Origin of the sequence: Streptomyces sp. NRRL WC-3618, from assembly GCF_001280005.1 — a bacterium.
Taxonomy (GTDB): Bacteria; Actinomycetota; Actinomycetes; order Streptomycetales; family Streptomycetaceae; genus Streptomyces.
Genome location: NZ_LGDW01000443.1, coordinates 1 through 57,231 on the forward strand (window position 1 = coordinate 1; position 57,231 = coordinate 57,231).

Sequence of the window (57,231 nt, forward strand, 5' to 3'; positions counted from 1 at the left end):
CCCGATGCCGATGTTGACGACGTTCCTGATACGCCGCCCGGTGTGCCCGGTCCACTCACCCGAACGCACCTTGTCCGCGAACGCGGCCATCTTGTCCAGGACCGCGTGCACGGCCGGCACCACGTTCTCGCCGTCCACCTCGACCACCGCACCGCGCGGCGCCCGCAGCGCGGTGTGCAGCACAGCACGGTCCTCGGTGATGTTGATCTTCTCGCCCCGGAACATGGCGTCCCGCAGCCCGAACACATCCGTCGCGGCGGCCAACTCGCGCAGCAGCCGCAGCGTCTCGTCGGTGACGAGATGCTTGGAGTAGTCGATGTGCAGGTCACCGACCTGGAGCGTGTACCCGGCGCCGCGCCCGGGGTCGGTCGCGAACAGATCCCCTAGATGGGTGTCCGCCAGTTCCTCCCGGTGCTTGCCCAGAGCCGTCCACTCGGGCGTCTGGTTGAGCCTGCTACGGCTGTCTGCGTTCATCTCGGGCTTCCGCCTCTTTCCTGCCTGGGCCCCCGCTGCCGGCCCCAACCTAATTGATCAGTTTGTTGGTCGATGTCGTCGTACCGTCATCCGGTCCGACACCTGATACGTCCGACTTCAGCGCCGGTATCAGTGCGGTGACCGACAGGACGAAGAATGCGGCGGCGAGCAGCGCCGGCGTGTTGAGTCCCCACGCCGTCGCGATGGCTCCGCCCAGCAGCGCGCCCAGCGGGGCTCCGGCGATCGCCAGGGTGCGGAAGGCCGAGCTGACCCGGCCCAGCATCGCGGCGGGGCTGTGGCGCTGCATGAGGGTCGTCGTGTTGACGTTCCACACCATCCCCATGAGCCCGAACACCGCCAGGGCGATGACCAGCGCGCTCAGCCTGCGCACCGAGCCCATGACGACCAGCGCGCCGATCTGCACCGTACCGGCGAGCACGACGGCCCGTATCCGTCCGAGCCGGTCCACGAGACGTCCGTTCAGCACCCCGCCGGTGAGGCTGCCGACCGTGTAGGCGGTCATCGCCGCCGCGTACCCGGCGTTGCCCGAGTCCAGCCAGCCGGTCACCAACAGCACCATCGTGGCGATGAGGGCGCCCATGCCCACGTTGCACAGTGCTGTGGCCGCGCACAGGCTGCGCAGCGGCCCGTCGTGCCACAGGACGCGCAGGCCGGCCGCGATCTCGCCACGCAAGGTGCTGCCCGCCGGTCTCGGTGCCCGCGCGGGCGCATCGGGCCGAAGCGAGGCGACCAGGGCCGACCCGACCAGGAAGGTGACGGCATCGGCCGCGAAGGGCACGGCTGCGCCCAGCGCGATCAGTACCGGCAACAGCGGCCCGGCCAGCAGACCTCCCGCGACACGCTGACCGGTCATCAGGCGGGCGTTCGCGCCGCCGAGCGCCTCCTTGTCGACCAGGGCCGGCAGCAGGGCTGTCGAGGCGTTGTCGAAGAGGGTCTGGAGCGTGGTCAGCGCGAAGGCCAGGGCGATGAGCAGGCCGATCGAGGTGTGCCCCAGGCCGACGGCCACGGCGAAGCAGGCGACCAGCAGCCCCCGTACCGCGTCCACCGTCCACATGGCGCGCCGCTGGTCGACTCGGTCCGCGACAGCGCCGCCGAGCAGTCCGAAGACGAGCCAGGGCAGATAGCCGCAGGCCGTCACGGAGGCGATGAGCAGGGGATTGCCGGTGAGTGTCGTGGCGAGCAGCGGCAGCGCCGCCGTGCGCAGTGCGTCGCCGAAGCTGGAGAGTACGGCGGCGCTCCACAGCCGCCCGAAGCCTCCGCGCCACGTGGGCACACGCGTTCCCGCCATCGCGACCGTCGTCACGATTCCCCCTCTCGGTTCGCCGATTCACCAACCGTAGAGGGCACCACTGACAATCGGTCGGGGAGCCGGTGGTCGACGCCCCGTCAGACGACTCCGGCCAGGCACCTCTCGGTGCCTGGCCGCCGTCAGTTTCTAGACTTCGCCCCGCAGTTTGGCGAGCGCCTCGGCGAGGATCGCCTCGCCGTCCGCGTCACTGCGCCGCTCCCGTACATACGCCAGGTGCGTCTTGTACGGCTCGGTGCGCGGCGGGTCCGGCGGGTTGTCCCGGTCCTGTCCGGCGGGAAATCCGCAGCGCGGGCAGTCCCAGGTGTCGGGGACCTGCGCGTCGCTGGCGAAGCTGGGCACCGTCTCATGTCCGTTGGAGCACCAGAAGGAGATGCGCAGACGCGGCGCGGACTCGCCCCGCTCGGCCTCGCCCATCGGCCCCGCCCCGACCCGGCTTCCTCGGATCGCGTTGCCACTTGCCACGGTCGTAACTCCCTGCGTAATGGTGCCGCGAAGCGAGTCGACGTTTTCGCTTCGTTGCGAGCGCCTCAGTCTACGTAAGGCCCAACGCGCGTCCAGTGCTTGGAGTTACAGGCCCTGCACCAAGACGCAAGCCCCATGATAGGCCGCCCTTGGCAGGGCGTACCGAACATGGGGCCTTACGTGCGGAATGTGCGTGCGTAATGTGCTGTCGTACCGAAATTTGACGACCGGTGTCAGCCGCTGATCAGTTGTTCACCTTCATCAGGATGCCGAGTACGACAATGGACGCGAACCACAGCAGACCGATCACCACGGTGATGCGGTCGAGGTTGCGCTCGGCGACCGAGGAGCCGCCGACGGACGACTGCATGCCGCCACCGAACATGTCGGAGAGGCCGCCGCCCTTCCCCTTGTGCATCAGCACCAGCAGCATCAGCAGCAGGCTGAAGACGATCAGGGCGATCGAGAACCCCAAAACCACGGCTGGACCAACTTCCTCGGATTCTGATGGACGACGGGGCCGGAACTCTCATTCGGAACGCCCGGCGTACCAAATACTAGTTTCGGCCCCGCAAGAGTACGACGGATCGCCTCTAGCGCATACTCACTGGTCGCGGAACCGAACGATCTTGACGAACTCGTCGGCGTCGAGCGAGGCTCCGCCGACCAGTGCGCCGTCGATGTCGGGCTTCGCCATGATCTCGGCGACGTTCCCGGACTTCACCGAGCCGCCGTACTGGATGCGTACGGCGTCGGCCAGGTCCTGGGAGTAGAGCTCGGCGAGCTTCGCGCGGATCGCCCCGCAGACCTCCTGGGCGTCGTCGGAGCCGCAGACCTTGCCGGTGCCGATGGCCCAGACGGGCTCGTACGCGATGACGACGGTCTCGGCCTGCTCGGCCGGGAGGTCCTTGAGGCCACCCTCGACCTGCGCGAGCGTGTGGGAGACGTGGTTGCCCGCCTCGCGGACCTCCAGCTCCTCGCCGACGCACAGGATGGGGGTGAGGCCGTGCTTGTAGGCGGCCTTCACCTTGGCGTTGACGAGCTCGTCGGTCTCGTTGTGGTACTGGCGGCGCTCGGAGTGGCCGATCGCCACGTACGTGCACTTGAGCTTCGCCAGCATCGAGCCGGAGATCTCGCCGGTGTAGGCGCCCGTGTCGTGCGCGGAGATGTCCTGCGCGCCGTACTTGATCTTGAGCTTGTCGCCGTCGACCAGGGTCTGTACCGAGCGCAGGTCGGTGAAGGGCGGCAGGACCGCGACCTCACAGGCCTCGTAGTCCTTGTCGGCGAGGGCGAACGCGAGCTTCTGGACGTGGGCGATGGCCTCGAGGTGGTTGAGGTTCATCTTCCAGTTGCCCGCCATCAGCGGCGTGCGAGTGGTCATGTGCGGGGTCAGCCTTCCAGTGCGGCGAGGCCGGGGAGCGTCTTGCCCTCGAGGTATTCGAGGGAGGCGCCGCCGCCGGTCGAGATGTGGCCGAATGCGTTCTCGTCGAAGCCCAGGATGCGCACGGCGGCGGCGGAGTCTCCACCACCGACGACCGTGAAGGCCGGGGAGTCGAGGAGTGCCTGGGCGACCGCCTTGGTGCCCTCGGCGTAGTCGGGGTGCTCGAAGACGCCCATGGGACCGTTCCAGAAGATGGTCGCGGCGTCGGCGAGCTTCGAGGCGTACAGCGTGCTGGACTCCGGACCGATGTCCAGGCCCATCCGGTCGGCGGGCATCGCGTCGGCGGCGACGGTGGCCGGGTTCGCGGGCGCCTTGGTCTTCAGGTCCGGGAACGCGGAGCCGACCAGCACGTCGACGGGGAGGATCAGCTCGACGCCGTTCTTCTCCGCGCGCTCGATGTACTCGTTGACGGCCGGGAGCTGGTCCTCCTGGACGAGGGAGGCGCCGATCTCGTAGCCCTTGGCCTTGAGGAAGGTGAACACCATGCCGCCGCCGATGAGGATGCGGTCGGCCTTGGCGAGGAGCTGGTCGATGACGGCGAGCTTGTCGGAGACCTTGGCGCCGCCCAGCACGACGGCGTACGGCCGCTTGACGTCCTCGGTGAGCTTCTTCAGGACGCCGACCTCGGTGGCGATGAGGTAGCCGGCGTAGTGCGGCAGCCGGGCCGGCAGGTCGAAGACCGAGGCGTGCCCCCGGTGCACCGCGCCGAAGCCGTCGCCCACGTAGACGTCGGCGAGGGCGGCCAGCTGGTCGGCGAAGGCGCCGCGCTCGGTGTCGTCCTTCGACGTCTCACCGGCGTTGAAGCGCAGGTTCTCGAGCACCGCGACCTGGCCTGCCTCGAGGCCGTTCACGGCGTCGTGGGCGGCGGGGCCGACGGTGTCCTGGGCGAAGGCCACGGGGGCGCCCAGGAGTTCACCGAGGCGCTCGGCGGCGGGCAGCAGGGAGAAGGCGGGGTCCGGGGCGCCCTTGGGGCGGCCGAGGTGGGAGGCGACGACGACCTTGGCGCCGGCGTCCGCGAGGGCCTTGACGGTGGGCAGGACGGCCCGGATGCGGCCGTCGTCGGTGATGGCGCCGTCGGCCAGCGGCACGTTCAGGTCGGCGCGGACGAAGACCCGCTTGCCGTCGACTCCTTCGGCGAGGAGTTCATCGATCGTCTTCATGAAGGGGACTCCTAGGGAGGGCTCTGTGGTCCGGAACGGGCCGGGTCGATCAATACGCGCCACAGGGCTCGGACAACGCCGCTTCGCGTCGCCCGAGCCCTGTGCTCACATCGAAGTGCCTGCTCCGGTACTCAGAGCTGGTTGCCGACGAAGACCGTGAGGTCGACGAGGCGGTTGGAGTAGCCCCACTCGTTGTCGTACCAGCCGATGATCTTCACGCTGTTGCCCTGCACCATGGTCAGCGAGGAGTCGAACGTGCAGGAGGCCGGCCAGTTGACGATGTCCGAGGAGACGATCGCGTCCTCGGTGTAGTCCAGGTAGCCCTTCAGCTCGCCCTCGGCGGCCTTCTGGAACGCGGCGTTGACCTCTTCCTTGGTCACCACCCGCTCCGTCTCGACGACCAGGTCGGTGACGGATCCCGTCGGGACCGGCACCCGCATCGCCATGCCGTTGAGCTTGCCCGCCAGCTCCGGGATGACCAGGCCGAGGGCCTTGGCCGCACCGGTGCTCGCCGGGATGATGTTCTCGGCGGCGGCGCGGGCGCGACGCAGGTCCTTGTGCGGGAAGTCCTGCAGACGCTGGTCGCTGGTGTAGGCGTGGACCGTGGTCATCAGACCCGAGACGATGCCGAAGTTCTCCAGGAGAACCTTGGCCATCGGCGCCACACAGTTGGTGGTGCAGGAGGCGTTGGAGATGATGTGGTGGTTCGCCGCGTCGTACTTGTCCTCGTTGACGCCGAGGACGATCGTGATGTCCTCGTCGGAGGCCGGAGCCGAGATGAGGACCTTCTTGGCGCCACCGGCGATGTGCTTCGCGGCGTCGGCCTTCTTGGTGAAGATGCCGGTCGACTCGATGACGATGTCGACGCCCAGCTCACCCCACGGGATGTCGGCCGGGTCGCGCTGGGAGAGCACCTTGATGGTGTGACCGTCGACCGTGATCGTGTCGGCGGTGTGCGACACCTCGGCCTTGAGACGGCCCAGGATGGTGTCGTACTTGAGCAGGTGAGCGGTGGTCGCGGTGTCACCCAGGTCGTTGACAGCCACGATCTCGATGTCAGCACCCTGCTCCAGCAGCGCGCGGAAGTAGTTACGACCGATGCGGCCAAAGCCGTTGATGCCTACGCGGATCGTCACGAAACCGATCTCCTCGTTGGTACGCCGGCTCACGTGCCGGCGAGTTGTATGGGATGTCCCCGACCGCCTACGACCCTACCTCCCTGCGGCGCCGCTGGTGACATCGAGATGCCTCATACACGGCAGGGCGGTCCGTACCCGCCAGTAGGGGTACGGACCGCCCTGGTCTCGCGCTGCGATTACCTGATCGAAATCGGCGCGATGATCCGATGAAACGGGTGCTGATCAGTCCTTCAGCGCGGCCAGTGCCTTGCCGAGAAGTGCCTTCCGGTCGGCCGCCGCGGTGACGTGCTCCAGGCCGAAGCCCAGCAGCACCGTGTCATCGGTGGTGACCGCTCCGTACGTCCTGGCCAGCTCGCCCGACAGACCCCAGTCCTTGATGACCGCGGGGCTGCCCGCGGGCGGTCCGGGGACGCTCCAGGCGCCCAGGGACGTCTCGAAGTCCTCCACCGGGCCCGCCGTGCCGCCGATCACGACGGTGGCGTTGTCGGCGAGAACGCCGCGTCCGCCGGAGCCGGGGTCGGTGATGTAGCTGATCGAGATCTCCACCTTTTTGCCGGCGTAGGCCGAGAGGTCGAAGTTGACCTGCTGCCAGCCCGCGGAGGCCCCGGTGAAGCTGTTCCAGGAGCCGCTGGTCCCGGTGGGCGTGCAGGCACCCGAACCGAGGGTCAGATAGCGGGTGAGCGCCGGGTGGCCCTTGATGAAGAACCCGGCCTCGCACTCGGCGGGCACGGCGGTGCTGGTGGCGCCGCCCTTCTCGGGGAGCGTGGTCCAGTCGTCGGCCCCGGCGGTGTGGGCTTCGAGTACGGCGTGGTCGTAGCCCTCCTCCGTGTCCCACAGGAGCTGGGTACGGAACGTGGGCGCGGAGGCCGCGCTCACCCCGGTGAGGTCGATGGTGCGGGTGAGACGGTTCCAGGCGTAGTCGGTGTGCTTGACGGCCGCCATGGAGGCGCCCGCGTACGGTCCGTACGGGTTGGCGGCTCCGGGGTATCCGCCCGCGCCCGCGCTGGCGAACTGCGGATACGTCTGCGCGGCCAGGTTGTCCGAGGTGACGCCGAAGGATCCGGCCGCGTTCAGCGGGTTGCCGGGCGCGTCGCCGAGGGCGCCGTTGAACCCGGTGAGCTTCCCGGAGCCGTTGAAGGCGCTGACCGAGGGTGTGGTCGTACGGGAGTAGGCGCCCAGGTAGTACTGGCTGAAGTCGTTCGACAGGGTGCCCCCGCCGAGGTCGACGGAGCCTCCGGCGCTCTCGCCGGCCTCGACCAGCTTGCCGCCCTCGTTGAGGTAGGCGCGCAGCTGGAGCTGGGTGGCGTTGCCCGGCCGTACGGCGCCCGTGTAGTGGACGACCGTCTTGAAGTGGCGGAGCACGCCGAGCGCGTCGGGTGCGCCCAGGGCGGCGACGTCCCAGACGAGCGGCTTCCTGCCGTTGGCCTTCAGCGCGTCGACGTACGTCTGCGCCTGTGTGGCGGTCGCGCCCTCCTCGGCGACGACGAGGGTGTCCGCGCGTGGCCGTTCGGCGACCGTGTAGGTGAACCGGGTGCTCTTGGTGTGCTTCCCGGCCTTCGTCTCGCCGGTGAACCAGACCTCGACCTTGTCGCCCGGGTCGCCGTCGGCGACCTTGGCGCGGTACTCGTCGAAGTACAGGTTGTCGTCACCGCCGTAGGTCTCGCCGCCCTTCCACGCCTTGAGCGCCATGTCCTCCGTACGGCCGCCGTTGACGCGGTACTTGAGTTCCTTGTCGCGTACGGACCTGCGGACGACGACCGAGACCTCCTGGTCGGCGCCGCGCGAGTACGAGGTGGTGAAGGGTGCCGGGGTGAAGTCGGGGGCGGCGATGCCGACCGAGGACTTCGGCTGGTCGGGCCTGGCCGCGGACTCGGCGACCGACAGGGCGAACGGGATGTTCTTGGCGAACTCCTGCTGGATCAGCTTCTCGTCGTCCGGGAAGGTGAAGACCGAGGCGCAGTCGGCCGCCTTCCAGGCGTCGTCCGGGTAGAGGTTCGACGCGGTCTGGCAGGTCGACATCTCCGGGGTGAACATCCCCATGCCGTTGACGTTGGCCGCGTGGCCGTCCGCCTCGCCGTTGGTGGTGTACAGCTCGGAGGAGAGCTGGGGGTGGTAGCCGGGGATCGCCGACTTCTCCGGCGTACCGGCGAGCGACTTGTACAGGACGTCGTCGGGGCTCGGCGACGCCACCTGCCAGCCGACCCCGTAGAGGAGGAGTTCGGCGGCGGAGTGGTAGTTGATGCCGTAGGTGAAGCCGACGCGCTTCTCGAAGGCGTCCAGGGCCTTGGTCTCGGGCTCCGAGGCCGGGCCCGCGCCGCGGTAGGTCTCGCTGGTGGGGGACGGGGACGAACCCTCGTCGTCGTAGCCCCACTTGTAGGCGAAGTTGCGGTTGAGGTCGACGCCGTCGCCGATGGTGATGTTGCCGTCGCCGTTGACGTCCCGCATGTTCTTGCGCCACTGGCGGTCGCCGTCGGGGCGGTGCGTGAAGTCGTAGCCGTCGGGGTTCGCGGACAGGACGAACCACAGTTCGGTCGAGTCGACGATCTTCTTGATGCGCTTGTCCCTGGAGTAGTTGTCCAGGTAGTGGTGCATCAGCCGCCGGGTCATCTCCGGCGTGATCCATTCACGCGCGTGCTGGTTGGACAGGTACAGGACCGACGGCTTGGCGCCGTCCTTGGTCTTCTTCGCGCCCTTGGTCAGTTTGAGCGCGAGGATGTCCTGCCCCCGAAGGGTCTTGCCGATGGAGACGACCTTGGTCAGGCCCGGGTTCTGCTGCGCGGTCTTGAGGATCTCCTCGCGGAGGTTGCCGGCTCCGCTGTACGGCCGGAAGACGCCGTCACCGGCGGCGGCCACGCGCGCGCGTGCCGTCGCCGTAAGCGTGTGCTCCTTGAGATGGACGCCCTTGTCCTCCAGCTGGTCGGCCTGCTTGTCGGTGAGGTAGACCTCGACCGTGGCCGTGCCCTTGTCGGGCGCCTGCTCCCCGAGTTCGTGACCGTCCTGGCCGGCCGCGAGCAACAGCGGAATCTGCGCCTTCGTCACCTCGGCGCGGAAGACCTTGACCTCGTCGGGGCCGGGCGTACCGGCGTCCTCCGCGGCCACGGCGATGGGCGCGAGTCCCGCGCCGCCCAGCACGAGTGCGCCTACGGCGAGGATCGTTCTCGCTCTGCGTCTCATGTACCCCCCTAGCGATGATCCGCCGCAGTGGTGGATCAGATGCCAGGCTCATGACAGTTCATGATCCAGTCAAGGGGGCCCCATCAACTGACAAACGCCGATACCGGTACCCAAGTGGGTACCGGCACCGGCGTGTTGAGGTTTCGTCAGCCTGTGGTGAGGCTCAGTCAGCCCGCGTCGGCCATCTCCTCGGTGAGGTTGGACTCCGTGCCCGGGATGCCGAGATCCTGGGCCCGCTTGTCTGCCATGGCGAGCAGCCGGCGGATACGGCCGGCGACGGCGTCCTTGGTCAGCGGCGGGTCGGCGAGGGCGCCCAGCTCCTCCAGGGAGGCCTGCTTGTGGTCCATGCGCAGCCGGCCGGCCGCCGCGAGATGCTCGGGAACCTCGTCGGCGAGGATCTCCAGCGCCCGCTGGACACGGGCGCCGGCGGCGACGGCCGCGCGCGCGGAACGGCGCAGGTTGGCGTCGTCGAAGTTGGCGAGGCGGTTCGCGGTGGCGCGGACCTCGCGGCGCATCCGGCGCTCCTCCCAGGCCAGCACGGACTCGTGCGCGCCGAGCCGGGTGAGGAGGGCGCCGATCGCGTCCCCGTCCCGGACGACGACCCGGTCGACGCCCCGCACCTCACGGGCCTTGGCCGCGATCGACAGACGGCGGGCGGCGCCGACGAGGGCGAGCGCGGCCTCCGGGCCCGGGCAGGTCACCTCCAGGGACGAGGAGCGCCCCGGCTCGGTGAGCGAGCCGTGGGCCAGGAAGGCACCTCTCCAGGCCGCCTCCGCGTCGCAGGTGGCCCCGGAGACCACCTGCGGGGGGAGGCCTCGGATCGGGCGCCCACGGCCGTCCACGAGCCCCGTCTGGCGGGCCAGCTGGTCACCGCCCGCGACCACCCGGACCACGTAACGGGAACCGCGGCGCAGTCCGCCGGGCGCCATCACGATCAGTTCGGAACTGTGGCCGAAGATCTCCAGGATGTCCCGCTTGAGCCGGCGTGCCGCCATCGCGGTGTCCAGCTCCGCCTCGATCACGATGCGCCCGCTCACCAGATGGAGGCCGCCGGCGAACCGCAGAATGGCGGAGACCTCCGCCTTTCTGCAGCAGGTACGGGTGACGGGGAGCCGGGAGATCTCATCCTTCACCGCTGCCGTCATCGCCATGGGCCGATCCTTCCATGCATCCGAAAAATACGGTCGTACGCGGCGGCCAACAGCTCCGTATCGTGCCGAGGAGATCCGTCGGTCCGGGCCACCGGCGCCAGCTCGACCGCGGCACCGAACCGCTTGGCGGCATCGGTCAGCAAGTCGCGGTCGGGCACGGCGGCCTCGTCGGCAAGCACCACGTCCAGGGCGAGTTTAGGGGCGTGTCGTCCCAAAACCTCCAAATGACGCTGCGGAGAGAACCCCTCGGTTTCTCCGGGTTGCGGCGCGAGGTTCAGCGAGAGTACCCGGCGGGCCTTCGTCTCGGTGAGCGCGTCGAGCAGCTCGGGCACCAGCAGGTGCGGGATCACGGAGGAGAACCAGGAGCCTGGCCCGAGGACCACCCAGTCGGCGTCCAGGACGGCGGCGACGGCTTCCGGGACGGCGGGCGGGTCGTGCGGCACCAGGTGCACGGTCTGCACCTCGCCGGGCGTCAACGCGACGGTCGCCTGTCCCCGTACGGTGTCGACGTCGTCGGGCCGCTCCGGGTCGTGCCCCCTGACCAGCGCCTGCAACTCCAGAGGTACGGCGGACATCGGCAGGACGCGGCCGTGCGCGCCGAGGAGCCTGCCGACCAGGTCGAGGGCCTGTACGTGGTCGCCGAGCTGCTCCCACAGGGCGACGATCAGCAGGTTGCCGACGGCGTGCTCGTGCAGGTCACCCTTGGACTGGAAGCGGTGCTGGATGACGCGGGCCCAGGTCTGGCCCCAGTCGTCGTCGCCGCACAGGGCGGCCAGGGCCTTGCGCAGGTCGCCGGGCGGCAGCACGCCGAGCTCGTCGCGCAGGCGCCCGCTGGAGCCGCCGTCGTCGGCCACGGTGACGACCGCGGTCAGGTCGCCGGTGATCCGGCGCAGTGCGGCCAGCGACGCGGACAGCCCCATGCCGCCGCCCAGGGCGACGACCTTGGGCTGGGCGCCCCGGCGGCGCGGCCTGGCGCCGCGGGCCTCGACGGGCCGGCCCGTGCGCACCACGGGGGTCGCGCGTCGCAGCCTGCCCAGCCTCGGTGTACGTCCCGTCATTCCCGTCCCATGTCCCGGTGCACGAGCACGGTCTCCACGCCCTGCGATGCCAGGCGGGCGGCGAGCTTCTCGGAGGTGGCGACCGAACGGTGCTTGCCGCCGGTGCAGCCGACCGCGATCGTCACATAGCGCTTGCCCTCGCGGCGGTATCCGGCGGCGATGAGCTGGAGCAGCTCGGTGTACCGGTCGAGGAACTCCTTGGCGCCGGGCTGGTTGAAGACGTACGCCGACACCTCCTCGTTGAGGCCGGTGTACGGGCGCAGCTCCGGGACCCAGTGCGGGTTGGGCAGGAACCGCATGTCCACAACCAGGTCGGCGTCGACGGGCAGGCCGTACTTGAAGCCGAAGGACATGACCGTGGCCCGCAGCTCGGGCTCCTCCTCGCCGGCGAACTGGGCGTCCATCTTGGCGCGCAGTTCGTGCACGTTGAGGCTGGAGGTGTCGATCACCAGGTCGGCGTCGCCGCGCAGCTCACGCAGCAGCTCGCGCTCGGCGGCGATGCCGTCGACGATGCGGCCGTCGCCCTGGAGGGGGTGCGGCCGGCGCACCGACTCGAAACGGCGCACCAGGGCGTCGTCCGAGGACTCCAGGAAGACGATCCGCCGGGTGACGCCCTTGGCCGCCAGGTCGGCGAGCGACTCACGGAGGTTGTCGAAGAAACGCCGGCCGCGTACGTCGACGACGACCGCGATCCTCGCGACGTTGCCCTGCGAGCGGGCGCCGAGCTCCACCATGGTGGGGATCAGCGCGGGCGGCAGGTTGTCGACGACGAACCAGCCGAGGTCCTCCAGACACTTGGCGGCCGTCGAGCGGCCGGCTCCGGACATGCCGGAGATGATCACCAGCTCGGGGATGGCCGCTTCGGGGACCCCGGCTGTCTCGATGCCCGTACCCACTTGCTCTCCGTCTTCCTGGCCCGGCGGTTCCTGGTCCGCCGCGGCGCCCGGCGCGGGGCCCTCGGCGTGTCGCGAGCGATCGTCGCCCGTTTCCTTGGGACCCGTCTGGCCTTCCGCTGTGTGCTCGGGCTTCGGTGTCTCGTGCTCGGTCATTTCTCCTGCCCCCGTCGCTCGTCCGGGGTGCCCGCGGCTACGGGCTCCCCCGGGGAACCCGCCCTCGTCCCGGGTTCCCCGTCCTGCGTGACTGCCGTGGCTTCCGGCTCTTGCGTGTAGTCCATGATCTCTCCCGTCGCCGTGTTCACGGCGGGCGCGGCCGGGGCCGCCTGTGCGAGGGCCACGGCGATCGTCTCGGCCGTCTTGAGACCTATGCCGGGAACCTCGCGGATCTGGTCGATTGTGGCGGACCGCAGCTTCTTCACCGAGCCGAAATGCTTGATCAGCGCCTGTTTCCGGGATTCGCCGAGTCCGGGCACATCGTCCAGGGGGCTCGCCCGGAAGCGTTTGGCCCGTTTGACGCGCTGGTACGTGATCGCGAAGCGGTGCGCCTCGTCACGCACGCGCTGGAGCAGATACAGGCCCTCACTGGTGCGGGGCAGGATCACCGGGTCGTCCTCGCCGGGAACCCAGACTTCCTCCAGGCGCTTGGCGAGGCCGCAGACGGCGATGTCATCGATGCCCAGCTCGTCCAGCGCCCGCTGGGCGGCGGCGACCTGTGGCTGCCCGCCGTCGACGACGACGAGCTGCGGCGGATAGGCGAACCGCTTGGGCCGCCCGTCGTCGTGCTTCAGCTCCACGCCGGGCTCCTGATCGGGTTCCTGTGCGGGTTCCTGGGCGGGTTCCTGGCCGTCCGCCCATTCGCCGGTCTTCTCCTTCTCGGCGATGTAGCGCTTGAAGCGACGGCCGATCACCTCGTGCATGGACCGGACGTCGTCCTGTCCCTCGAAGCCCTTGATCTGGAAGCGGCGGTACTCGCTCTTGCGCTGCAGGCCGTCCTCGAAGACGACCATGGAGGCCACCACGTCGTCGCCCTGGAGGTGGGAGATGTCGTAGCACTCGATCCGCAGCGGGGCGCTGTCCAGGTCGAGGGCCTCGGCGATCTCCTCCAGGGCGCGCGAGCGGGTCGTCAGGTCGGAGGCGCGCTTGGTCTTGTGCAACACGAGCGAATGCTGCGCGTTGCGCTGCACGGTCTCCATGAGGGCCTTCTTGTCGCCGCGCTGCGGGATGCGCAGCGAGACCCCGGATCCGCGCCGCTCCGCCAGCCACTCCTGGACGGGTTCCAGGGGGTCGGGCAGCGCGGGGACGAGGACCTCCTTGGGCACGGAGTCGCCCTTCTCCTCCCCGTAGAGCTGCTGGAGGGCGTGCTCGACCAGGGCCGCGGTGGTGACGTCCTCGACCTTGTCGGTCACCCAGCCCCGCTGGCCGCGCACCCGTCCACCGCGTACGTGGAAGATCTGCACGGCCGCTTCCAGCTCGTCCTCGGCGACCGCGATCAGGTCGGCGTCGGTCGCGTCGGCGAGCACGACCGCGCTCTTCTCCATGGCCTTCCGCAGGGCCTCGATGTCGTCGCGCAGCCGGGCCGCCCGCTCGTACTCCATCTCCTCGGCCGCTTCCGTCATCCGCTGTTCCAGCCGGCGCAGATACGTCCCTGTCCGGCCGGCCATGAAGTCGCTGAACTCCTCGGCCAGTTCACGGTGTTCGTCGGCGGAGACCCGCCCGACGCAGGGCGCCGAGCACTTGCCGATGTAGCCCAGGAGACAGGGGCGGCCGGTGCGGGCGGCGTTCTTGAAGACACCGGCCGAGCACGTGCGCACCGGGAAGACGCGCAGCAGCAGGTCCACGGTGTCGCGGATGGCCCACGCGTGCCCGTACGGCCCGAAATAGCGGACGCCCTTGCGCTTGTGACCGCGCATCACCTGCACGCGCGGGTACTCCTCGTTCATGGTCACCGCGAGATACGGGTAGCTCTTGTCGTCGCGGTACTTGACGTTGAAACGAGGGTCGAACTCCTTGATCCAGGAGTACTCCAGCTGGAGCGCCTCGACCTCCGTGGACACCACCGTCCACTCCACGGAGGCGGCCGTGGTGACCATCGTGCGGGTACGCGGGTGGAGGCCGGCCAGGTCCTGGAAGTAGTTGGCCAGGCGCTGGCGCAGGCTTTTCGCCTTCCCGACGTAGATCACCCGGCGGTGCTCGTCGCGGAATTTGTACACCCCGGGAGAGTCCGGGATCTGTCCCGGCTTGGGGCGGTAGCTGGAGGGGTCGGCCATGTCTCACACCCTACTGGCGGGGTGTGACAGCGCGGTGATCCCGTGGACCGAAGCCCCCGGTCCCCGGGAGGGGCGGGCAGGAACGTGAGCCTCAGGTGTTGTCCCGTCTTGGTCAACACGCTTCAATGCGGGGGAACTCGGGGGCGGTGAACAGCCGCGTACACCCGTGCGGACACGGGGGCACGCGGACACGGGGGCGAGAACGCCGCGTACGCCCGCCGGGCAGCCCCGGTTCGACCCACGCGCACGGTCCGACCAGCCGCCGCGATCATCCACAGAAGGGCCCCCTGCATGCGACAAGGCACACCGCACGCGGACGACGTCGTCGCGGAGGAAACCGCCGCGGAACTGGACACGGCTCTGCGAAATGGCCCCTTCCATGTGGCCCTGCGCGCCGCGATCACCGCTCGCGGTCTGCCCCTGCAGCGCGTCCAGCACCATCTGTGGCGGTACGGGGTCAAGGTCGGCGTCACCAGCCTGAGTTACTGGCAGCAGGGCGCCCGCCGCCCGCAGCGCCCCGAGTCGCTGCGGGCCGTCAGGGCCCTGGAGGAGATCCTCCAGCTACCGGACGAGGCCTTGATCCGGCTGCTCTCCCAGGACGAGGAGCGCGCCGCCACGCAGCGTCCCGCCGCGCGTTCGTACCGCTCTCTGGTGGAGGCCTCCGGAGCTCTGGAGCGGCTGCTGACGGAGCTGGCGGCGCCGCCCGACGGCGGCCTGCACACTCTCGGCCTGCACGAACGGGTACGAATCGGCACCCACCGTGAACTCCTCACCCGGGAGTCCCACCACATCGTGCGCGCCCACCGGGACGACACCGACCGTTTCGTCGCCGTGCACCACGGTGACCCCGGCTGCGTGCCGGACCGCATGTCGGTCCACGCCCTGGAGAACTGCCGCACGGGGCGGGTACGCCGGCACCACGACACCGGAGTGCTCGTCGCCGAACTCCTCTTCGACACGCGGTTGCGCGCGGGCGACACGTTCCTCTTCCGGTACGCCGTCGAGGACGGGACCGCGGGCATGTCCCGTGAGTACGTGCGCGGATTCGGTGTCGCGGGCGGCCAGTACGCCCTCCAGGTCCGTTTCGACGACGGTTCCCTGCCGGTGCGCTGCCACCGGTTCGCCCAGCACTCGGCGGCGGCGCCTCGCAGTGGCCGTCAGGAACTGCCGGTGAGCGCCCGCCACCGCTCGGTCCACCTCGTCGAGCCGAGGCTGCGACCAGGGATTCTGGGCATCGGCTGGGACTGGGAATGACCGGCCCGGCACAGGCGTAAGCGTTTACGTAAGCGCTTACGCAAGCGTTTACGTCGCGCTGGGGATGCGATACGTTGCCGTCAGTGACGTCCGGTCGGGACGGGAAGGCGGGGACTTCATGGCGACGATGACCGATGTCGCACGGCACGCCGGCGTGTCCGTGGCGACCGTTTCCCATGTACTGAACGGCACCCGCGTCGTGCGCCCCGCGACCCGTCAGACCGTCCTCGACGCCATCGAGACGCTGGGCTACTCCCCGAACACTCTGGCCCGTTCTCTGGTCACCGCGCGAACACGGTCCTTCGGGCTCGCGGTGTCGGCGATCAGCAACCCGTACTTCACGGAGATCCTCCAGGGCGTCGAGGCCTGCGCCCTGGAACACGGCTACAGCCTTCTCCTCGCCGACCCGCACGACGACCCCGAGCACGAGCGCAAAGTCGTCCAGCTGCTGCACGAGCGACGCGTGGACGGCATGATCGTGGCCCCCTCGGCGGATCCCGGGGCGCTGGTCGCCTATCTGACCCGGCACGAGCTACCGACGGTGTTCCTGGACCGGTTGGTCGACACCCCAGCGGACAGCGCTCCGCGCTTCGACCAGGTGTGCGCCGAGAACGCCGAACCGATGGTCCGGCTGATGGCCCACCTCACCGCCCTCGGCCACAAACGCGTCGGGCTCGTCACGGGCCGCCCCGGCCTCAGCTCGACGGCGGAACGCATCGCCGGCTATCGCATCGGCCTCGCCGCCGCCGGGCTCCCCCACGACGAACGCCTGGTGGCCCATGGCGGCGCAGGGCCGGAGGGGGCCGAGCGGGCCACCGCCGCCCTCCTCGCCCTCGCGGCGCCACCGACCGCCCTCGTCACCGCCGACAACGCGATGACCATCGGCGCCCTGCGCGCCCTGCGCGGGCGGGGCCTCACCGTGCCGGACGACCTGGCGCTGTGCTGCTTCGACGACTTCGCCTGGGCCGATCTCCTCACCCCGGGGCTCACCGCGATCGCGCAGCCCGGCAGGGACATCGGCGCCCAGGCCGTACGTCTGCTCCTGGAACGCCTGGCCGACCCGGACCGCCCGGCCCGAACCGTGCGGCTCCCGTGCACGTTCGTCCATCGCCATTCGTGCGGTTGCGCCGACCAGAAGCACCGCGGCAACACCCCTCAGTCCGGGAAAGGACCCGTTTCGTGATCGTCGTCGCCGGTGAGGCCCTGATCGACCTGGTTCCGCACACGGCGGGCGCCCTCGCGGATCTGCGGCCGGCGCTCGGCGGCGGGCCCTACAACACGGCGGTGGCCCTCGGCCGCCTCGGTTCCCCCACCGCGTTCTGTTCCCGTGTCTCGTCCGACGCCTTCGGCGAGGCACTGCTCGACGGGCTGCGCTCGGCAGGCGTCGACGTGTCGGCGGTGCAGCGCGGCAGCGAGCCGACCACCCTGGCGGTCGCCTCGATCGGCGTGGACGGCTCCGCCGCCTACTCCTTCTATGTCGAGGGCACCGCGGACCGGCTGTTCACGGCGCCCGCTCAACTCCCCGCCACGGCCAGGGCGGTGTCCTTCGGTACCTGTTCACTGGTTCTGGAGCCGGGGGCGAGCGCGTACGAGGAACTGTTGCGGAGCGCTGCCGCGCAGGGCGTGTTCACCGCGCTCGACCCGAACATCAGACCCGTACTCATCCCCGACGCAGACGCCTACAGGGCTCGTTTCACGAGCTGGCTGCCCTCGGTGTCACTGCTCAAGCTCTCGGAGGAGGACGCGAAGTGGCTCGGCGGGAATCCGCACGAATGGCTGGCCGCCGGCCCTTCTGCCGTCGTGGTCACCCGGGGCGGCGACGGGCTGGGCGTCTTCACACGTGACGGCGCGGAATACTCCGTGCCCGGCGAGCAGGTCGACGTCGTGGACACGATCGGCGCCGGCGACACCGTGAACGCGGCACTGCTGCACGGCCTGTCGACCAGGGACGCCCTGTCCCCGACGGCGCTTGCCGAGCTCGGCCCCGACGGCTGGACCGGCCTGCTCCGTCTCGCGGCCCGTGCCGCGGCGATCACCTGTTCACGAGCGGGCGCGGAACCGCCGTACGCGGCCGAACTGGGCGCTCTGTAGGGGCGGTCCGGTTGGTGGTACCTCCTGCTTGTCCGACGTACGGCGGCCCGCGGGGAGTCCCCGCGGGCCGCCGTGTTCGTCACGCTGTCCGGATCCGTCGACGGCTCAGGCCTTGCGGGCCCGGGTCGTCGTCTTCTTCGCCGGAGCGGCCTTCTTCGTGGCTCCAGCCGTCTTCGTCGCCGTCGACTTGGCGGCCACCGCCTTCTTGGCGGCCGTCTTGCGCGGGGCCTTCACCGCGGTGGCGTCGCTGACCCGCTCGGCGCCCAGGACCTCGCGCAGGAACTTGCCGGTGTGGCTGGCGGGGATCCCGGCGACCTCCTCGGGCGTACCCTCGGCGACGACGAGACCGCCGCCGGCGCCGCCCTCGGGGCCCATGTCGACGACCCAGTCAGCGGTCTTGATCACATCGAGGTTGTGCTCGATGACGATGACCGTGTTGCCCTTGTCGACCAGGCCGGAGAGGACCTTGAGGAGCTTGCTGATGTCCTCGAAGTGCAGACCGGTGGTCGGCTCGTCCAGGACGTACACCGTGCGGCCGGTGGAGCGCTTCTGGAGTTCGCTGGCGAGCTTCACACGCTGGGCCTCGCCACCGGACAGGGTCGTCGCGGACTGGCCGAGCCTGACGTAGCCGAGGCCGACGTCATGCAGCGTGTTGAGGTGGCGGGCGATCGCGGGGACGGCCTCGAAGAAGTGCCGGGCCTCCTCGATCGGCATGTTCAGGATGTCGGCGATGGACTTGCCCTTGTAGTGGACCTCCAGGGTCTCCCGGTTGTAGCGGGCGCCGTGGCAGACCTCGCACGGGACGTACACGTCCGGGAGGAAGTTCATCTCGATCTTGATCGTGCCGTCGCCCGCGCAGTTCTCGCAGCGTCCGCCCTTGACGTTGAAGGAGAAGCGGCCGGGCAGATAGCCCCGGACCTTCGCCTCGACCGTCTCCGCGAACAGCCTGCGCACATGGTCGAAGACACCGGTGTACGTCGCCGGGTTCGACCGCGGGGTGCGGCCGATGGGCGACTGGTCGACGTGCACGACCTTGTCGACGAGGTCGTCGCCGTCCACGCGCGTGTGCCGGCCGGGCACGCTGCGGGCGCCGTTCAGTTCGCGGGCCAGGTGCGTGTACAGGATGTCGTTGACCAGCGTCGACTTGCCGGAGCCGGACACCCCGGTGACGGCCGTGAGGACGCCGAGGGGGAACGACACGTCGATGTCCTGCAGGTTGTTCTCGCGGGCGCCGTGCACGGTGAGGCGGCGGGTCGGGTCCTGCGGGCGCCGGATGTCGGGCAGCGGGATGGCCTTCTTGCCGGACAGATACTGCCCGGTCATCGACTCGTCGTTGGCGAGCAGTTCCTTCAGGGACCCGCTGTGTACGACCTTGCCGCCGTGCTCGCCCGCACCCGGGCCGATGTCGACGATCCAGTCGGCGACCTTGATGGTGTCCTCGTCGTGCTCGACGACGATGAGCGTGTTGCCCATGTCCCGCAGCCGGACCAGGGTCTCGATCAGCCGGTGGTTGTCGCGCTGGTGCAAACCGATGGAGGGTTCGTCGAGGACGTACAGGACGCCGACCAGCCCGGAGCCGATCTGGGTGGCGAGGCGGATGCGCTGGGCCTCACCGCCGGAGAGGGTGCCGGCCGCGCGGTTCAGCGAGAGGTAGTCCAGACCGACGTCGACCAGGAACTTCAGTCGTTCGTTGACCTCCTTGAGCACCCGCTCGGCGATCTTCTTGTCGCGGGCGTCCAGCTTCAGCTTCGCCAGGAACTCCGCGCAGTCGCTGATCGACATCGCGGCGACCTCGGCGATGGACCTCTCCATGACCGTGACCGCGAGGACGATCGGCTTGAGGCGGGTCCCCTGGCAGGTGGGGCAGGGCACCTCGCGCATGTAGCCCTCGAAGCGCTCCCGGCTGGCGTCGCTCTCGGACTCGCTGTGCCGCCGCTTCACAAACGGGACGGCGCCCTCGAACGGCGTGGTGTACACACGCTCCCGGCCGTAACGGTTGCGGTAACGCACCTCGATCTGGGTCTTGTGACCGTGCAGGAGCGCCTTCCTCGCGCGCAGCGGAAGGCCCGCGAAGGGGATGTCGGTACGGAATCCCAGCGCGTCCGCGAGGGCGGTGACGAGGCGGCTGAAGTAGTCCTTGGTGTGGCCGTGCGACCAGGGGTGGATGGCGCCCTCGTCGAGGGACTTGTCCTCGTCCGGGACGATCAGCTCGGGGTCGACCTCCATGCGCGTGCCGATGCCCGAGCAGTCGGGGCAGGCACCGAAGGGCGAGTTGAAGGAGAAGGAGCGGGGCTCCAGTTCCTCGAAGGACAGGTCGTCGTACGGGCAGTACAGGTGCTCCGAGAACATGCGCTCGCGCTCTGGGTCGTCCTCGGGGAGGTCGACGAAGTCGAGCACGACCATGCCGCCGGCGAGGCCGAGGGCGGTCTCCACGGAGTCGGTGAGACGGCGCTTGGCGGTGTCCTTGACCGTGAGGCGGTCGATGACCACCTCGATGGTGTGCTTCTCCTGCTTCTTCAGCGCGGGCGGGTCGGACAACTGGATCGTCTCGCCGTCCACCCGCGCGCGGGAGTAGCCCTTGGTCTGGAGGTCCGCGAACAGGTCGACGAACTCGCCCTTGCGCTCGCGCACCAGCGGCGACAGCACCTGGAAGCGGCTCCCCTCGGGCAGCTCCAGGACCTTGTCGACGATGGCTTGCGGCGACTGACGCGAGATGGGGCGACGGCACTCGGGACAGTGGGGCTTGCCGATGCGCGCGAAGAGCAGACGCAGGTAGTCGTAGACCTCGGTGATGGTGCCGACCGTCGAGCGCGGGTTGCGCGAGGTCGACTTCTGGTCGATCGAGACGGCCGGCGAGAGGCCCTCGATGAAGTCGACGTCCGGCTTGTCCATCTGGCCGAGGAACTGGCGGGCGTACGACGAGAGCGACTCGACGTAGCGGCGCTGGCCCTCGGCGAAGATCGTGTCGAAGGCCAGGGAGGACTTGCCCGACCCGGACAGGCCCGTGAAGACGATGAGCGAGTCGCGCGGGAGGTCGAGCGAGACATTCTTGAGATTGTGCTCGCGCGCGCCACGGACGATGAGACGGTCGGCCACGCCGGTCCGCACCTTTCTTGAGAGAAGTGACAGGGGCGGGGCCCCCGTGCTTTCTCAGACTAGGGGGAGCCACTGACAACGCCGGTTCGGATTCCTGGGGCGGTAACAATCCCCGGCCATCCAGCATGCCCGACGCCACGCTCGACCATATAGCACGCACATTCGATTTGCGGGCCTGGTCCGCCGCCTTCACCCGAACGTGTGGCGGGGCTATCGTCGGAACCATGGCCGATCATGTGCGCGACCTGGCATCTGTACGCGACGCGACGGAACGGCTGCTCACCGCAGCCGGGAAATTGAACAACGATTCGGTGGCCGAGCCGTCACGGCTGCCGGGCTGGACCCGCGGCCACGTCCTCGCCCACCTCGCCCGTAACGCGGACGCCCTCGTGAACGTCCTGGCCGGGCGCCCCATGTACGCCTCCGCCGAGGCCCGGGACGCCGACATCGACCGGGACGCCCCGCGCCCCCTCGACGTACAGCTCCTGGACGTGCGCGAGAGCGCCACCCGCTTCCAGGAGACGGGGGCCGCGCCCGCGGACTGGTCACGCACGGTGGAACTGCGCAACGGGGTCACCGACACCGCCTCCGGGGTGCCGCTGCGCCGCTGGGCCGAGGTCGAGCTGCACCACGTGGACCTGGGCATCGGGTACGAGCTCGAAGATCTCCCGGCGGAGTTCACGGAGCGCGAGATCACGTTCCTGACCGACCGGTTCACCGGCCACCCCGACGTGGCCCACACCGTGGTCACGGACGGCACGCGCGCGTGGAGCACGGGAAGCGAGTCCGCCGGGCCCGGGATCACGGTCACCGGGTCGGCGCCCGAGCTGCTGGGGTGGCTCTGCGGCCGACGCGACGGAGCGGGACTCGACGTGCGGGGAGGAGCCCTGCCCCCACTGCCCCCGCTCTAGGTCAGTGCGTCGCTATAGGCTGAACGCCATGACGTACAGCGGAGCGGTGAAGGTCGGCGGCCCTGCCGATGTGCACGAGTTGCAGGATCTGATGATCACCAAGGTCGCGGTGGGCCCGATGAACAACAACGCCTACCTGCTGCGCTGCCGGGCCACGGACGAGCAGCTGCTGATCGATGCGGCGAACGACGCCCAGACGTTGATCACACTCATCGGTGACGACGGCATCGCGTCGGTCGTCACCACGCATCAGCACGGAGACCACTGGCAGGCGCTCGCCGAGGTCGTGGCCGCCACCGGCGCACGTACGTACGCGGGCCGGGACGACGCCGAGGGCATCCCCGTACCGACCGATGTGCCCGTCGACGACGGAGACACGATCCGCGTGGGGCGCGTGGAACTCACCGCGCGCCATCTGGTCGGACACACGCCGGGCTCGATCGCGCTCGTCTACGACGACCCGCACGGGCACCCGCACGTGTTCACCGGAGACTGTCTCTTCCCCGGCGGTCCCGGCCGGACAACACGGCCCGATGACTTCCAGAGCCTGATGAGCGGGCTAGAGGAGAAGGTGTTCAGCCTGCCAGATGAGGCCTGGATCTACCCCGGGCACGGCAACGACAGCACCCTCGGGGCGGAGCGCCCGCACATTCAGGAGTGGTGGGCTCGGGGCTGGTAGTCGCGGGTAATGAGGACTCAGATCATCACGGCCGAGGTAGGTGTCGTTGGAACTGGCCTCGGCGCCTCCCTCACGCTGATAAGTACGACCTGGCAAGCGCGAACAGCGCGCGCAGCAAGCCCCAGGAACTGGATCAGTCGAGGGAACAGGCACGCAGCAGTTGTACGTCGATCACGTGGGCAGGCGCTCAGAGAACCGTCGAGCGACGTACATCGCCTTCATGCAGGCGGTGTCGATACTGGTCCAGGCGACGCGAGACGACAGAATTGACGGCGCTCGATTGACCGGCCAAATCGTCCAGTACTTTACGGAGATGGCCGAAGCCGCTGGCGAGATCGACACGGCCCGCAACACGGTGATGATTGACGGGCCGCAGGCAGTCGCTGGCCAGGCCCCGGAGCTGTGCCGCATCCCGTACAGACTTGCGAGCGCCATGTCGGCAATCTACGACGAGTCCTTGGACGACGATGGCAGGCAGCAGGCGCTGCAGGCAGCCCTCGACATTCGTGTCAATCTCGTCCGGGAGCTGACACGGTTCTCCGTGATGGCGTCTGCGGCATGGAATATGGACGGGGTCGGCAATCATCTCGACAGCTTCCAGACGCCCGGCGCTGCACCCTCCGCTACATAGGTCAGGTCAGACGCGTAGAGCCCGAGCGGCACATACTCGGGGATCTGTTCGAGGTGATCTCGTACTTTGACCGGCATGCTTCGCCGGGTTGGTGGTTCGGCGGTTGGATGTGCGGTGACGCCGGATCATGCTTGAGGACGAGCCGGCGGACAGGCTCAAGCGCTGGGTCACCGGATCCGGAACCAACAAAGCGGTTCGGGCGGTGGACTCACCACCCCCACGGGTCACGAGACGGCTATACCGCGTACGACCGAATCCGGCGCGGGAGACCATTCGCGTCACCGTCACCCAGACCGTCACCGCCACGCCCGGCACCAAAGCCGCTCCCGACGCTAGCGACAGCGTCCTCAAGATGGGCGATAAGAAGACCGTCGACGAGGACTGCTGCGTGCTGAGGGCGAACGGCTAGCCGAGTTGGTCGCTGACCTGCCCTACTACGGCCCGTGCACCTGTAGATCCAGGGGCCACCGCTGCTGCCGTGTTCCATCTGGTCGTTGGTGAGACCCACCGTCCCCGGTACCGAACTGGCGGTGAACGTACCGACCGCCTCGTCCATCGTGTTGCCGTCGAACGGGGGCGCGGGCGTTGCCGGATATCCGACGGCGTCCCACACCCGGCCTGCGGTCGAAACGTTCCAGAGCAGGCCGAGCCAGCCCACCGTATTGCCGGGTGCGCTGTCGAACCACACCATCCCGTAGTCGAACGCACGGTTGCCGTTCTGGGTCCAGGCCGTCCATGCGGCGACGTGCGAATAGGTGAAGTGGTACGCCGGGTCGGACGCCGCGCGTTTGGGGTACGACGGGAAGAAGGCGACGTTGGTCGACCAGCCGCCGTTGTAGACGCAGTGCCCGGCCGTCAGCAGCACGTTCGGAGCTACCATCGCGGCCGAACCCGCGAAGCCGCTGCCGTTCTGCGTGAAGAACAGCTTCCCGCACGTGGTGTACGGGTAAACGAGCGGATTCAGCACCGGAGAGGCATCGGACTCCGCCTGCTCTCCGGTTGTTTCCTTCTGTTCTTTGGGAGGAGGATTGGGCGGCAGGTGGCCGGTGGGGCCGCGCTCGGCGGGCTCGGCCTCTTCGGCGACGGGTTGTTCGCCGGGCGGGCGTTCGGCCGGGAGCGGGACCGGCTTCGCGGCACGCCGGCGCTCTTCGGTCCAGTGCTCTTCCTCCAAGTCGCCGACGCTGGCAGGACGACCCGATCCGACGACGCGGTTCTCGTGACGCTCGGTCATGGTTGTTTCTCCTCACGGCTGTGCAGACCATGCGCACTGCCGGGGCAGCCAGGCGGTCAGGAGCCGAACTGGCCCGTCTGGACGTCCTCGGCGTTCACCAGGACCCAGAAATCGGAGGCGAGGCCCTGGAGTGCGTACTTGTAGGGCAGATAGCCGTATCCGGCGTAGCCCCACGTGGTTCCCCAGGAGTTACGGATGATGAGGGAGCTAGTCGCGGTCGTGCCGTCGACCGGGTTGGCCACCGTGCGGTCGTGCAAAGTGGCGCGGTGGTTCATGCGGCCGCGAGGGCACCGGTCCCGAGGAGGGGGCCCTGAACAGCACGACAGGCTGTGTTCGCTGTGCGTCCCAGCCTTTCTTCCAGTACGCGACACTGTGCGCGGGCTGTCAAACGCAAGGGACGGCCGGACCTCCGGAGGCATTGTGGGTGTCCTTCGAGGTCCGGGCGGTCGAGGCGGTCAGTTCCGGTGGCCGTTGCGGACCCGCTGGGCGGGGGTCGGCTGCCGACCCGCCTCGTGACGACGGCGAGCTCCAATTCGGCCTCGCCGGCCAGCGGCTGTCCCCGGGCCGACTACCTGCTCGGGCCTCCGGCGGCTGGGCTGAGAGGACGTTTCGTCCGGTTGCTCAGAGGGTGTCTCACGTGGTGCTTCGGTGGAACGGCATGATGCTGCACCGTGAGGGTTGACCTGTCGCGTCGGCAGGTTCCGGACGGACTGTGGGAGTTGACAGCTCCGCTGTTGCCGAGGTTCACATCCCCGGTCTATCCGGGACACGGCGACGACACCACCCTGGCGCGGAGCGGCCCCATCTGCCGGAGTGGCACGCACGAGGCTGGTGAGTCCGCCGGCGGGGGCCGCGCGCACGCGGTGGTGAACTCCATTGACGGGGCGCGCAGTTGACGACTGCACGCCCCGTGTGAAACGAACACACGCGCTGGTTGCGCGCACGCGCTCCCGGCGTACGCCCCGGCGTAGTCCAATGAAAGGCAGCCCCGCACAGGATGACGGCTCCTGGGCGGCACGGGCCGCCGACCTGCCGATCCCCGCCCTGGGTCGGCGGCCCCGGCGTTCACAGACATGAAACACACGTTCCCACTATGCGGACAATCCTGCCTGTGACCTGGACAAATAGCGCTTCTCGCTGCCACTCTCCCGCCATGTACCTTGCCCCTCACGCGCTGCGCCGCATCGTCTCCGCCGCCACTGTCGCCCTGCTCGCCACCGCTGTCGGCTGTGCCCCGCAGCCGGAGGAGAAGAGCGCCGCCAAACCCGCCGGGACGGCCGGAGCCACCTGCGCCAAGGGCAAGTTGGCCACCCAGACCTCGGGCAAGCTGACCATCGCCACCGACGAGCCCGCGTACGAGCCGTGGTTCAAGGACGACAAGCCCGCCAACGGCGAGGGCTTCGAGTCGGCGGTCGCGTACGCCGTGGCGAAGCAGCTCGGCTACGACAAGGCGAACGTCGTCTGGCAGAGCGTGCCCTTCAACAAGGCGTTCGCGCCCGGCGAGAAGACGTTCGACTTCGACGTCAACCAGGTGTCGATCAGTGCCGAGCGCAAGAAGGCCGTGGACTTCTCGTCCGGCTACTACGACGTGCGCCAGGCCGTCATCGCGCTGAAGAACTCCAAGGCCTCGAAAGCGACCGGCATCGCGGACCTCAAGGGCCTCAAGCTGGGCGCCCAGGTCGGCACCACGAGCCTCAACTACATCGACGACGTGGTGAAGCCGACCCACGAGCCGGCCGCGTACGCCAAGAACGACCAGGCCAAGTCCGCACTGCAGAACGGCCAGGTCGACGCCATCGTCGTCGACCTGCCGACCGCCTTCTACATCACCGCCGCCGAGGTGACCGACGCGAAGATCGTCGGGCAGTTCGAGAACCAGGGCGGTACGCCGGAGCAGTTCGGGCTCGTGCTCGACAAGGGCAGCGCCCTCACCTCGTGCGTGACGACCGCGGTGGACGCCCTGCGCAAGGACGGCACGCTCGCCTCCCTCGAGAAGCAGTGGCTGTCGGACGCCGTCGACGCTCCGGTGCTCAAGTGACCGTAGTGAAGGAGGAGTCCGGGCAGGAGGACCCGGCAGGCCTGCCGGACCGCAGCGACGGTTACGTCCCCTCGAAGCGTCGGATCGACCGTGAACGGTACAAGCGCACCCGCGCGCGCCGCGCCACGTCGATCGCCGCGCTGTCCACCCTGGTCACCGGGGTGGTCCTCTATCTGGTCGTCGTGAACGCGCCGGGCTGGCCGCGCACCAAGGAGACGTTCTTCAACGGGCGGTACGCGCGCGAGGCGTTCCCCAAGGTCCTCGAAGGGCTGTGGCTCAACGTACGGCTGCTGCTGATCTGCGGTGTCGCGGTGCTCGTCCTGGGCATGCTGATCGCCATCGCGCGCACGCTGCGCGGCCCGGTGTTCTTCCCGCTGCGCGCGCTGGCCGCCGCGTACACGGACTTCTTCCGCGGTCTCCCGCTGATCATCAACCTGATGATCGTCGTCCTGGGTGTCCCGGCGCTGCGGCTCCAGGGCATCACCGTGGACCCGGTGCTCCTCGGCGGTACGGCGCTGACGCTGACGTATTCGGCGTACGTCGCCGAGGTGTTCCGGGCCGGCATCGAGTCCGTGCACCCGTCGCAGCGGGCGGCGGCGCGCTCGCTGGGGCTGACCAACCGGCAGGCGCTGCGGTACGTCGTGCTGCCCCAGGCCGTACGGCGCCAGGTTCCGCCGCTGCTGAACGACCTGGTGTCGCTGCAGAAGGACACCGGGCTCGTCTCGATCGGCGGCGCGGTAGACGCCGTACGCGCGGCCGACATCATCGTGGGCCGCAGCCTCAACTACACGCCGTACATCGTCGCAGGACTGATCTTCGTCGCGCTGACCATCCCGATGACGCGCTTCACGGACTGGGTGACCGCCCGGATGGACCGACAGCGGGCACAGGGAGGAACACTGTGAGCGGCATTCCCGACAGCTCCTCCCCCGTCCTCCGTATGGAGGCCGTGCGCAAGACCTTCGGTGACACGGTCGTCCTGCGGGACGTCGATCTGGAGGTCGCCCCGCACACGGTGACCGCTCTGATCGGCGCGTCCGGCTCGGGCAAGTCGACGCTCCTGCGGTGCGCGAACCTGCTGGAGGAGATCGACGACGGCGCGATCTGGCTGGACGGCGAGGAGATCACCGACCCGCGGACCGACCAGGACGCCGTGCGCCGCCGGATCGGCGTGGTCTTCCAGGCATACAACCTCTTCCCGCACATGACCGTGCTGGAGAACATCACCCTCGCCCCGCGCCGGGTGCACGGAGTGGACCGCGCCGAGGCGGAGCGGTACGGCCGTGAGCTGCTGGAGCGGCTCGGGCTCGGCGCGAAGGCGGGCGAGTACCCGGACCGGCTGAGCGGCGGCCAGCAGCAGCGCGCGGCGATCGTCCGCGCCCTCGCCGTACGCCCCCGGCTGCTGCTCCTCGACGAGATCACCGCGGCCCTCGACCCGGAGCTCGTGGGCGAGGTGCTCGCCGTCGTCCGGGATCTGAAGGGCGACGGCATGACCATGGTCCTGGCCACCCACGAGATGGGCTTCGCCCGCGATGTCGCGGACCAGGTCTGCTTCCTGGAGGGCGGCGTAGTCCTGGAACGGGGCACGGCCGAGCAGGTGTTCGGTGATCCGCGACAGGAGCGCACCCGGCAGTTCCTGCGGCGGATCGTGGAGGCGGGGCGGCTGTAGGTCACGCCCCCACGGTCGCCGCCCTGACCAGCGCGGCGACCCGCTCCACCCCGAACACGTATCCCTGCACCCCGCACCCCGCGATGACGCCGTCGGCGCGCAGTGAGACGTACGAGTGGTGCCGGAACGTCTCACGCTGGTGGACGTTGGAGATGTGCACCTCCAGCACCGGCATGCCGTCGCAGGTGTTGAGCGCGTCCAGGATCGCGACGGACGTGTGTGAGTAGGCGCCCGGGTTGATGACGATGCCGACGTGGTGCAGGCGTGCCTCGTGGATCCAGTCGACCAGCTCACCCTCGTGGTTGGACTGGCGGAAGTCGACCGTGCCGCCGTGCCCGGCCGCCGCCTTGGCGCACAGGGCCTCGACGTCGGCGAGGGTGTCGGAGCCGTAGATCTCGGGCTGGCGCTGGCCCAGGAGATTCAGGTTGGGCCCGTTGAGAATCATGATCGGGGCGTTGGCGAGAGTGCGGGGCACGGTTCCTCCGGTCCGTTCGGGGATGGCGGCCCGTCCAGGACCGCTGCTCAGCCCCGGTTTATCACGGTGCACCGACAGCGCGACGGCCCGTACGCTCCCGGCATGACCCCCCCCGCCTATCCCCCCAAGCCCTCCCCCGGCGACCGCATAGCCGTCATCTCGCCGGGCGCCGGACTGCCCGGTCTCTTCCCGCGCCCTCACGAACTGGGACTGGAGCGGCTGCGCAAGGAGTTCGAGCTCGAACCGGTCGAATATCCGGCGACCCGGAAGATGGGCTCGACTCCCCAGGAGCGCGCCGACGACATCCACGCCGCGTTCGCCGACCCGGACATCAAGGCGGTCATCGCGACGATCGGCGGCGACGACCAGATCACCGTGCTGCCCTTTCTGGACCGCGAGTTGATCCGGGCGAACCCGAAGCCGTTCTTCGGGATGAGCGACAACACGAACCTGCTGGCGTACCTGTACAACACCGGGATCGTCGGCTACCACGGCGCGACCGTGATGGCGGCGCTCGGACGTCCCGTGGCCATGGACCCGCTGACCGCCGAGTCTCTGCGGGCCGCCCTGTTCACCTCGGGTGAGTACGAACTGGGGCCCGCGGAGCGCTGGAACGACGTCAACCGCGACTGGGCCGACCCTGCGACGTTCGACGCCGAACCGGCAACCCGTCCCGGCAACGGCTGGACGTGGCTGAACGCCGAACGCGTGGTGGAGGGCCGCAGTTGGGGCGGCTGTCTGGAGATCCTCGGCTGGCTGCTGATGGCCGACCGCGAGATCTCCCACGATCTGACGGTGTACGACGGCGGAGTGCTGCTGCTGGAGACCTCGGAGGAGATGCCGAGCGGCGAGGAGGTCTTCCGCACGTTGCGCAACATGGGCGAGCGCGGACTGCTCCAGCGTTTCTCGGCGCTGCTGATGGCACGCCCGAAGAGCTGGTCCTTCGAACGCCCCAACACCACGGACGAGGCCGACCGTTACGCCGCCGAGCAGCGGGAGGCGGTCCTGCGCGCGCTGAGCGCCTACGCTCCCGGCCTGATGACCGTCTTCGACGTGGACTTCGGACACACGGATCCTCAACTCGTCCTCCCTTATGGAGGGTCGATACGGGTGGACGGCCCCGACCGGCGCATCATCGTGACGTACTGATCCCGGTCGCCTCCCGCACGCCCCGTAACGTGCGATCACCGTGGGTAGTTGACCCGGCATGCACGACGTACGCATGGTGAGCGCGCCTTCGATGGTGCGGCTGGCCGCCGCCTCGCTCGCGGGGACGGCCATCGAGTTCTACGACTTCTTCGTCTACGGCACCGCTGCCGCACTGGTTCTTGGGCCACTCTTCTTCCCTACGTTCTCGCCGCTGGCCGGGACACTTGCCGCCTTCGCGACGTTCGGCGTGGGGTTCGTCGCCAGGCCCCTGGGGTCGGTGCTGTTCGGGCACATCGGAGACCGGCGGGGGCGGCGGCCGGTCCTGGTCGCCTCGCTACTGCTGACCGGGGCGTCGACGGTCGCGGCCGGCTGCGTACCGACGTACGAGTCGATCGGTACCGCGGCTCCCCTGCTCCTCCTGGTGCTGCGTTTTCTCCAGGGGCTCGGTCTCGGCGGGGAGTGGGGCGGGGCGGTCCTACTGACCGCTGAGCACGCTCCCGCCGAACGGCGTGCCCTGTGGTCGAGCTTCCCGCAGATCGGCCCCGCGGTGGGCTTCGTACTGGCCAACGGGGTGATGCTGGTCCTGTCGGCGTCGCTCTCGGAGGCGCAGTTCGCCGCATGGGGGTGGCGGGCGCCGTTCTGGGCGGCCGGGATGCTCGCCGTGGCGGGGCTGTGGCTGCGTTCCTCGCTCGCGGAGAGCCCGAGTTTCCTGGAGATCGACGACCACGCGCGCGTGCCGCTCGCCGAAGTGGTGCGCGACCACTGGCGGCTGGTCCTGCTGACGGCGGGCGCGCTCGCGGTCGGCTACGCGGTGTTCTACGCCGTGACGACCTGGTCCCTCGCCTACGGGACGGAACGGCTCGGAGTCAGCCGCACCGTCATGCTGGCCTGCATCATGGCCGCGGTGGTGGTCATGGGCGCTCTGACGCCGGTGGTGGCTCTCCTGGGGGACCGTTACGGCCGTAGGCCACTGTGCCTCACGGGGTGTGCCGCCGCTGCCGTGTGGATGTGCCCGATGGTCGCGCTGCTGTCGACCGGCGAACCACTGCTGATGTTCCTCGGCTTCCTGGTGGCGATGATCGCGTTCGCCACGATGTTCGCGGTGATCGCCGCGTATTTGCCGGAGCTGTACGAGCCCCGCGTACGCTGCACGGGCGCCGCGGTCGGCTACAACCTCGGCGGGGTTCTCGGCGGAGCGCTCACCCCGATCGTGGCGACGGCACTCGCCGAGCACGAGGGCCGGGTTCCATGGGGCGTGGGCGCCTATCTGACGGGGATCGCGTTGTTCAGCCTGGCGTGCTTCGCGTTGCTGCCGGAGACCCGGACCGGTCCCCCGCCTCGCCGCCCTACCGGCCACAGAGTGACGGGTCCGCGCGCAGTGATCAGGGGTTGACGGCCAGCTCCAGGTAGGCCGCGAACAGCACCAGGTGTACGCCGCCCTGGAGCGGCGTGGCTCTTCCGGGCACCACCGTCAGCGAGCCCACGACCACCGTCAGGGCGAGCAACACCATGTGGCTGGCGCCGAGGCCGAGGACCAGTGGCCCGGAGAGCCAGACGGAGGCCAGGGCCGCGGCGGGGATGGTCAGGCCGATGCTGGCCATCGCGGACCCGAGGGCGAGGTTCAGGCTGTTTCTGCACCCGGTCACGGCGCGCGGAGCGCAGCGCGGCGATGGTCTCGGGGAGCAGCACGAGCAGGGCGATGATCACGCCGACGACGCCATGCGGCAGGCCGGCCGCCTCCACCCCGGACTCGATGGTGGGCGACACTCCCTTCGCGAGGCCGACCACGCCGATCAGTGCCAGGCCCAGCAGTCCCAGGCTGACCCCGGCGTGGCGGCCGGGGAGCTCCGCGTGGCCGTCCGCCGCGATGACCTTGCCCCGTCTGGTGACCGGCAGGGAGTAGTCACGGTGCCGCCCGGTCTGGGTGGCCACGAACAGGCCGTACAGGACCAGCGAGGCGAGCGCGGCGAAGGTGAGCTGGACGGTGGAGAAATCGGGACGGCTTGCTCGTGGTGAACGTCGGCAGCACCAGGCTGAGGGTGGCCAGCGTCGCGACCGTGGCGAGGGCCGCGCCGGTGCCCTCCGGGTTGAAGACCGCGGTCCCGTGACGGATCGAGGCGGTGAGGAGACTCAGTCCGACGATGCCGTTGCAGGTGATCATCACAGCCGCGAACACGGTGTCCGTCGCCAGGGTGGCACTCTTGGCCCCGCCATCGGCCATCAGCGTGACGATCAGGGCGACCTCGATGATCGTGACGGCGACGGCCAGCACCAGGGATCCGAAGGGTTCACCGACCCGGTGGGCGATCACCTCGGCGTGATGCACGGCGGCCAATACGGCTCCGGCGAGGATCAGCGTCACCAGCGCGACGACCGCTCCGGCAAGGTCGCGCCCCCAGGTGAACCCGAGCAGAACGACCGCGGCCACCGGCACGACGGCCGTCCACCGCGTCGCGAGCGACCGCAACCGGACGATGATTCAGCGATCGTCACAGACGGACACAGGCCACGCACCCGCACACAGCCCCTCACACACCGCCCCGCTCGCACCCTTCACGCTCACCTCACAGTCGATCCTGCCCACGGACCCCCAGACCCGGCCCGCGCTCCAACCTGGCGCCCCGAACGGGACGCACCGCCCCGAGCCCTCGCACCGGCCTCCAACGTCACAGTCGGTGAAGGACGGCGGCCGCGTACACACGCACCCAACGAAGCACCGGGAACGGTGACCGGCAATTCACCGCGCACCGTTCCCGATGTCTCTACGTCCGACGCACTCAGGCCTCGATGCTGTCCTTCGGAGCGCCTTCGCTCTCCTTCTGCGCCGCCTCGGCCGCCTCCTGCTTCCTGGATGCGATCAGGCTGGTGATCGTGGTGATGACCAGGACCCCGCAGATCACTCCGAGGGAGACCGGTATGGAGATCTCCGGTACGTGAACGCCGGACTCGTGCAGCGCGTGCAGCACCAGCTTGACGCCGATGAAACCGAGGATGACCGACAGGCCGTACGAGAGGTGGACCAGCTTCCTCAGCAGGCCGCCGATGAGGAAGTACAGCTGGCGCAGGCCCATCAGAGCGAACGCGTTGGCGGTGAAGACGATGTACGGGTCCTGGGTGAGGCCGAAGATCGCCGGGATCGAGTCGAGGGCGAACAGTACGTCCGTGGTACCGATCGCGAGCATCACGACCAGCATCGGCGTCATGATCCGCTTGCCGTTCTGCTCGATCCACAGCTTGGTGCCGTGGTAGCGGTCGGCCACACCGAACCGCTTCTCGGCAGCCTTGAGCAGCTTGTTCTCCTCGAACTCCTCGTCCTCGTCGTCGGTGCGGGCCTCCTGGATCAGCTTCCAGGCGGTCCAGATGAGGAAGGCGCCGAAGATGTAGAACACCCACGCGAAGCTCGCGAGGATCGCGGCGCCGGCAGCGATGAATATCGCGCGCAGGACGAGCGCTATGAGGACACCGACGAGGAGCACGCGCTGCTGGTACTGCGAGGGCACCGCGAACTTCGCCATGATCAGGACGAAGACGAAGAGATTGTCGACGCTCAACGACTTCTCCGTGATGAAGCCCGCGAAGAACTCGCCGGCCGGCTCACCGCCGCTGAAGAAGAGCAGCCCCAGGCCGAAGAGACCGGCCAGAGCTATCCAGACGACCGTCCAGATTCCGGCTTCCTTGATTGATACGTCGTGGGGCTTACGCCCGATGAAGAAGTCCACCGCGATCAACGCGGCAAGACCCACGATGGTCAGGACCCACAGGGTCACGGAAACATTCACTGCGCCTCCGGCAGTACGTAACGGCAAATTTCAGCGTCGTCGCTACCGGAGGTCTCTTCCACCCGCGACAGCCTGGCTCCTTCACGCGCCCGGTGCCTGCGGGCCGACGCCCCGGGATCTGGATTGATCCGTATTGACGGGTACGCCGCAGCAGGTAGGGAGTACTCCCCTCCGTTGGGAAAACAGTACCCCAATCACCAAGGAAAGGTAAAGAGATTAGTAAAGGAAAACCAAAACTCGCAGGTCAGGTCACTTTGCGGATACTTGGTGAAGTCCTGCGGGTGTCAGCCGTTCCACTCTCGGCGGGCTGCCGCGACCTGGCCGAGCACCTGCTGGAGCACCTGGCTGCCGTACGGCACGACCGCCGGCTCGTAGGTCCACGCATGGCCGACCCATGGGTCGGCCAGATGGTCGTCGGGTACCGGAGTGAGTCGCAGAAGCGAACGCCAGAGCGGATCCAGCAAGGGTCCGTAGACCGAGGCGTCCTCGCGGTCGGCGACCAGCAACAGGTGGACGCCGACGGCCGGGCCCTCGTCCGCGAGATAGCGCAACTGAGTCACCGCCCGGTCGTCGAAACCGTGCGGGAAGTCATTGACGATCAGCAGTTGCTGACCGGTGTCGAGATCGGGCGGCAGTGAATCGGCCGCGCCGCCACGCACCGCCATCTGCACCAGGTCGACGCGCTGGGTCAGCCGGCCCAGGACGTCCGCGACGCCTGCGGCCCCGGCGGCGGGCGGCCCCGCGAGCACACCGCTCCGTACGAGCGGCGCGAGGGCCGGGGCGCCCGAGCCTGCCGGGTCGATGACATGCACGGCGAACTCGCCCGCCGGATGGACGGCGAGCAGCCGGGCCGCGTGGGTCACTGCCGTCTCCATCGCGAGCCGCCGCAGCTCGTCGGAATCGATGAGCGACCTCTCGAGAGCCTCACCACCGCTGTCGATCCACAGGCCGCGCTCCAACGGCAGCCGAACAAGCATCGGGATGCTCAGGTCGAGGCTCTCGGGCAGCCGCAGGTCGCCCAGCCGCAGCGCCATGGGCAGCTCCATCGGCACGCGGTACCCGTGCCAGACGGGGTTGTCCCAGCGTGCGTACGACAGGGGCAGCGCGGGCTCGACGACCTCAGCCTCGGCGATGAGCTGGGAGAGGTCGCGGTCGAGGGCTACCCGGGCCTGGTCGACGAGCTGGACGTGCTTCACGCGGGCCGCCTCCCGGGCGGCATCGCCCCGGTCGCCGATCCGGCTGCGTGGATCCGCCAGGGCCTTGTCGATCTCCTGTTCAAGACGCGAGTCGGCGAAATCCACGGCGCTGCGGTATGCGGCGACGGTGCGCGCCAGGTCCTCGAACATGCCCCAGACCTGGTTGTAGAGCCGCTCGTCCATGGACCACCCGTTCGCGTCACCCGCGACCGGCCGCGGCGGCTGTCCCGACTGGGCCAGGGGTACGGTCGGCGGCGCCGGGGGCGGAGCGGCGGGACGACGGCTGGGATGGCTGTAGTTGATCGGTGCGCCGCCGGTGGGTGCTGACGGCTGGGAGGAGGCGGAGGAGTCGGTCTGCGCGGCTTCCCCGGCGCGGCCCACCTGGGGCGAACCGTCCGGTTGACCGGCCTGCGCCGGTGCGCCGGGCATCGGGGGGTCCTCAGGCATCTGAGCCGCGTACGGCGACGCGGACTGCGCGGGCGCGGGGGACGCCGCCAAGCGGGTGCGGTCGCTGTCGGACGTGCGGGGCGGAGGAGGTGCCACCGAGCGGGAGTGAGCCTGGAACACCGCCTCGTTGATGGCGTCCGCGAGCCGGCGGGCCTCGGGGAGGCCCTGGTCGGTGAGGAGTTCGGCGAGGCCGCCGGCGTATCCCTGACCGATGGCTCGTACCTTCCAGGCGTCCTGCCTGCGGTAGAGCTCCAGGGCGACCACAGCCGACTCGGCCTCCAGGCCGGTGATCGTGTAACTGGCGACCCCGCTGCCGTCGAGGCCGGTGACGGCGACGAAGGGTGCGGACACACCGCCGAAGCGGACCGGCCCGCCCACACCGGACGGAAGAGCGAGCAGCACGCTGATCCGGTGCGCGGATTCCGGCATGGCGCCCAGGTCCACGGCGAGCCGGTGATCGGCCGCCGCCTGCCTGGAGACCTCCAGGCCGGGGAGGGTGGGCGCGCCGGGATGCGCCACCCACTCGACACCGTGGACCTTGCCCTGCTCGTCGCCGATCGTGGCCGCGGCCACGATCGGCGTGCCGGCCGAGATCCGCACCTCGAGACGGACCTGCGAGAGCGGATGGTTCTGCCCCCGGACCAGCTCGGCCGTCATCGCCTTCGTCCCCCCGCGTCGTTCTCTTGTTCGTGGGCTGTCCGGGGCCCGGTTACAGGTGCGGCAGGATCGCCGGCATCAGGTCCTGGAAGGTGCGGCCGTTGGCAGGCGTGCCAAGGGCGGTCATCTGCCAGCCGCCGCCCGCGCGGTGCACCTTCGCCATGATCTGGGCCGTGTACTGGCCGCCACCGTCCAGTGTGTAGCGGGCGAGTTCGTCACCGTTGGCCTCGTCGACCAGACGGCAGAAGGCGTTCTGCACCTCCTGGAAGGTCTGGCCCGTGAAGGAGTTCACGGTGAAGACGATCTGGTCGATGTGGACCGGCACACGCGGCAGGTCGACGAGGATTGCCTCGTCGTCACCACCCTGGCCGACGCCACCGACCAGGTTGTCGCCCGTGTGTCGCACCGAGCCGTCGTCGCTCACGAGGTGACGGAAGAACACCACGTCGACGGGCTGTTTGTCGGCGAACAGCACGGCGGAGGCATCGAGGTCGATCTCCCTCGTCCGTGTGCCGAACAGGCCGCGCCGGGGAGCCGCCTGCCAGCCAAGGCCCATGCGCACCGCCGTCAGGGTGCCCCCGTCGTTCTTCTGCAGGCTGATGGCCTGACCCTTGGTCAGATTGACGCTGCCACTGGGCGTTCCGCCCTTGGATACGTCCACCACGCGCTGTTCCCCTCTCGAGCCGTCCCCTGTTTCCGCGGGGTCCGCGGATGACCTGAACCCTACGCAGGAGCACTGACAGTGCCGAAGCCTGGGCGCACTTTGTGTCGGTGTTGCAACACTGCGCGTACGACGCAGGTCGCGGAGGCGGACCGGGGTGCCCGACCGGTGCGGCGGTCGGCACCCCGTGCGCCCCGGGCACCACTCAGGCGATGCCCGCCTCCCTCATCTGCCGCAGTTCCTTCTTCATCTCCGAGACCTCGTCGCGCAGCCGGGCGGCGATCTCGAACTGGAGGTCGGTTGCCGCAGCACGCATACGTGCCGTCATCTCCTCGATCTGGTCGGCGAGTTCGGCCGCGGGGCGATCCGTCGGCACCGTCTCCCCGGCCTTGCCCTTGACCGCCTTCGCTCCCTTGGCCGCCTTGCCGCCGAGCGAGGGCACCGGGGCCTTGGCGCCCTTGCCGTCCTTCGACTTGCGGTAGCCCGAGCCAAGGAGTTGTTCCGTGTCGACGTCCTCGCGGGCGATCTGCGCGACGATGTCGTTGATCTTCTTGCGGAGCGGCTGCGGGTCGATGCCCCGCTTCTTGTTGTACGCGACCTGCTTCTCCCGGCGGCGGTTGGTCTCCTCGATGGCCTTCTCCATCGCCGGGGTGATCTTGTCGGCGTACATGTGGACCTGGCCCGAGACATTGCGCGCCGCGCGGCCGATGGTCTGGATCAGGGAGGTGCCGGAGCGCAGGAAGCCCTCCTTGTCGGCGTCGAGGATCGACACCAGGGACACCTCAGGGAGGTCGAGGCCCTCCCGGAGGAGGTTGATGCCGACCAGGACGTCGAACTCGCCGGCGCGCAGTTCGCGCAGCAGCTCGACCCGGCGCAGGGTGTCGACGTCGCTGTGCAGGTAGCGGACCTGGATGTCGAGTTCCAGGAAGTAGTCGGTGAGATCCTCAGCCATCTTCTTGGTGAGCGTGGTCACCAGGACTCGCTCGTCCTTGTCCGCGCGCGTGCGGATCTCGTGCACCAGGTCGTCGATCTGACCCTCGGTGGGCTTGACGACGACCTCGGGGTCGATGAGACCGGTGGGGCGGATGATCTGCTCGACGTAGCCGTCGCCTCGGGACAGCTCGTACTTGCCGGGGGTCGCCGACAGGTAGACGGTCTGCCCGATGCGCTTTTGGAACTCCTCCCATTTCAGTGGGCGGTTGTCCAGCGCGGAGGGCAGCCGGAAGCCGTGGTCGACGAGCGTGCGCTTGCGGGACGCGTCCCCCTCGTACATGGCGCCGATCTGCGGGACCGTGTTGTGCGACTCGTCGATGACCAGCAGGAAGTCGTCCGGGAAGTAGTCGATCAGGGTGTTCGGCGGAGAGCCGGGGAGGCGGCCGTCGAAGTGCATCGAGTAGTTCTCGACTCCGGAACAGGAGCCGATCTGGCGGAGCATCTCGAGGTCGTACGTCGTCCGCATCCTCAGGCGCTGGGCCTCCAGGAGCTTGTTCTGTTTCTCCAGTTCGGCGAGGCGTTCGCCGAGTTCCTTCTCGATGTCATTGACGGCCCGCTCCATGCGCTCGGGCCCTGCCACGTAGTGCGTGGCAGGGAAGACGTACATGTGCTCGTCTTCACTGATGATCTCGCCGGTGAGCGGGTGGAGGGTGGAGAGTGCCTCGATCTCGTCGCCGAACATCTCGATGCGGACGGCCAGCTCCTCGTAGACCGGGAAGATCTCGATGGTGTCACCCCGGACGCGGAACGTGCCGCGGGTGAAGGCCAGGTCGTTGCGCGTGTACTGGATGTCGACGAAGCGGCGCAGCAGCTGGTCCCGGTCGATCTCCTCACCGACCTTGAGAGGGACCATCCGGTCCACGTACTCCTGCGGAGTACCCAGGCCGTAGATACAGGACACGGAGGCGACCACGATGACGTCCCGCCGGGTGAGCAGCGAGTTCGTCGCGGAGTGACGCAGGCGTTCGACCTCCTCGTTGATCGAGGAGTCCTTCTCGATGTAGGTGTCCGACTGAGGGACGTATGCCTCGGGCTGGTAGTAGTCGTAGTACGAGACGAAGTACTCGACGGCGTTGTTCGGGAGGAGTTCCCGGAACTCGTTCGCCAGCTGGGCGGCCAGAGTCTTGTTCGGCGCCATGACAAGCGTGGGGCGCTGAAGCTTCTCGATCATCCAGGCGGTGGTGGCGGACTTGCCGGTGCCGGTCGCGCCGAGGAGCACGACGTCCTTCTCACCTGCTTCGATGCGCCGAGCCAGCTCGGCGATGGCCGCCGGCTGGTCGCCGCTCGGCTGATAGGGGCTGACGACCTCGAAGGGCGCCACCGTGCGTTCGATCTTGGAAACTGGCCGCATGACATCCACCGTACGACCACCCACTGACAACGGGTCCTGATCACCGGTTCTGCGGGGTGCGGGAGCTCTGGTGTCCGCGCCTGTGACCGGGACGCTGCGGGCGACGGCCGGGGTGCGGGACGGCGGGGTGGGCCGGGATGCCGGGCTTGTTCTCGGTGAGGCGCCGGTCGGGCTTGCCCTTGACCATCAGAGGATCGAACAGCACGACGACGCCTGCCAGCAGGAGGAAGGCCAGGGGGCCGATCATCAGGGGGGCGAGCAGGGCCGCGGGGGAGGCTCCCTCCGGGCTCCCGGGCGCGTTGTGGAGGTGGACGCTCAGGGCGGCCATGCCCGTGTAGTGCATACCGCTGACGGCGAGCCCCATGACGAGACTGGCGCCCACGCTCCACAGGAAGCCGCGGATCTGCCCGGCCGCCCACAGGGCGGCGGTGGCGGCCACGACGGCTATCACGACCGAGGCCGAGACGGTGAGGGTGTTGTACTCCAGCTTCCCGTTGAGGCGCATTCCGGCCATGCCCAGATAGTGCATGGAGGCGATGCCGAGGCCGGTGATGGTGCCGCCGGTGAACAGGGCTGTTCCGCTCGCGCCCCGGTAGCCGACGATGAAGATCCCGATGCCGACCATGAGGATGGCGACGCCCAGGCTGGCGAAGGTCAGCCACATGTCGTAGTTGATCGGGGTCTCCTTGACGGCGAACCCCATCATCGCGATGAAGTGCATCGTCCATATGCCGGAGCCGATCGCGGCCGAGCCGAGTGCCAGCCATCCTGGTCGCCAGGACTGGGTGACCAGCATCGATCTGGTGGTGCAGCGCAGGCCCAGCGCACCGCCCAGGCAGGCCATGAGGTAGGCCACCAGCGGTGTGACGAGTCCGTAGCTGAATCCGTCGACCGTGCCCTGCATGCGCGGCTGCCCTTCCGCCCTGTCGCATCCCCGGATTTCCCTGAAATGCCTCCGTGCCCCAGGACCGGCCAGCGGTCAGGGGTGTGGCAGAGAGTATGACTGGCTCCGGAAGGGTCGAACGATTTTCCGGCAAAGAAACACGGCCTTGCCCCACTTGTGCGGCAGGAGTGTGCGGACTCGGGCAACTCCGTTCAATCTGTGTGTGTCGCGGCTCTTTGCCCGTGCTCCCTCCCTTGTCCCTCGGCTGTCACTCGCGGACCGTCCGTGCTCGCTCGCACCCGTGCGCCGGGCGTTGATGTCAGTGGTGGGTCGTACGGTGGGCGTATGGACAGCCACGGGCGGGACCAGCGACAGGACCCGGAGAACCGGCAGCGGGTGGTGTGGGCGGTCGTCGGCAGCGACATCGGCCCCCTGCTGCTGGCCGCGACGCACGAGGGCCTGGTGAACGTGGTGTTCCACGCCACGGAGTCGGTGCGGGAAAGGACGATCGAGCGGCTCGTTTCCCGGCTCGGCGCGGAACCCGTCGAGGCGCCCGGGTCCCCGCTCCTCGCTGAGGCGATACGCCAGTTCGCGGCGTATTTCGCGGGTGAGCGGCACGACTTCGAGCTGCCGCTCGACTGGTCCCTGATCTCCGGATTCAACCGCCAGGTGCTGCGCGAACTCGCCTCGGGCGTGCCGTACGGCGCGGTGGTCGGGTACGGCGACCTGGCCGGCCGGGTCGGCCAGCCGGGCGCGGCTCAGGCGGTGGGTGCGGCGATGGGCGCCAATCCGCTGCCGGTCGTGGTGCCGTGCCATCGGGTCGTGGAGAGCGACGGTGGCCTCGGCGGGTTCGGGGGCGGTCTGGAGACCAAGCGGAAACTGCTCGCGCTCGAAGGGGTGCTGCCCGAGCCACTGTTCTGAGGGACAGCCGCAGGGCTCGAGGGTTTCCTCAACAGGAGGCCCAGCAGTACGAGGGGACAGTCCCGTGCGGGAGGAGGTTCCGTGGGGGACGCTGTGCAAAAGCAGCAGGGGGGACCACGCCAGTGAGCACGTTCTTCGCCCGCGTGAGCGGGCCGCGATGACCGCCGTCGACCGGAGCGTCGGCATGCCTGTGACGGGCGAGCAGCGGGCCGCGCTGCGACGTCGCGTCTCCGCGGTGCTCGTCACGAGTCAGATTCTCGGCGGGCTCGGAGTCGCCACCGGTGTCGCCCTCTCGTCCGTACTGGCCCAGCGGATCAGCGGTACCGAGTCGCTGTCCGGGCTCGCGCCCACCTCGATGGTCGCGGGCACCGCGATGGCCTCGCTGCCGCTTGCGGCGCTGATGACCGCGCGCGGGCGGCGGCCCGGACTGGTCCTCGGGTATCTCGTCGGTGCCCTCGGGGCGGGTGTCGTCGTGGTCGCGGCAGTCATCGACAGCTTTCCGCTGCTGCTGTGCGGCATGGCCGGGTTCGGCGCGGCTTCCTCGGCCAATCTGGGGACGCGGTTCGCGGCCGCCGATCTCGCCGAGCCGGACAGGCGAGCCCGAGCCATCTCGAACATCGTGTGGGCGGCGACGATAGGGGCGGTCCTCGGACCGAACATCGCAGCGCCCGCAGGACGCAGCGTGTCCGGACTCGGGATACCCGCGACGGCGGGCCCCTTTCTCTGGGCGGCCGGGATCTTCCTGGTCACCGCGGTGACGGTAGCCGTCCTGTTGCGCCCCGATCCGCTGCTCACGGCCCGTGCGCTCGCCCCGGCGCAGGAGCGGTCGGCCGAGAGCCGGTCCCTGCGGGCGGGCCTCACCGCCGTCGCCGCCTCGCCGCGCGCCCGGCTCGCGCTCGTGACGGTGGCCATGTGCCATACGGCCATGGTCTCGGTCATGTCGATGACGCCGGTCGCTCTCGGGCACCACGGCGCGAGCATCGATCTGATCGGGCTGGTCATCAGTGGTCACATCGCGGGCATGTACGCGTTCTCGCCGCTCATGGGGCGGTTGTCCGACCGGGTCGGACGGCTGTCGGGCATCGGGCTCGCCATAGGGCTGCTGGCCTGCGCCGCGTTCCTCGCCGGGACGGCAGGCGGCAGTCACGGGCGCGTCGCATTGGGGCTCTTCGTCCTCGGGCTGGGCTGGTCGGCCGGGCTGGTCTCCGGATCCGCCCTGCTCACGGACTCCGTACCCGAGGCGGCGCGCGCTGCGGCCCAGGGGCTTTCCGACCTTGTCATGAACACCTCGGCGGGCCTCGGCGGGGCCACCGCCGGGCTCGTGATGGCCCAGGCGGGCTACGGATGGCTGAATTTCGCCGCCGCGTGCCTGCTGATACCCGTGGGCGCACTGGTGTTGTTCACCCGCAACGGCCCACTGCGGGTCCGGAGCGCGAAGGCAGGCGGCTGAGCCACTCGGCCGCAGGTCCGGCGGTCATTACGCGTAGTGCCGTGCCTCGAAGACGTTGCCGTCGGGGTCACGGAAGTAGAAACTGCGCCTCGCCGTGCCACGAGCGCCGTAGGAGTCGTACGAGAAGTCCGAGACGGGTACGTCCTGTTCCCTCAGGCGGGTTCGCAGGGCGTCGAAGGAATCTTCGGGCAGGGACAGGCATACGTGGTTGACGGGATGGCCCGCGCTGTCGGCAGACCCGGGGAGCATGTCCATACGCTCAGCCAGCGAGACCGGAGCGAGGTCGAAAATGGTCTCGCCGTTGAGGCGCACGGAGGGAAACGACACGGTTCCCCCGGCGAATTCGGTGATCCTCAGGGGCTCCATGCCGACCGCCTTCTCGTAGAAGTCGGCAGCGGCGAGCGGATCACGAACCCAGAGGACGACATGGTCGAGACGCGCCGAGTTGTCCGTCATGTACTCCAGGCTGGTGGCCTCTTCGCCTGATCGCAAGGGTTTGACCAGGCGTGCCGCCCGCCAGAGATGAGGGAAGACCGAACGACAGGAAGCAGGCGCGTCATGCTGGTGGTGTCCGAAGAAGTACGGGAAGCGGTCGACGCGCGTCGACCCGTGGTGGCTCTGGAGTCCACGATCATCGCGCACGGGCTGCCGCGCCCCCGCAATCTGCAGGTGGCGCTGGAACTCGAGGACGTCGTACGGCAGGAGGGTGCCGTCCCGGCAACGATCGCAGTGCTGGACGGGCGCCCTCATGTCGGCCTGGACAAGGCACAGTTGGACCGGGTCGCGAACGAGGACGGGATCCGCAAGCTGGGGCACCGCGATCTGCCGCTCGCGGTGGCCGCCGGGGTGAGCGGGGCGACCACGGTGTCCGCGACCGCGTTGCTGGCCGCCCAGGCCGGCGTACGGGTGTTCGCCACGGGTGGGCTCGGCGGGGTGCACCGGGAGTGGACGGTGACCCAGGACGAGTCCGCCGACCTGGGACTGCTGGCACGTACCAGGATCACGGTCGTCTGCGCGGGCGTGAAGTCGATCCTGGATGTGCCAGCCACCTTGCAGCGGCTGGAGACTCTCGGGGTCGCCGTGGCCGGTTTCGGTACCGGCAACTTCCCCGGCTTCTACCTTTCGGACTCCGGGCATCCGGTGGACTGGACGCTCCACACGCCGGAGCAGGTCGCGGACGTGATGCGGGCCCAGGACGCGCTCGACTCCCCGGAGTCGGCGTTCATCGTCGCCAATCCCGTGCCCGAGCAGCAGCAACTGGATCCCGGGCTCCACGCGCGCGTGCTCGCCGACGCGCTGCACGCGTGCGAGGAACAGGGCGTGAGCGGGCAGGCTGTGACGCCGTTCCTGCTCGACTACCTGGTGCGGCACACCGACGGCGCCTCGTTGAGCGCGAACCTGGCAGCGGTCCGCGGCAACGTACGGCTCGCGGGGCGGATCGCGGCGGCCTGGGCCGGGCAGTGACGGAGCCGGGGAGGGCGCTGCTCGTCGTCGGGGACGTCATCACGGACGTTGTCGCCCGGCACCGGGGTCCGCTCGCATCGGGGACCGACACGAGCGCCGTGATCCGGACGCTGCCGGGCGGTGCGGGCGCCAACGTGGCCTGCTGGGCTGCCCATTGGGGCCGCTCGGAGGTTCGGCTGCTCGGACGGGTGGGCGCGGACTCCGCGGAATGGCACGAGCGCGAGCTGACTGCGTGCGGGGTGCGACCACGCCTCGTCGTCGATCCCGGGGTACCGACCGGGACGGTGATCTGCCTGGTGGACACGGACTCGGCGGCCGAGCGCACGTTCCTGACCCAGAGCGGTGCCTCGTCGCGACTGGATCCCGACGACTGGTCGGACGAGCTGCTCGACGGTGTGGCACGTCTGCATCTCTCGGGCTATCTGCTGTTCTCGGCGCTGGGTCGGGCGTTCGTGGCGGCGGCTCTGGAGTCGGCACGCGCGCGTGGGGTACCGGTGAGTCTGGATCCGGCGTCGGCGGGGTTCCTGGTCGAACTGGGTGTCGACCGCTTCCTGGATCTGGCGTCCGGAGTGGATGTCCTGCTGCCCAGCCGTGACGAGGCCTGTCTGCTCACCGGGTTGCCCGATCCGGCGGACGCGGCGGCCAAGCTGAGCCGCCACGTCCCGCTGGTGGTCGCCAAGCAGGGTGCCGAGGGCGCGCTGGTAGCCCGATCGGGGACCCTGTGCGCCCGCGTTCCGGCCGCGCCCGCGACGCCCCGGGACACGACGGGCGCCGGTGACGCCTTCACCGGCGCGTTCCTCGCGGCCCTGCTGACGGGTGCCGGACCCGAGGAGGCGGCGACACAGGGGTGCCGGGCGGGCGCGCGGGCGGTGGAGCGGGTCGGCGGAAGGCCGCCGGTTCTCGGATGAGGGCCGACGAGGCGGCGCCCTGACTGCCGTCGGCCCGTGTCTGGGGTCTGTCCGGCGGATCGGGCCGGGAAAGTGTCGCGGCGCCTCATCGGCGGAGGTGAGCGGGGCAGGGTACGTCCGCCCCCGAGGCGAAGGAGGGTTTCGACTCGGTGGGCCCCGGTCCGGGGGTGCCATGCCCCGCGGCTCCGGCCGGAGCCGTCGGCCGGGGACCTAACCCTTGCGTCCCCACGCCGAGATCATCGGTGCGGTGGCCAGGTCCATCCCTCCCGAGGCCACGTTGGCCAGGTGGCGGTCGATGTCCTGGTCCGTGGCGAGGCCTCCGGCGACAAGCCGCTCCCGGATCTGACGGATCGTCGCGGACTCCAGCGTGGCGCAGGCGGGTGAGGTGACGGGGAAGTACGCGTCGGCCTGTACGTTGCGCAGGCCCGCCTCACGCAGCAGCCGCGGGAGTTTACGCCCGTACGCCAGGTCGGCGCCGCTGTCCGCGAGGAGCTGGCGGAAGCTGTGCCGCAGCCGGTTGGCGAGCTGCTGCTCGGGGCCGTGCTCCTCGGGGCAGAGCAGGGGTTGCAGAGCGGGATCGGCGTCCTCCACCAGCAGGCGTCCGCCAGGACGCAGCGACTTGATCATCGAGCGCAACGCCCTTTCGCGGTCCGGCACATGGACGAGGACGAGCCGGGCGTGCACGAGGTCGAACCCCTCCCCCGGCGGCTCGTCGACGCCCACGTCGTGGACGCGTACCTCTACCGGCGGGCGGGCCGCCGGGGCGACCCACGAGGTGTCGAGGTCGGTCGCGACGACCTTTCCGGTCGGGCCGACCTTCTTGGCCAGCCAGGAGACCACCGAGGTCCCCCCGACCCCGACCTCCCAGCAGCGCCAGCCGGGTCCGACACCGAATCCCTCGAGGTGCCGGAAGGTCGTGGGATCGAAGAGAGCGGCGAAGGCGTCGAAGCGTTGTCCCGCCTCTGTCTGCCGGTTGTCGAGGAGATACCCGTCGGTTCGCGTCATGCCGAGATCATCCCAGTCATCCGCTTTGTTCGGCCGGGTCGACGCTCCCGCACCGGCGAAGCGAAACGGAACCTTCCGTTCCCCCAGGCTTCTCCGGCGTTCGGGCGGGGCTGGCAAACTGGCGAGTCAGGCGCAAGGTGCGGACAGTGCGGCGCGAGGAGATCCACGCAAGGAGATCCAGATGTCCATGGCAGGGAATCTGCGGAAGGTCACGGGCCTCGGCAGGGTCGGCGACCTCCGTAAGGTGGCACGGCTGGCACGGCGGCGCCCGCTTGTCGACCTGAGTCACCATGCCCGGTCACCGCTGGGTTCCGCGGTGGTGAACTGCGTGGCCTACGCGGACGGTGTCCGGATCCCGGCCGGCCGGGATCTGGTCGACGCGGTGCGGCGGGTCCGCAAGAGCGACGAGGGCTTCGTCTGGCTCGGTCTCCACGAGCCGACGGATGAGGAGTTCGCGGGCATCGCACAACTCTTCGACCTGCACCCGCTCGCGGTCGAGGACGCGGTCGACGCCCACCAGCGCCCGAAGCTGGAACGGTACGGCGAAACCCTGTTCGCGGTGTTCAAGACGGTCTGCTACATCGAGCACACCGAGCTGACGGCGACGAGTGAGGTGGTGAACACCGGCGAGATCATGGTCTTCGTCGGCCAGGACTTCGTGATCACGGTACGACATGGGCGGCACGGTTCTCTGGGCCCCCTGCGTGAGGGGCTCGAAGCCGACGCACGACAGCTCGCCAAAGGCCCGGCTGCTGTCCTGCACGCGATCGCGGACCACGTGGTCGACGACTATCTGCAGGTCACGGACGCGGTCCAGGCGGACATCGACCAGGTCGAGACGGATGTCTTCGCGGCTGACGGTGCGGGCGCCGACCCCGGCCGGATCTACCAGCTCAAGCGCGAACTCCTGGAAGTGAAGCGGGCCGTGGCCCCGCTGCACCGACCGCTACAGGAACTGGCGACACGGCCGATCCGGGTGATCGACCCGGAGATACAGGCATACTTCCGCGACGTCTCCGACCATCAACTGCGCGCCACGGAGCAGATCGCGGCGTTCGACGAACTGCTCAACTCGATTCTGCAGGCGCACCTCGCGCAGGTCACGGTCGCGCAGAACGAGGACATGCGCAGGATCACGGCGTGGGCGGCGGTGATCGCCGTACCGACGATGGTCTGCGGTGTCTACGGCATGAATTTCGATCACATGCCGGAGTTGCGTTGGCAGTTCGGCTATCCGCTGGTCATCGGGCTGATATCCGTCGCCTGTCTGACGCTGTACCGGAGCTTCCGGCGCAACGGCTGGCTCTGACGCGGCCGGCCCCGGCGCACCTTGTCGCCCGGCGTGGGCGGCCGGGCGAGAAGATGCGTGCGGGAGCGGTGGGGTCAGCGCATCGTGCTCTTGGCGTAGACGCTCTCGGCCCAGGCCGCGATCTGGTCGTCCGTGAGGTGCTGGGCCAGATCGGCCTCGCTGATCATGCCGACCAGACGCTTGTTCTCGATCACCGGAAGTCGGCGGATCTGATGGTCCTTCATCTCTTCGAGCACTTCGCTGACATCGGCGTTCGCGTCGATCCAGCGCGGGGTTCCCTGGGCCATCTCGCCTGCGGTGACCTTCGCCGGGTCGTGGCCCATGGCCACACAGCCGACGACGATGTCGCGGTCCGTGAGGATGCCGCACAGTCGTTCGTTCTCGTCGCTGATGGGCAGGGCGCCCACGTTGAGCTCGCGCATCATCTCGGCGGCCCGATTGAGGGTCTCGTGGGCGGGAATCCACTGGGCGCCGTGATGCATGATGTCTCCGGCGGTGGTCATGAAGTACCTCCCGGTGCCGGACGGCCGGCGCGGCACAGAGGGCACCGCTAGTCCCGGCGTCCTACATTCTTGTCGCGCTCGAGGGGATGCGCACCCGGAAGTCCGCGGCTTCCGGGCACCGGGGCCGGGTCAGCCGTTCCACGCCGGATGCCGCGGGTCGTCCGCGCGTATGAGGACGTCGGCGGTGGTGGCGGGGTCCGTCTCCCTCTCGTACCGCTGGAAGGCGGGGAGGGTCCAGTGCTCGGCCTCGGGGGTGCGTCGACGCAGGGCGGCCGGCGAGAGGAGGACGTGGGCGCTCAGATCGAACGGGAACCAGTGGCGCAGCAAGAAGGGTCCGTGCAGCAGCAGGAGGCCACCGGGCGGGAGCCTGACGGCGGGGCTGCGGGTGGAACGGTCCGTGAGCGGGTCCCGGAGGTCGGGCAGGACGCGGCCGTCGCCGCCCGGTTCGAGAGGGCCGAAGACCTCGCGCCAGAGGGCGCCGGTGTCGAACCAGCCGTCGTAGTAGGCGTCCACGTCCTCGTGGCCGTACTCCAGCCGGAGGGAGGCGGGGCGCAGAAAGCCGGCAGTGCCGATGGCGAGGGAGGGCCGACCGCGTACGCGCAGCGCCTCGGCCACGCGTTCGGCGAGGTCTCCCGGGCGGGCCGCCGGGGCTCCGTCGAAGGCGATGCGCGGCCAGGGGCTGCCGTCTTCCGGCTTCAGGTCGAGCACACGTTCGGCGAGGAGGTCGCCGAGCCGGTCCCAGGTGATCGGTTCCAGTCGCACACGGTCCATCATGCCGGGTGGCCACTGGTGAGGAGGAACAGCGAATGCGCGAGAAGACGGGGGCCGGGCCGGGATTTGTGGTCGCCGGTGGGAATCAAGCATCCATGACAAGGCGCACAACTCCCCTGCTTCACCCCGGACTTCTCGTCGTGCAGCCTCTCAAGCGGCGGCAGTGCGTCGCGTGCCGACAGGGGCCGTTGGCGTTGCTCGTGCTGGAGGAGGGGGCGCCTCGGTGTCTCGACTGTGCCGATCTCGGGCACCTGGTGTTCCTGCCGAGGGGCGACACCGCGTTGACACGCAGGTCTAGGGAGGAGAGCGGGCTGTGGGCGGTGGTCGTGCGGTTCAACCGGCGGCAGGGGCGGTACGAACGACAGGGCGTTCTCGTCGAGGAGGCGGCGCTCGCCCGGGCCGAGGAGCGGTGCCTGGCGGATACCGAGGCACGACGACGGCGTCGGACGCGGGACGCGCGACGGCGGGCCGCGGAGGATCTGCGGTTCACCGAGGCATTCGCGCGGGAGATCCGCAGGCTTTTTCCGGGATGCCCGGCGGATCGGGCGGCGGAGATCGCCGCGCACGCCTCGGTGCGGGGCAGCGGGCGTGTGGGGCGGAGCGCGGCGGGGCGGGCGTTGTCCGAGGGGGCGGTGGCCTCGGCGGTCGTGGCGTCCGTACGGCATGTGGACACGTCGTACGACCTGCTGCTGATGAGCGGATGCGCGCGGCACGAGGCTCGGCGGCGGATCGCCGGTGCCGTCGAGGCGAGGCTTCGGGAATGGGCGACGGAAGCGGGGGCGGATGCGGGAACGGCGGCCGATGTCCGGGCCGAGCCGATGTGAGCGCGGTGGCTCCGCGACCTGCTCGCGAGGGCGCCGCGCCGCCGGGCCAGGGGCATTGTCAGCGGCAGGGGGTTCACTGGTGGGGACGGTTGGGGATCGAGCGGGGAGTCGGCGTGATCGATGGGGCGTACTTCGTACTCGTGGTGCTGGGTGTGCTCGGTACCGGGGTGGTGGCCGGGGTGTTCTGCGGGTTCTCGACCTTCGTGATGAGGGGGCTCGCCGCGCTGCCGCCCGCGCAGGGGGTCGCCGCGATGCGGGCGATCAACGTCACCGCGGTGCGTCCGCCCTTCATGCTCGTGTTCATCGGGTCGGCCGCGCTGTGTCTGGTGATCGTCGTCGTCACGTGGGTGGTGTGGCCGGACAAGGGCGCGGTGAAGCTGCTGGTGGGCAGCGCGTTGTATCTGTTCGGCTCGTTCGGGCTCACCATGGGCGCGAACGTGCCGCGCAACAACGCCCTGCTGAAGCTGGAGCCGGGCACGGCGGAGGCCGACGCCTACTGGCCCGTGTATGTGCGCGAGTGGACGCTGTGGAACCACATACGCACGATCGCCTCCGCCGCGGCCTCGGTGCTGTACGTCCTGGCCGTCGCCTGAGCCACCGTCCCGCTCGCCGTGCCTGGCCGATGAGTCGTATCGTGTCCGGAAGAGAGTGCCGCCCGATGACGCACGGCCCGCACGGCCCCGTCACGCGTCCGCACGGAAGACGGCAAGGACACCGCCATGGGTGATCCCAAAGGTTTTCTCACCACAGCCCGCCAGGACTGGCTCCGCAGGCCTGTCGAGGAGCGGGTCCGTGACTGGGACGAGGTGTACGTGCCGGGGGCGCTGCTGCCCATTGTCAGCAAGCAGGCCGGTCGCTGTATGGACTGCGGTGTCCCGTTCTGCCACGAAGCCTGTCCGCTGGGGAACCTGATCCCCGAGTGGAACGACCTGGTCTCCCGGGAGGACTGGCGCGCGGCGAGCGACCGGCTGCACGCCACGAACAACTTCCCCGAGTTCACGGGACGGTTGTGCCCGGCGCCGTGCGAGGCGGGCTGTGTGCTGGCCATCAACCAGCCTGCGGTGACCATCAAGAACGTCGAGGTGGCCATAGCCGACCGGGCCTGGTCCGACGGCTTCGTACCTCCGAGGCCGCCGGACCGGCTGTCGGGGCGTACGGTCGCGGTGATCGGGTCGGGGCCCACCGGGCTCGCAGCGGCACAGCAGCTGACCCGGGCGGGACACACCGTCGCCGTGTACGAGAAGGACGACCGGCTCGGCGGGCTGATGCGGTACGGCATCCCCGCGTTCAAGATGGAGAAGCACCATCTGGAGCGGCGCGTGGAGCAGATGCGGGCCGAGGGAACCAAGTTCCGTACGTCGACCGCCGTCGGGCGGGATGTCGGGGCCGCCGAGCTGCGATCGCGTTACGACGCCGTGGTACTGGCCGTGGGTGCCACGGCGTGGCGTGAACTCCCGCTTCCTGGGCGGGAGTTGGCCGGGGTTCAACAGGCGATGGAGTATCTGCCCCTGGCCAACCGGGTGTGCCAGGGAGATCTGGAGATATCCCCGATGTCCGCCGCCGGGAAGCACGTCGTCATCGTCGGCGGTGGTGACACGGGGGCCGACTGTCTGGGCACCGCGGTGCGTGAAGGGGCCGCCTCCGTCACCCAGTTGGACATCTACGCCCAGCCCGGCGGGGAGCGCGACGAGGACTTGGATCCCTGGCCGACGTACCCGAAGGTCTACCGGCTGTCGGCCGCGCACGAGGAGGCCCGTGACCTGGAGTCGGCGCCCGCGGCCGACGCCGACGCCCGCCTCTTCGCGGCGTCCACGCTCCGCTTCACGGGCGACGCGGACGGGCACGTACGGGCGCTGCACCTCGTCGCGGTGGACGCGGAGCGCCGGCCATTGCCCGGGTCCGGACGGACGCTCCCTGCCGACCTGGTGCTGCTCGCCCTCGGCTTCTCCGGACCCGACCGGCAGGACGGTCTGATCGAGCAGCTCGGGCTCGCCCTCGACCCGCGCGGCACGATCGCCCGCGACGCCGACTTCGCGACGAACGTGCCGGGCGTGTACGCGGCGGGGGACGCGGCCCGCGGGCAGTCGTTGATCGTGTGGGCGATCGCGGAGGGGCGGGCGGTCGCGGCGGCCGTGGACCGTCGGCTGACGGGCGCCACTCAGCTGCCGGCGCCCGTAGGCCCGTACGACCGGCCGATGATCGTCTAGGCCCTGTCCGCGCCGGCGTGGGTCAGCGCTCGTCCGTGCCCGCGACTTTGCGGGTCGCCAGCGCCACCCGGTTCCAGGTGTTGATCGCGAGGATGAGGGACAGGACCTGGGCCAGTTCCCGGTCGTCGAAGTGGGCCGCGGCCTCGGTGTAAACGTCGTCCGGGACGCCTGCGTCGGCGACCAGGGTGACCGCTTCCGTGAGGGCCAGCGCCGCCTGTTCCCTCGGGGTGTAGAAGTGGCGGGCCTCGCGCCACACCGGGACCAGGTGCAGCCGGTCCTCGCTCTCGCCCGCCTTGCGCGCGTCGTTCGTGTGCATGTGGAGGCAGTAGGCGCAGTGGTTGAGGTGCGAGGCGCGGATCTGGATCAGTTCGACCAGTGCCGGGTCGAGGCCCTCGCGGGCCGCCGCGTCGAAGCCGATGAGAGCGCGGAAGACCTTGGGGGCCGTCTTCGCGAGGTTCAGGCGGGGAGTTTCGGCGACCCCCGCGAGGTGGGCGATCGTGGGGTCCGCGGTGTTCGTGTTCGTCGTCATGACCATGAATCTACGGGCCTGAAAGACCGGCTGTAGGGTTCATTCCTGTGGCAGAAACGTGGGTCAATTCGGCGGAGCGTGTCGGTGCCGACCTCCATCTGGAACTGGAGGGGTCAGGGCCCGGCGGGCGGCGGGACGCCCTGATCCGCGCCCTGCGGGACGCCGTCCGCAGCGGGCGGCTCGCGCCCGGCACCCTGCTGCCGCCGTATCGTTCCCTCGCCGCCGATCTCGGCGTGGCCCGCAACACGGTGGCCGACGCCTACGCCGAACTCGTCGCTGAGGGCTGGCTGACCGCCCGCCAGGGTTCGGGCACCCGGGTCGCGGAGCGCGCCGCCCCCGCAAGGGCGGCCCGCGTCCCCGTAAAGGCACCTCCACGCGCGCGTGGACCACGACACGACCTGCGTCAGGGCAAACCGGACGCGTCGGAGTTCCCGCGCGCCGCCTGGCTTGCCTCGTACCGGCGGGCGCTCCAGCAGGCACCCAACGAGGCGTACGGGCCCGGTGATCCGGCCGGCAGGATCGAACTACGGGAGGCGCTCGCGGAGTATCTGGCACGCGCGCGTGGCGTACGTACGGAACCGGCACGCATCGTCATCTGCTCGGGCTTCGCACACGCCCTGCGGCTCCTCTTCGGCGGCACGGGCGGCAGCGGGGGCGCGGACGCGGTCTTGCGCGGGCCGTTGGCCGTGGAGGCGTACGGGCTCGGCTTCCACCGGGAACTGCTGGCCGCGGCCGGGGTACGGACCGTGCCGCTGCCCCTCGACGAGGACGGCGCGCGGGTCGGTCTGCTCGACCGGGAGCGGGCCGTACTGCTCACGCCCGCACACCAGTTCCCCACTGGCGGCCCGCTGCACCCCGAGCGCCGCGCGGCCGTGATCGACTGGGCACGCGCGTGTGGCGGCGTGATCCTGGAGGACGACTACGACGGGGAGTTCCGCTACGACCGCCGGCCCGTCGGCGCCCTGCAAGGGCTGGATCCGGAGCGGGTGATCCACCTCGGCTCGGTCAGCAAGAGCCTGTCACCGGCGCTGCGACTGGGCTGGATGGTGCTGCCGGAGCGGTACGTGGAGCCCGTACTCGAGGCGAAGGGTGAGCGGGAGGCGTGGGCGAGCTCGCTCGAACAGCTGGCGCTCGCGGACTTCCTCGGGTCCGGGTCGTACGACCGTCATGTGCGGCGCATGCGGCAGCGGTACCGGCGCCGCCGCGACCGGCTCGTCGCCGCGCTCGCCTCGCACGCGCCGCATGTCGTGGTCACCGGTGTCGCGGCGGGACTGCACGCCGTGCTGCGGTTGCCGCCCGGGACGGAGCGGTCAGCGGTGAAGGCGGCGACCTGGCGGGGAATCGCCCTCGACGGGCTCGCGGAGTTCCGGCATCCGGAGTTCCACTACCCGGAGAGGGCCCCTGAAAGCGGTCACGGGGTGGTTGCCCCCGACGGCCTGGTCGTGGGGTACGCGGCACCGTCCGAGCACGCGTACGCGGCGGCACTGGAGGCTCTCTGCCAGGCGCTTCCCCCGGAATGAGGAAGTGCCGACAACGCGGACGGCTGACCCGGCCGTTGCTCTGGGTGACCTCCACCGGCGGTTCCGTGATTGGACGAGCGGGCCGAGCAAACTCCCTACGTTGTGTGACCCGTGGACTGACGTGGCAAGCGATCGACTGAGCACCGAATTAAGGACGTGACTGAACACAACGGAACCGACGGCCCATGAACGGCCCAAGCCGGACCTCAGGAGAGCAGGAAGTCGGCCTCCCCGGCCTTCGCGCCCTCGATGAAGGCGAGCATCTCGGCCGTGGTGTAGATCAGCGCCGGACCGTCCGGGTCGGTGGACTGACGGACGGCGATCCGTCCGTCGGCGAGCTTCATCGCCTCCAGACAGTTGCCGCCGTTGCCACCGCTCCACGGCTTGTGCCAGCCCTCGCTGCCCAGTTCGCCGGCGGGCATGCCGTTGTAGATACGGGCACTCGCCCGCTCGGTGACCCGGTCAGTGGTCAGCTCATTGATTCGCTCGCGGCGTATCCGGACCTTGGACGTCATGCGATCCATGCAGAGATTCAGAGCTCCTTGCGGAGATCCCGGAGGATCTCCTTCGTGCGATGCGCTGTAGCGGACTGAGCCGCCATGCGGTCCATGACCTCCAGGTGGGTGGCCACCTCGGGGCGCGAATCCAGATAGATGGCGCCGGTCAGGTACTCGCTGTAGACCATGTCCGGGAGTTCCGGCACGGCAAAACGGAAGAGCACGAAGGGCCCGTACGTGCCCGGGTGCGGCCCCGAGGAGAAGGGGGCGACCTGGATCGTCACGTTGGGCAGGTCCGTGGCTTCGAGCAGTCTGTCGATCTGCCCACGCATCACCTCCGGATCACCCACCGGCCGACGCAGGACGGTCTCGTCCATCACGACCCACAGCCGGGGCGCACCCTCACGGGTGAGCAGTCCCTGGCGTTCCATGCGCAGCGCGACATGGCGCTCGATGTCCTCGGGTCTGGTCTGGCCGATGGCGCCCGATCTCAGGACACCGAGGGCGTACCCCTCGGTCTGCAGCAGGCCGGGGACGAAGTGAGGCTCGTACTGGCGGATGAGGCTCGCCGCGCCCTCCAGGCTGACATGCATGGAGAACCAGCCGGGCAGCACATCGTGGAACCGCTGCCACCACCCGGGCTGATTGGCGTCCTCGGCCAGCTGGACGAACGCCTCGGCTTCGTCGTCCGAAACTCCGTACGACTTGAGGAGGAGCTGGAGGTAGGGGATTTTGAGAGCGACCTCGGCCATCTCCATGCGGCGGACGGTGGCGGGGGCGACCCTGAGGATGCGTGCCGCCTCCTCGCGTCGCAGGCCCGCACGCTCCCGCAGGTCCAGCAGTCGTCGGCCGAGGACGACCTGTCCGACCGTCGGCGCGGACCGCGGTTCGCTCACGCTCCACCTCCATCGGGCACCGGCGTACGCCGGTGAGAATTCCTGACAGCCCGGCGGCGCCACCGGGAATCCGTTCGAAGGTTTATTCGAAAACCTACCAAAAGTCCCAACTGGCGCCGCTCCGAGTGCTGTTGCGAGCAGTGTGCCACGCCGTTCCACTCCGTCACACCGCACTCTGCAATTTTCAGAGTGACACTTGCCAAGTGTTCACGGCGGGGAGATAGTGGCAAGCGTGATTCCGTCCCCGTCCTTAGGAACAGACGCCGCCGCGGACCGCTCCGGTCCCGGGGCCGCAGCCGCGCTGCGCTCCGATACGGCGGCCGAGCGCCGGTTCCGCTTCGAACTGGCCGCCCATCCGGGCTCGCCCGCGCAGGCCCGCCGCCTGACGCGCGCCCGGCTCACGGGCTGGTCGATCTGCGAGGACACGTGCGACACGGCGGCTCTGGTCGTCACCGAGCTGGTCACCAACGCCATCGTGCACACCGCGAGCAGCCACATAATCTGCGAGCTGCACGACGGCGACGAGCTGGTGCGCATAGCGGTGCGTGACGAGGGCTGCGCGCCCGGAATACCCCATCAGTCGCCGCAGCGCCCCGCCGACGAGCAGGGCAGGGGACTACTGCTTGTCGAGGCCATGTGCAGGGCCTGGGGCGCCCAGGAACACGGACCCGGCCTGCTGGTCTGGGCGGAACTCGCGCGAGCAACGGTCGCCACCGGCGCCGACGACACGGCGGCCCGCGGTGACCTCGGCTGGGGCGCGCCGCCACCCCGCCCCCACACGACCGGTGACCCGCACCCGGAGCCCCCCCAGGACCCACAGGCACACCACGGGCAGCACCGGTCACACACGCTCCAAGGGCACGCGACGGCGGGGGCGGCCACGGGCAGCACGGGTGCCACACGCTCCAAGGGCACGCGACGACGGGGACGGGGACAGAGGCCGAATGGGTGTAAGGGGTTCGTCCACGGGGGGCCGGGTCGTCACCATGGACACGCTGGTGCGCGTGAAGCGTGGCCTGCACAGTCCACCCCGTGCGAGCGCCCCCCTGCGCCTTCCGATACCGGACGGCATGACCGCCCCCCTGGGCTGCGACGCGGTGGCGGTACCCGCCCGCTTCGGCCCCCAGATACTCCCCCGGCTACCGCGCGTGGGCTGCGTGTACGCGGACACCAACCACTGGTGGTGGCTCGTCCCCGCGGACTCCGACTACGCCCTGGAGTGGCCGGCCCCCGCCCACTACGCCACCGGAGCGGTCGTTCGCGACGCCTCGCGCACCCCGCCCCTCCTGCACCGCCCGCACGACACCCTCCCGTACACCCCACCGATACCGCTCTACCTGGCCCTGTGCCAGGTGACGGGGACGATTCCGACGTGGTCGAGGCCGATCAGCGCCTGAGGGCCTGAGGACCTGAGGGAGCCGAGGGCCTTCCCGAAGGGCCCTGGCGACCGCCTCACTCCCCCGCGACCCCGCCCCGGACGATCACGAGGAACGTGTCCGTCGCGAGGTCCATGACGACCTCTGCGGCCTGCCCCTCGAGCCGCCGCGCCTGCGCGAACTCCTCCGCGGGCCAGGAACCGCGCGGTCCGCCGGCAGGAAAGCGTTCGAGCACCTGTCGCCCGTTCACCCTGCACCTCCATGTAGCGCTGATCTCATAGACTTAAACGCTCATCATGGGGAAAGGGCCTCGCCAAGTGACCGTACTGAGACGTAGTTGACACCCGTTCACCGCCGGATGTGAGGATCACCTCACCCCGTTACATCCCTTACGCCGCTTTTCTCACCCTCCGTATCGGTCGTCATGCTCGTCGTGAGGGCGCACGTGCTCGGCGTATCGGTGTATCGGCGCGTCACGCGCACGTGAGGCCGTCGCCCCCTCATCTGCGCCCACGGAGAGACGTCAGGTGTCGTACTCCTGAACCCGCCTGCCGTGACTCCGGTCGACGAGCGCCGGCAGCCGGTTGCCCAGCTCCCGGACTCCCGGGACGTCGAGGTCAGCACGAGGATGGCGACGAGGTCGTGCACGGGCTGGGTGTGTGGCCCGGTGAGGTCGACGACGATGATGTCGGCCCTCCGGCCGGGCGTCAGGCCGCCGATCCACTCGCCGAGTCCCACCGCCCGTGCGCTCTGTGCAGCGTGCCATGGTGCAGAGCCTGCCGGGAGGTCAGCCAGCGGGGGTCGCCCACAGCCGACTTCTGGATCAGCGAGGTGAGCGCCATGGACTCCCACACGTCGAGCGAGCCGCTGGAGGCGGCGCCGTCGGTGGCGAGGCCGACGGGGACGCCGATCTCGCGCAGCGCGCGTACCGGCGTGGTGGTGGGCCAGGCGAACCTGAGGTATTCGCGGGGCGCGGTCGCCACGGCCGTACGTCCGTTCGTACGCGCCAGGACGGGAAGGTCCCGCTCGACGATGCCGGTGCCGAGCGCGATGAGGACGTCGAGGTCTCCATCCAGGACGCCGGTGCGGGCCAGTACCTCGATCGGGGTGAGGCCGCGCCGGGCGAGGCTGGTGTCGGTCTGGTCGCGGTTCCCGCGACGCCGAGATGATCCAAACGGCAGGGCCTAAGTGCGGACTCCAGCGACTTCGCCCGCCCCTGGGGCCCCTGCGAGGAGAAATACGCCTCACCGAGATGCGCCCGGATCCCTCGCTGCGGTACAGCCGGTGATGACGAGGTCCGCGGGAGCA

The 57,231-nt window shown here is 69.6% G+C and carries 49 protein-coding genes and 4 pseudogenes; 22 read left to right on the forward strand and 31 right to left on the reverse strand.

Going from position 1 to position 57,231, the window contains the following annotated elements; all coding sequences use genetic code 11:
- From ADL01_RS28590 to uvrC, 12 genes and pseudogenes are all read right to left on the reverse strand, one after another.
- Positions 1-474 (reverse strand): annotated as a pseudogene (locus ADL01_RS28590) (glucose-6-phosphate isomerase); the annotation flags it as partial.
- Positions 475-523: 49 nt separating this feature from the next.
- Positions 524-1,798, reverse strand: a complete 1,275-nt coding sequence (locus ADL01_RS28595; RefSeq protein WP_053744882.1) for an MFS transporter — start codon at positions 1,796-1,798, stop codon at positions 524-526.
- Between the two features lie 132 nt (positions 1,799-1,930).
- Complete coding sequence (locus tag ADL01_RS28600) at positions 1,931-2,266, reverse strand: RNA polymerase-binding protein RbpA (RefSeq protein ID WP_078960808.1); 336 nt, start codon at positions 2,264-2,266, stop codon at positions 1,931-1,933.
- A 244-nt stretch (positions 2,267-2,510) separates the two neighbouring features.
- Entirely contained in the window at positions 2,511-2,747 is a 237-nt protein-coding gene (gene secG / locus ADL01_RS28605) for a preprotein translocase subunit SecG (protein ID WP_006373292.1), read from the reverse strand.
- Between the two features lie 123 nt (positions 2,748-2,870).
- A complete protein-coding gene (gene tpiA / locus ADL01_RS28610) occupies positions 2,871-3,647 on the reverse strand; it encodes a triose-phosphate isomerase (protein ID WP_053744884.1) in 777 nt (258 codons plus the stop codon).
- Between the two features lie 8 nt (positions 3,648-3,655).
- Positions 3,656-4,867, reverse strand: coding sequence for a phosphoglycerate kinase (locus tag ADL01_RS28615; RefSeq protein ID WP_053744885.1), 1,212 nt, complete (start codon positions 4,865-4,867; stop codon positions 3,656-3,658).
- A gap of 131 nt (positions 4,868-4,998) precedes the next feature.
- Positions 4,999-6,003, reverse strand: coding sequence for a type I glyceraldehyde-3-phosphate dehydrogenase (gene gap / locus ADL01_RS28620; protein ID WP_053744928.1), 1,005 nt, complete (start codon positions 6,001-6,003; stop codon positions 4,999-5,001).
- A 225-nt stretch (positions 6,004-6,228) separates the two neighbouring features.
- The gene (locus ADL01_RS28625; protein ID WP_053744886.1) at positions 6,229-9,180 is read right to left on the reverse strand and encodes a M14 family metallopeptidase; all 2,952 of its coding nucleotides are present in this window, start codon (positions 9,178-9,180) and stop codon (positions 6,229-6,231) included.
- A 167-nt stretch (positions 9,181-9,347) separates the two neighbouring features.
- Positions 9,348-10,331: a DNA-binding protein WhiA gene (gene whiA, locus ADL01_RS28630; RefSeq protein ID WP_053744887.1), complete on the reverse strand. Its 984-nt coding sequence runs from the start codon at positions 10,329-10,331 to the stop codon at positions 9,348-9,350.
- Positions 10,322-11,389, reverse strand: a complete 1,068-nt coding sequence (locus ADL01_RS28635) for a gluconeogenesis factor YvcK family protein (RefSeq protein ID WP_053744888.1) — start codon at positions 11,387-11,389, stop codon at positions 10,322-10,324. Before ADL01_RS28635 ends, whiA begins: the two co-directional genes overlap by 10 nt.
- Positions 11,386-12,438, reverse strand: a complete 1,053-nt coding sequence (gene rapZ, locus ADL01_RS28640; protein WP_053744889.1) for an RNase adapter RapZ — start codon at positions 12,436-12,438, stop codon at positions 11,386-11,388. Before rapZ ends, ADL01_RS28635 begins: the two co-directional genes overlap by 4 nt.
- On the reverse strand, positions 12,435-14,552 hold the full coding sequence (gene uvrC / locus ADL01_RS28645) for an excinuclease ABC subunit UvrC (RefSeq protein WP_053744890.1): 2,118 nt from the start codon (positions 14,550-14,552) through the stop codon (positions 12,435-12,437). The genes rapZ and uvrC overlap by 4 nt, the downstream gene beginning before the upstream one ends.
- A gap of 291 nt (positions 14,553-14,843) precedes the next feature.
- Here uvrC and ADL01_RS28650 point away from each other — a divergent pair, with 291 nt between their 5' ends.
- The 3 genes from ADL01_RS28650 (at position 14,844) to ADL01_RS28660 (ending at position 17,897) form a co-directional block, all read left to right on the forward strand.
- Positions 14,844-15,806, forward strand: a complete 963-nt coding sequence (locus ADL01_RS28650; protein ID WP_053744891.1) for a hypothetical protein — start codon at positions 14,844-14,846, stop codon at positions 15,804-15,806.
- 118 nt (positions 15,807-15,924) lie between these two features.
- Positions 15,925-16,989, forward strand: coding sequence for a LacI family DNA-binding transcriptional regulator (locus ADL01_RS28655; RefSeq protein WP_053744892.1), 1,065 nt, complete (start codon positions 15,925-15,927; stop codon positions 16,987-16,989).
- Positions 16,986-17,897: a carbohydrate kinase family protein gene (locus tag ADL01_RS28660; protein WP_053744893.1), complete on the forward strand. Its 912-nt coding sequence runs from the start codon at positions 16,986-16,988 to the stop codon at positions 17,895-17,897. Before ADL01_RS28655 ends, ADL01_RS28660 begins: the two co-directional genes overlap by 4 nt.
- Positions 17,898-18,002: 105 nt before the next feature.
- On the opposite strand, the gene uvrA is transcribed toward ADL01_RS28660, so the two are convergent.
- Positions 18,003-20,993, reverse strand: a complete 2,991-nt coding sequence (uvrA, locus tag ADL01_RS28665) for an excinuclease ABC subunit UvrA (RefSeq protein WP_053744894.1) — start codon at positions 20,991-20,993, stop codon at positions 18,003-18,005.
- Between the two features lie 224 nt (positions 20,994-21,217).
- Between uvrA and ADL01_RS28670 the strand changes: the two genes are divergently transcribed.
- The 3 genes from ADL01_RS28670 (at position 21,218) to ADL01_RS28680 (ending at position 23,214) form a co-directional block, all read left to right on the forward strand.
- Positions 21,218-21,904 (forward strand): maleylpyruvate isomerase family mycothiol-dependent enzyme, encoded by a 687-nt coding sequence (locus ADL01_RS28670; protein ID WP_053744895.1) that lies wholly within the window; start codon positions 21,218-21,220, stop codon positions 21,902-21,904.
- A gap of 28 nt (positions 21,905-21,932) precedes the next feature.
- Complete coding sequence (locus ADL01_RS28675) at positions 21,933-22,583, forward strand: MBL fold metallo-hydrolase (RefSeq protein ID WP_053744896.1); 651 nt, start codon at positions 21,933-21,935, stop codon at positions 22,581-22,583.
- Positions 22,584-22,803: 220 nt separating this feature from the next.
- A complete protein-coding gene (locus ADL01_RS28680) occupies positions 22,804-23,214 on the forward strand; it encodes a hypothetical protein (protein WP_159049677.1) in 411 nt (136 codons plus the stop codon).
- A gap of 235 nt (positions 23,215-23,449) precedes the next feature.
- On the opposite strand, the gene ADL01_RS28685 is transcribed toward ADL01_RS28680, so the two are convergent.
- On the reverse strand, positions 23,450-24,445 hold the full coding sequence (locus ADL01_RS28685; RefSeq protein ID WP_053744898.1) for a trypsin-like serine peptidase: 996 nt from the start codon (positions 24,443-24,445) through the stop codon (positions 23,450-23,452).
- Positions 24,446-24,501: 56 nt separating this feature from the next.
- Entirely contained in the window at positions 24,502-24,720 is a 219-nt protein-coding gene (locus ADL01_RS28690; RefSeq protein ID WP_053744899.1) for a hypothetical protein, read from the reverse strand.
- An 878-nt stretch (positions 24,721-25,598) separates the two neighbouring features.
- Between ADL01_RS28690 and ADL01_RS28695 the strand changes: the two genes are divergently transcribed.
- The 3 genes from ADL01_RS28695 to ADL01_RS28705 are packed head-to-tail and all read left to right on the forward strand — an operon-like array spanning position 25,599 to position 28,152.
- Positions 25,599-26,483: an ABC transporter substrate-binding protein gene (locus ADL01_RS28695; protein ID WP_053744900.1), complete on the forward strand. Its 885-nt coding sequence runs from the start codon at positions 25,599-25,601 to the stop codon at positions 26,481-26,483.
- A complete protein-coding gene (locus ADL01_RS28700) occupies positions 26,480-27,388 on the forward strand; it encodes an amino acid ABC transporter permease (RefSeq protein ID WP_053744901.1) in 909 nt (302 codons plus the stop codon). Before ADL01_RS28695 ends, ADL01_RS28700 begins: the two co-directional genes overlap by 4 nt.
- Positions 27,389-27,423: 35 nt before the next feature.
- Positions 27,424-28,152 (forward strand): amino acid ABC transporter ATP-binding protein, encoded by a 729-nt coding sequence (locus ADL01_RS28705; RefSeq protein ID WP_199834955.1) that lies wholly within the window; start codon positions 27,424-27,426, stop codon positions 28,150-28,152.
- Between the two features lies 1 nt (position 28,153).
- Here ADL01_RS28705 and aroQ read toward each other — a convergent pair whose 3' ends face one another.
- On the reverse strand, positions 28,154-28,627 hold the full coding sequence (gene aroQ / locus ADL01_RS28710) for a type II 3-dehydroquinate dehydratase (RefSeq protein ID WP_053744902.1): 474 nt from the start codon (positions 28,625-28,627) through the stop codon (positions 28,154-28,156).
- Positions 28,628-28,729: 102 nt separating this feature from the next.
- Between aroQ and ADL01_RS28715 the strand changes: the two genes are divergently transcribed.
- Positions 28,730-29,776, forward strand: a complete 1,047-nt coding sequence (locus ADL01_RS28715; RefSeq protein ID WP_053744930.1) for a S66 family peptidase — start codon at positions 28,730-28,732, stop codon at positions 29,774-29,776.
- Between the two features lie 91 nt (positions 29,777-29,867).
- Positions 29,868-31,169, forward strand: a complete 1,302-nt coding sequence (locus ADL01_RS28720; RefSeq protein ID WP_078960809.1) for an MFS transporter — start codon at positions 29,868-29,870, stop codon at positions 31,167-31,169.
- Here ADL01_RS28720 and ADL01_RS28725 read toward each other — a convergent pair.
- From ADL01_RS28725 to ADL01_RS28750, 6 genes and pseudogenes are all read right to left on the reverse strand, one after another.
- Positions 31,159-32,255 (reverse strand): annotated as a pseudogene (locus ADL01_RS28725) (calcium:proton antiporter). The gene ADL01_RS28720 and the pseudogene ADL01_RS28725 sit on opposite strands and share 11 nt — an antisense overlap.
- 298 nt (positions 32,256-32,553) lie before the next feature.
- Positions 32,554-33,555, reverse strand: a complete 1,002-nt coding sequence (locus tag ADL01_RS28730; protein ID WP_107091013.1) for a TerC/Alx family metal homeostasis membrane protein — start codon at positions 33,553-33,555, stop codon at positions 32,554-32,556.
- Positions 33,556-33,839: 284 nt separating this feature from the next.
- Positions 33,840-35,855 (reverse strand): TerD family protein, encoded by a 2,016-nt coding sequence (locus tag ADL01_RS28735; RefSeq protein WP_053744904.1) that lies wholly within the window; start codon positions 35,853-35,855, stop codon positions 33,840-33,842.
- Positions 35,856-35,907: 52 nt separating this feature from the next.
- Positions 35,908-36,474, reverse strand: a complete 567-nt coding sequence (locus tag ADL01_RS28740) for a TerD family protein (RefSeq protein WP_053744931.1) — start codon at positions 36,472-36,474, stop codon at positions 35,908-35,910.
- A gap of 247 nt (positions 36,475-36,721) precedes the next feature.
- Positions 36,722-38,860: an excinuclease ABC subunit UvrB gene (gene uvrB / locus ADL01_RS28745; protein WP_053744905.1), complete on the reverse strand. Its 2,139-nt coding sequence runs from the start codon at positions 38,858-38,860 to the stop codon at positions 36,722-36,724.
- Between the two features lie 40 nt (positions 38,861-38,900).
- Positions 38,901-39,764 (reverse strand): MHYT domain-containing protein, encoded by an 864-nt coding sequence (locus tag ADL01_RS28750; protein ID WP_053744906.1) that lies wholly within the window; start codon positions 39,762-39,764, stop codon positions 38,901-38,903.
- A 324-nt stretch (positions 39,765-40,088) separates the two neighbouring features.
- Here ADL01_RS28750 and ADL01_RS28755 point away from each other — a divergent pair, with 324 nt between their 5' ends.
- Positions 40,089-40,664 carry a methylated-DNA--[protein]-cysteine S-methyltransferase gene (locus ADL01_RS28755; RefSeq protein WP_053744907.1) on the forward strand — a complete coding sequence of 192 codons (576 nt, stop codon included), beginning with the start codon at positions 40,089-40,091 and terminating at the stop codon, positions 40,662-40,664.
- Between the two features lie 184 nt (positions 40,665-40,848).
- On the forward strand, positions 40,849-42,114 hold the full coding sequence (locus tag ADL01_RS28760) for an MFS transporter (protein ID WP_420719745.1): 1,266 nt from the start codon (positions 40,849-40,851) through the stop codon (positions 42,112-42,114).
- Between the two features lie 27 nt (positions 42,115-42,141).
- Here the strand turns inward: ADL01_RS28760 and ADL01_RS28765 are convergent, their stop codons facing one another.
- A complete protein-coding gene (locus ADL01_RS28765; RefSeq protein WP_053744909.1) occupies positions 42,142-42,570 on the reverse strand; it encodes a VOC family protein in 429 nt (142 codons plus the stop codon).
- A gap of 102 nt (positions 42,571-42,672) precedes the next feature.
- On the opposite strand from ADL01_RS28765, the gene ADL01_RS28770 reads away from it, so the two are divergent.
- Together ADL01_RS28770 and ADL01_RS28775 are read left to right on the forward strand one after the other, a co-directional pair.
- Positions 42,673-43,578, forward strand: coding sequence for a pseudouridine-5'-phosphate glycosidase (locus tag ADL01_RS28770; RefSeq protein ID WP_053744910.1), 906 nt, complete (start codon positions 42,673-42,675; stop codon positions 43,576-43,578).
- Positions 43,575-44,486, forward strand: coding sequence for a carbohydrate kinase family protein (locus ADL01_RS28775; protein ID WP_053744911.1), 912 nt, complete (start codon positions 43,575-43,577; stop codon positions 44,484-44,486). Before ADL01_RS28770 ends, ADL01_RS28775 begins: the two co-directional genes overlap by 4 nt.
- Before the next feature lie 210 nt (positions 44,487-44,696).
- Here the strand turns inward: ADL01_RS28775 and ADL01_RS28780 are convergent, their stop codons facing one another.
- The gene (locus ADL01_RS28780; protein WP_053744912.1) at positions 44,697-45,491 is read right to left on the reverse strand and encodes a methyltransferase domain-containing protein; all 795 of its coding nucleotides are present in this window, start codon (positions 45,489-45,491) and stop codon (positions 44,697-44,699) included.
- A 181-nt stretch (positions 45,492-45,672) separates the two neighbouring features.
- Between ADL01_RS28780 and ADL01_RS28785 the strand changes: the two genes are divergently transcribed.
- A complete protein-coding gene (locus ADL01_RS28785) occupies positions 45,673-46,800 on the forward strand; it encodes a magnesium and cobalt transport protein CorA (protein WP_053744913.1) in 1,128 nt (375 codons plus the stop codon).
- A 74-nt stretch (positions 46,801-46,874) separates the two neighbouring features.
- Here the strand turns inward: ADL01_RS28785 and ADL01_RS28790 are convergent, their stop codons facing one another.
- Both ADL01_RS28790 and ADL01_RS28795 read right to left on the reverse strand, forming a co-directional pair.
- On the reverse strand, positions 46,875-47,303 hold the full coding sequence (locus ADL01_RS28790; protein WP_053744914.1) for a CBS domain-containing protein: 429 nt from the start codon (positions 47,301-47,303) through the stop codon (positions 46,875-46,877).
- Positions 47,304-47,432: 129 nt separating this feature from the next.
- Complete coding sequence (locus ADL01_RS28795; protein ID WP_199834956.1) at positions 47,433-48,074, reverse strand: uridine kinase; 642 nt, start codon at positions 48,072-48,074, stop codon at positions 47,433-47,435.
- Between the two features lie 95 nt (positions 48,075-48,169).
- Between ADL01_RS28795 and ADL01_RS28800 the strand changes: the two genes are divergently transcribed.
- From ADL01_RS28800 to ADL01_RS28810, 3 genes are all read left to right on the forward strand, one after another.
- Positions 48,170-48,898, forward strand: a complete 729-nt coding sequence (locus tag ADL01_RS28800; protein WP_053744932.1) for a DUF2293 domain-containing protein — start codon at positions 48,170-48,172, stop codon at positions 48,896-48,898.
- A 113-nt stretch (positions 48,899-49,011) separates the two neighbouring features.
- On the forward strand, positions 49,012-49,491 hold the full coding sequence (locus ADL01_RS28805; protein WP_053744916.1) for a DUF1772 domain-containing protein: 480 nt from the start codon (positions 49,012-49,014) through the stop codon (positions 49,489-49,491).
- A gap of 126 nt (positions 49,492-49,617) precedes the next feature.
- Positions 49,618-51,105: a glutamate synthase subunit beta gene (locus tag ADL01_RS28810; RefSeq protein WP_053744917.1), complete on the forward strand. Its 1,488-nt coding sequence runs from the start codon at positions 49,618-49,620 to the stop codon at positions 51,103-51,105.
- Positions 51,106-51,127: 22 nt separating this feature from the next.
- Here ADL01_RS28810 and ADL01_RS28815 read toward each other — a convergent pair whose 3' ends face one another.
- A complete protein-coding gene (locus tag ADL01_RS28815) occupies positions 51,128-51,634 on the reverse strand; it encodes a carboxymuconolactone decarboxylase family protein (RefSeq protein ID WP_053744933.1) in 507 nt (168 codons plus the stop codon).
- A gap of 47 nt (positions 51,635-51,681) precedes the next feature.
- Between ADL01_RS28815 and ADL01_RS28820 the strand changes: the two genes are divergently transcribed.
- On the forward strand, positions 51,682-53,154 hold the full coding sequence (locus ADL01_RS28820; RefSeq protein ID WP_053744918.1) for a PLP-dependent aminotransferase family protein: 1,473 nt from the start codon (positions 51,682-51,684) through the stop codon (positions 53,152-53,154).
- A 206-nt stretch (positions 53,155-53,360) separates the two neighbouring features.
- Here ADL01_RS28820 and ADL01_RS28825 read toward each other — a convergent pair whose 3' ends face one another.
- Together ADL01_RS28825 and ADL01_RS28830 are read right to left on the reverse strand one after the other, a co-directional pair.
- Positions 53,361-53,576, reverse strand: coding sequence for a DUF397 domain-containing protein (locus tag ADL01_RS28825; RefSeq protein ID WP_055525969.1), 216 nt, complete (start codon positions 53,574-53,576; stop codon positions 53,361-53,363).
- Positions 53,577-53,686: 110 nt separating this feature from the next.
- Positions 53,687-54,547: a helix-turn-helix domain-containing protein gene (locus tag ADL01_RS28830; protein ID WP_053744919.1), complete on the reverse strand. Its 861-nt coding sequence runs from the start codon at positions 54,545-54,547 to the stop codon at positions 53,687-53,689.
- A gap of 232 nt (positions 54,548-54,779) precedes the next feature.
- Here ADL01_RS28830 and ADL01_RS47915 point away from each other — a divergent pair.
- Together ADL01_RS47915 and ADL01_RS28840 are read left to right on the forward strand one after the other, a co-directional pair.
- Positions 54,780-55,142: pseudogene (locus ADL01_RS47915) on the forward strand (ATP-binding protein); the annotation flags it as partial.
- A gap of 349 nt (positions 55,143-55,491) precedes the next feature.
- On the forward strand, positions 55,492-55,944 hold the full coding sequence (locus tag ADL01_RS28840) for a hypothetical protein (RefSeq protein ID WP_053744921.1): 453 nt from the start codon (positions 55,492-55,494) through the stop codon (positions 55,942-55,944).
- 55 nt (positions 55,945-55,999) lie between these two features.
- Here ADL01_RS28840 and ADL01_RS44065 read toward each other — a convergent pair whose 3' ends face one another.
- Both ADL01_RS44065 and ADL01_RS42705 read right to left on the reverse strand, forming a co-directional pair.
- Complete coding sequence (locus ADL01_RS44065) at positions 56,000-56,173, reverse strand: hypothetical protein (RefSeq protein WP_107091014.1); 174 nt, start codon at positions 56,171-56,173, stop codon at positions 56,000-56,002.
- A gap of 273 nt (positions 56,174-56,446) precedes the next feature.
- Positions 56,447-57,202 (reverse strand): annotated as a pseudogene (locus tag ADL01_RS42705) (amidohydrolase family protein); the annotation flags it as partial.
- Positions 57,203-57,231 lie beyond the last annotated feature (29 nt).

Bases quoted from the DNA above. Each gene is read 5' to 3' on its own strand.
- tpiA (WP_053744884.1), bottom strand. From the start codon at position 3,647: ATGACCACTCGCACGCCGCTGATGGCGGGCAACTGGAAGATGAACCTC.
- ADL01_RS28615 (WP_053744885.1), bottom strand. From the start codon at position 4,867: ATGAAGACGATCGATGAACTCCTCGCCGAAGGAGTCGACGGCAAGCGG.
- ADL01_RS28625 (WP_053744886.1), bottom strand. From the start codon at position 9,180: ATGAGACGCAGAGCGAGAACGATCCTCGCCGTAGGCGCACTCGTGCTG.
- whiA (WP_053744887.1), bottom strand. From the start codon at position 10,331: ATGGCGATGACGGCAGCGGTGAAGGATGAGATCTCCCGGCTCCCCGTC.
- ADL01_RS28635 (WP_053744888.1), bottom strand. From the start codon at position 11,389: ATGACGGGACGTACACCGAGGCTGGGCAGGCTGCGACGCGCGACCCCC.
- rapZ (WP_053744889.1), bottom strand. From the start codon at position 12,438: ATGACCGAGCACGAGACACCGAAGCCCGAGCACACAGCGGAAGGCCAG.
- uvrC (WP_053744890.1), bottom strand. From the start codon at position 14,552: ATGGCCGACCCCTCCAGCTACCGCCCCAAGCCGGGACAGATCCCGGAC.
- ADL01_RS28650 (WP_053744891.1), top strand. From the start codon at position 14,844: ATGCGACAAGGCACACCGCACGCGGACGACGTCGTCGCGGAGGAAACC.
- ADL01_RS28655 (WP_053744892.1), top strand. From the start codon at position 15,925: ATGGCGACGATGACCGATGTCGCACGGCACGCCGGCGTGTCCGTGGCG.
- ADL01_RS28670 (WP_053744895.1), top strand. From the start codon at position 21,218: ATGGCCGATCATGTGCGCGACCTGGCATCTGTACGCGACGCGACGGAA.
- ADL01_RS28675 (WP_053744896.1), top strand. From the start codon at position 21,933: ATGACGTACAGCGGAGCGGTGAAGGTCGGCGGCCCTGCCGATGTGCAC.
- ADL01_RS28680 (WP_159049677.1), top strand. From the start codon at position 22,804: ATGCAGGCGGTGTCGATACTGGTCCAGGCGACGCGAGACGACAGAATT.
- ADL01_RS28685 (WP_053744898.1), bottom strand. From the start codon at position 24,445: ATGACCGAGCGTCACGAGAACCGCGTCGTCGGATCGGGTCGTCCTGCC.
- ADL01_RS28690 (WP_053744899.1), bottom strand. From the start codon at position 24,720: ATGAACCACCGCGCCACTTTGCACGACCGCACGGTGGCCAACCCGGTC.
- ADL01_RS28695 (WP_053744900.1), top strand. From the start codon at position 25,599: ATGTACCTTGCCCCTCACGCGCTGCGCCGCATCGTCTCCGCCGCCACT.
- ADL01_RS28705 (WP_199834955.1), top strand. From the start codon at position 27,424: ATGGAGGCCGTGCGCAAGACCTTCGGTGACACGGTCGTCCTGCGGGAC.
- ADL01_RS28715 (WP_053744930.1), top strand. From the start codon at position 28,730: ATGACCCCCCCCGCCTATCCCCCCAAGCCCTCCCCCGGCGACCGCATA.
- ADL01_RS28720 (WP_078960809.1), top strand. From the start codon at position 29,868: ATGGTGCGGCTGGCCGCCGCCTCGCTCGCGGGGACGGCCATCGAGTTC.
- ADL01_RS28735 (WP_053744904.1), bottom strand. From the start codon at position 35,855: ATGACGGCCGAGCTGGTCCGGGGGCAGAACCATCCGCTCTCGCAGGTC.
- uvrB (WP_053744905.1), bottom strand. From the start codon at position 38,860: ATGCGGCCAGTTTCCAAGATCGAACGCACGGTGGCGCCCTTCGAGGTC.
- ADL01_RS28750 (WP_053744906.1), bottom strand. From the start codon at position 39,764: ATGCAGGGCACGGTCGACGGATTCAGCTACGGACTCGTCACACCGCTG.
- ADL01_RS28755 (WP_053744907.1), top strand. From the start codon at position 40,089: ATGGACAGCCACGGGCGGGACCAGCGACAGGACCCGGAGAACCGGCAG.
- ADL01_RS28760 (WP_420719745.1), top strand. From the start codon at position 40,849: ATGCCTGTGACGGGCGAGCAGCGGGCCGCGCTGCGACGTCGCGTCTCC.
- ADL01_RS28765 (WP_053744909.1), bottom strand. From the start codon at position 42,570: ATGACGGACAACTCGGCGCGTCTCGACCATGTCGTCCTCTGGGTTCGT.
- ADL01_RS28770 (WP_053744910.1), top strand. From the start codon at position 42,673: ATGCTGGTGGTGTCCGAAGAAGTACGGGAAGCGGTCGACGCGCGTCGA.
- ADL01_RS28780 (WP_053744912.1), bottom strand. From the start codon at position 45,491: ATGACGCGAACCGACGGGTATCTCCTCGACAACCGGCAGACAGAGGCG.
- ADL01_RS28785 (WP_053744913.1), top strand. From the start codon at position 45,673: ATGTCCATGGCAGGGAATCTGCGGAAGGTCACGGGCCTCGGCAGGGTC.
- ADL01_RS28790 (WP_053744914.1), bottom strand. From the start codon at position 47,303: ATGACCACCGCCGGAGACATCATGCATCACGGCGCCCAGTGGATTCCC.
- ADL01_RS28795 (WP_199834956.1), bottom strand. From the start codon at position 48,074: ATGGACCGTGTGCGACTGGAACCGATCACCTGGGACCGGCTCGGCGAC.
- ADL01_RS28800 (WP_053744932.1), top strand. From the start codon at position 48,170: ATGACAAGGCGCACAACTCCCCTGCTTCACCCCGGACTTCTCGTCGTG.
- ADL01_RS28810 (WP_053744917.1), top strand. From the start codon at position 49,618: ATGGGTGATCCCAAAGGTTTTCTCACCACAGCCCGCCAGGACTGGCTC.
- ADL01_RS28815 (WP_053744933.1), bottom strand. From the start codon at position 51,634: ATGACGACGAACACGAACACCGCGGACCCCACGATCGCCCACCTCGCG.
- ADL01_RS28825 (WP_055525969.1), bottom strand. From the start codon at position 53,576: ATGCCCGCCGGCGAACTGGGCAGCGAGGGCTGGCACAAGCCGTGGAGC.
- ADL01_RS28840 (WP_053744921.1), top strand. From the start codon at position 55,492: ATGGGTGTAAGGGGTTCGTCCACGGGGGGCCGGGTCGTCACCATGGAC.